The organism is Acinetobacter sp. RIT698 (assembly GCF_009668065.1).
In the GTDB taxonomy this organism is placed as follows: Bacteria; Pseudomonadota; Gammaproteobacteria; order Pseudomonadales; family Moraxellaceae; genus Acinetobacter; species Acinetobacter guillouiae.
On sequence record NZ_WJYH01000004.1, the window covers coordinates 115,343 to 166,910 of the forward strand.

General features: G+C 39.1%; 36 protein-coding genes (1 of these 36 only partly in view). 17 read left to right on the top strand and 19 right to left on the bottom strand.

The window, feature by feature from the left end; all coding sequences use genetic code 11:
* Both GJV03_RS03120 and GJV03_RS03125 read right to left on the bottom strand, forming a co-directional pair.
* On the bottom strand, positions 1–939 hold the 5' portion of the coding sequence (locus tag GJV03_RS03120) for an AAA family ATPase (RefSeq protein ID WP_154129440.1). 435 nt of this gene lie to the left of the window's left edge; 939 of the gene's 1,374 nt are visible here — the first part of the coding sequence; the start codon lies at positions 937–939; the stop codon falls past the left edge of the window.
* 93 nt (positions 940–1,032) lie between these two features.
* Positions 1,033–2,526, bottom strand: a complete 1,494-nt coding sequence (locus tag GJV03_RS03125; protein ID WP_004725463.1) for a UvrD-helicase domain-containing protein — start codon at positions 2,524–2,526, stop codon at positions 1,033–1,035.
* Positions 2,527–2,787: 261 nt separating this feature from the next.
* On the opposite strand from GJV03_RS03125, the gene GJV03_RS03130 reads away from it, so the two are divergent.
* A complete protein-coding gene (locus GJV03_RS03130) occupies positions 2,788–4,785 on the top strand; it encodes an alkaline phosphatase PhoX (protein ID WP_154129441.1) in 1,998 nt (665 codons plus the stop codon).
* Between the two features lie 59 nt (positions 4,786–4,844).
* On the opposite strand, the gene hisIE is transcribed toward GJV03_RS03130, so the two are convergent.
* The 8 genes from hisIE to GJV03_RS03170 form a co-directional block, all read right to left on the bottom strand.
* On the bottom strand, positions 4,845–5,630 hold the full coding sequence (hisIE, locus tag GJV03_RS03135; protein WP_154129442.1) for a bifunctional phosphoribosyl-AMP cyclohydrolase/phosphoribosyl-ATP diphosphatase HisIE: 786 nt from the start codon (positions 5,628–5,630) through the stop codon (positions 4,845–4,847).
* A 166-nt stretch (positions 5,631–5,796) separates the two neighbouring features.
* Entirely contained in the window at positions 5,797–7,086 is a 1,290-nt protein-coding gene (locus tag GJV03_RS03140; RefSeq protein WP_154129443.1) for an NAD(P)/FAD-dependent oxidoreductase, read from the bottom strand.
* A gap of 442 nt (positions 7,087–7,528) precedes the next feature.
* The gene (locus GJV03_RS03145; protein WP_154129444.1) at positions 7,529–8,611 is read right to left on the bottom strand and encodes a patatin-like phospholipase family protein; all 1,083 of its coding nucleotides are present in this window, start codon (positions 8,609–8,611) and stop codon (positions 7,529–7,531) included.
* Between the two features lie 244 nt (positions 8,612–8,855).
* A complete protein-coding gene (locus GJV03_RS03150) occupies positions 8,856–9,923 on the bottom strand; it encodes an ankyrin repeat domain-containing protein (protein WP_216070002.1) in 1,068 nt (355 codons plus the stop codon).
* A 549-nt stretch (positions 9,924–10,472) separates the two neighbouring features.
* Positions 10,473–12,092, bottom strand: coding sequence for an AarF/UbiB family protein (locus tag GJV03_RS03155; RefSeq protein ID WP_105713844.1), 1,620 nt, complete (start codon positions 12,090–12,092; stop codon positions 10,473–10,475).
* Between the two features lie 3 nt (positions 12,093–12,095).
* Positions 12,096–12,767 (bottom strand): hypothetical protein, encoded by a 672-nt coding sequence (locus tag GJV03_RS03160; protein WP_004725474.1) that lies wholly within the window; start codon positions 12,765–12,767, stop codon positions 12,096–12,098.
* A gap of 32 nt (positions 12,768–12,799) precedes the next feature.
* On the bottom strand, positions 12,800–13,744 hold the full coding sequence (gene ubiE / locus GJV03_RS03165; protein WP_004725476.1) for a bifunctional demethylmenaquinone methyltransferase/2-methoxy-6-polyprenyl-1,4-benzoquinol methylase UbiE: 945 nt from the start codon (positions 13,742–13,744) through the stop codon (positions 12,800–12,802).
* A 152-nt stretch (positions 13,745–13,896) separates the two neighbouring features.
* Positions 13,897–14,604, bottom strand: a complete 708-nt coding sequence (locus GJV03_RS03170; RefSeq protein WP_004725477.1) for a hypothetical protein — start codon at positions 14,602–14,604, stop codon at positions 13,897–13,899.
* A gap of 200 nt (positions 14,605–14,804) precedes the next feature.
* Between GJV03_RS03170 and GJV03_RS03175 the strand changes: the two genes are divergently transcribed.
* Positions 14,805–16,223, top strand: a complete 1,419-nt coding sequence (locus GJV03_RS03175; RefSeq protein WP_154129445.1) for a phosphate--AMP phosphotransferase — start codon at positions 14,805–14,807, stop codon at positions 16,221–16,223.
* A 116-nt stretch (positions 16,224–16,339) separates the two neighbouring features.
* Here GJV03_RS03175 and GJV03_RS03180 read toward each other — a convergent pair whose 3' ends face one another.
* Positions 16,340–16,774: a MarR family winged helix-turn-helix transcriptional regulator gene (locus GJV03_RS03180; RefSeq protein WP_004725483.1), complete on the bottom strand. Its 435-nt coding sequence runs from the start codon at positions 16,772–16,774 to the stop codon at positions 16,340–16,342.
* A 166-nt stretch (positions 16,775–16,940) separates the two neighbouring features.
* Complete coding sequence (locus tag GJV03_RS03185; RefSeq protein WP_154129446.1) at positions 16,941–17,978, bottom strand: 2,5-dihydroxypyridine 5,6-dioxygenase; 1,038 nt, start codon at positions 17,976–17,978, stop codon at positions 16,941–16,943.
* 229 nt (positions 17,979–18,207) lie between these two features.
* Between GJV03_RS03185 and GJV03_RS03190 the strand changes: the two genes are divergently transcribed.
* From GJV03_RS03190 to GJV03_RS03220, 7 genes are all read left to right on the top strand, one after another.
* Positions 18,208–19,350: an FAD-dependent monooxygenase gene (locus tag GJV03_RS03190; protein WP_154129447.1), complete on the top strand. Its 1,143-nt coding sequence runs from the start codon at positions 18,208–18,210 to the stop codon at positions 19,348–19,350.
* Positions 19,347–20,153 carry an alpha/beta hydrolase gene (locus GJV03_RS03195; protein ID WP_154129448.1) on the top strand — a complete coding sequence of 269 codons (807 nt, stop codon included), beginning with the start codon at positions 19,347–19,349 and terminating at the stop codon, positions 20,151–20,153. Before GJV03_RS03190 ends, GJV03_RS03195 begins: the two co-directional genes overlap by 4 nt.
* Positions 20,154–20,165: 12 nt before the next feature.
* Positions 20,166–20,921 carry a hypothetical protein gene (locus GJV03_RS03200; protein ID WP_004725492.1) on the top strand — a complete coding sequence of 252 codons (756 nt, stop codon included), beginning with the start codon at positions 20,166–20,168 and terminating at the stop codon, positions 20,919–20,921.
* A gap of 10 nt (positions 20,922–20,931) precedes the next feature.
* A complete protein-coding gene (locus tag GJV03_RS03205) occupies positions 20,932–21,570 on the top strand; it encodes an isochorismatase family protein (protein ID WP_105713846.1) in 639 nt (212 codons plus the stop codon).
* Positions 21,571–21,755: 185 nt separating this feature from the next.
* A complete protein-coding gene (locus tag GJV03_RS03210) occupies positions 21,756–23,072 on the top strand; it encodes an MFS transporter (RefSeq protein ID WP_004725495.1) in 1,317 nt (438 codons plus the stop codon).
* A gap of 56 nt (positions 23,073–23,128) precedes the next feature.
* Positions 23,129–24,319, top strand: a complete 1,191-nt coding sequence (locus GJV03_RS03215) for a hypothetical protein (protein WP_171287927.1) — start codon at positions 23,129–23,131, stop codon at positions 24,317–24,319.
* Between the two features lie 21 nt (positions 24,320–24,340).
* Positions 24,341–25,045 (top strand): nitroreductase, encoded by a 705-nt coding sequence (locus tag GJV03_RS03220; RefSeq protein ID WP_154129449.1) that lies wholly within the window; start codon positions 24,341–24,343, stop codon positions 25,043–25,045.
* Between the two features lie 70 nt (positions 25,046–25,115).
* On the opposite strand, the gene GJV03_RS03225 is transcribed toward GJV03_RS03220, so the two are convergent.
* Positions 25,116–25,622, bottom strand: a complete 507-nt coding sequence (locus tag GJV03_RS03225; RefSeq protein WP_004725502.1) for a hypothetical protein — start codon at positions 25,620–25,622, stop codon at positions 25,116–25,118.
* 184 nt (positions 25,623–25,806) lie between these two features.
* On the opposite strand from GJV03_RS03225, the gene GJV03_RS03230 reads away from it, so the two are divergent.
* From GJV03_RS03230 to recD, 3 genes are all read left to right on the top strand, one after another.
* Positions 25,807–29,586, top strand: a complete 3,780-nt coding sequence (locus GJV03_RS03230; protein WP_154129450.1) for an exodeoxyribonuclease V subunit gamma — start codon at positions 25,807–25,809, stop codon at positions 29,584–29,586.
* 2 nt (positions 29,587–29,588) lie between these two features.
* Positions 29,589–33,377, top strand: a complete 3,789-nt coding sequence (locus tag GJV03_RS03235) for a UvrD-helicase domain-containing protein (RefSeq protein ID WP_154129451.1) — start codon at positions 29,589–29,591, stop codon at positions 33,375–33,377.
* 96 nt (positions 33,378–33,473) lie between these two features.
* Positions 33,474–35,234 (top strand): exodeoxyribonuclease V subunit alpha, encoded by a 1,761-nt coding sequence (recD, locus tag GJV03_RS03240; RefSeq protein ID WP_354666826.1) that lies wholly within the window; start codon positions 33,474–33,476, stop codon positions 35,232–35,234.
* A 634-nt stretch (positions 35,235–35,868) separates the two neighbouring features.
* Here the strand turns inward: recD and GJV03_RS03245 are convergent.
* Positions 35,869–37,167 (bottom strand): serine hydrolase domain-containing protein, encoded by a 1,299-nt coding sequence (locus tag GJV03_RS03245; protein WP_056517376.1) that lies wholly within the window; start codon positions 37,165–37,167, stop codon positions 35,869–35,871.
* Between the two features lie 269 nt (positions 37,168–37,436).
* On the opposite strand from GJV03_RS03245, the gene rpsO reads away from it, so the two are divergent.
* From rpsO to GJV03_RS03260, 3 genes are all read left to right on the top strand, one after another.
* Positions 37,437–37,706 carry a 30S ribosomal protein S15 gene (rpsO, locus tag GJV03_RS03250; RefSeq protein WP_004725514.1) on the top strand — a complete coding sequence of 90 codons (270 nt, stop codon included), beginning with the start codon at positions 37,437–37,439 and terminating at the stop codon, positions 37,704–37,706.
* 255 nt (positions 37,707–37,961) lie between these two features.
* Entirely contained in the window at positions 37,962–40,049 is a 2,088-nt protein-coding gene (gene pnp, locus GJV03_RS03255; protein WP_171066865.1) for a polyribonucleotide nucleotidyltransferase, read from the top strand.
* Between the two features lie 148 nt (positions 40,050–40,197).
* The gene (locus GJV03_RS03260) at positions 40,198–41,421 is read left to right on the top strand and encodes a magnesium transporter CorA family protein (protein WP_004725517.1); all 1,224 of its coding nucleotides are present in this window, start codon (positions 40,198–40,200) and stop codon (positions 41,419–41,421) included.
* Between the two features lie 7 nt (positions 41,422–41,428).
* On the opposite strand, the gene GJV03_RS03265 is transcribed toward GJV03_RS03260, so the two are convergent.
* The 5 genes from GJV03_RS03265 to GJV03_RS03285 form a co-directional block, all read right to left on the bottom strand.
* Positions 41,429–41,698, bottom strand: a complete 270-nt coding sequence (locus tag GJV03_RS03265; RefSeq protein ID WP_004725519.1) for a DUF465 domain-containing protein — start codon at positions 41,696–41,698, stop codon at positions 41,429–41,431.
* Between the two features lie 122 nt (positions 41,699–41,820).
* Positions 41,821–42,159, bottom strand: a complete 339-nt coding sequence (locus tag GJV03_RS03270) for a chaperone modulator CbpM (protein ID WP_154129453.1) — start codon at positions 42,157–42,159, stop codon at positions 41,821–41,823.
* Between the two features lie 41 nt (positions 42,160–42,200).
* On the bottom strand, positions 42,201–43,169 hold the full coding sequence (locus tag GJV03_RS03275; RefSeq protein ID WP_154129454.1) for a DnaJ C-terminal domain-containing protein: 969 nt from the start codon (positions 43,167–43,169) through the stop codon (positions 42,201–42,203).
* Positions 43,170–43,516: 347 nt separating this feature from the next.
* Positions 43,517–44,392 (bottom strand): Hsp33 family molecular chaperone HslO, encoded by an 876-nt coding sequence (locus GJV03_RS03280; protein WP_004725526.1) that lies wholly within the window; start codon positions 44,390–44,392, stop codon positions 43,517–43,519.
* Positions 44,393–44,475: 83 nt separating this feature from the next.
* Complete coding sequence (locus GJV03_RS03285) at positions 44,476–46,371, bottom strand: monovalent cation:proton antiporter-2 (CPA2) family protein (protein ID WP_154129455.1); 1,896 nt, start codon at positions 46,369–46,371, stop codon at positions 44,476–44,478.
* A gap of 685 nt (positions 46,372–47,056) precedes the next feature.
* Between GJV03_RS03285 and GJV03_RS03290 the strand changes: the two genes are divergently transcribed.
* Positions 47,057–51,226 carry an RHS repeat-associated core domain-containing protein gene (locus GJV03_RS03290; RefSeq protein WP_154129456.1) on the top strand — a complete coding sequence of 1,390 codons (4,170 nt, stop codon included), beginning with the start codon at positions 47,057–47,059 and terminating at the stop codon, positions 51,224–51,226.
* Positions 51,213–51,568: hypothetical protein (locus GJV03_RS03295; RefSeq protein ID WP_154129457.1), on the top strand; the 356-nt coding region annotated here is incomplete at its 3' end. The genes GJV03_RS03290 and GJV03_RS03295, both read left to right, overlap by 14 nt.

Genomic DNA, 51,568 nt, shown 5'->3' on the forward strand with positions numbered 1-51,568 from the left:
ACTTAAAGGATTGAGTATGCACATGCGACGTACCAAATCACCGACTAAGGCCAGCCAATTTTTAACCGTATTCGACAGTTGTGAGTAAGTCAGACTTTGATTTTTATAAGTGACCATCAATTGTAATTTGGGTTGATATTCTAAATAGAGATCTGTGACTTCAGGAAGAACGATACTTAAGCTTTGCTTTAAGGCTTTTAAGCTGGGTGCATGTAACTGAGAACGGGCTTGAAATAAAATACTTTGAAAATCCTCATCACTTTGATTTGAAGATTCTTTTTGTGCTAAAACACTTTGAAAAAGTTGCGCGATTTGCGCATTTTCGATATCACTGATTTCTCGAAACCATTCGAAAAATCGTGCAAAGGTGGTATATGGAATCGGTACTAATTCATAGGCATTGTGCGCTTGTAAAATAATAGGATTATTTTTATTGAGAATATTCACTTCATTTACAAATCGTTCAGCAGGGTAGTAGGCAATTAAAGGTAAGCCTTGAACAGGATCTTTTTTGAGCACCAGATTATAACGTTCTACCAATTGTTCGAGTTGTACTAAGTCAACTTTACTCAGACCAACACCAGAACTATTTAAGGTTTTATATAATTGCCAATGACAACTTTGTGGATCTTGTTCTGCTGTTGCAGTGCTTTCTGCGAGTTGACCAAACTCTATTGGGAAACTGATTTTAACATCTATTTTGGATTGCACTCGATCTTGCATAATGTCTTGGTCGAGCATTACCACACCAGGTGTGCGCAAATCTTTTAGACGTGCAGGAAACCAAGTCAAAGCTTGGTAAATATTTTTAATAATTGCCGTTTTTCCACTGGCTTGTTCGCCAACAATTAAACTGATTGGTTTGTTTTTATAATTAAAATCTATTTTTAAATCAGCAAAATGGTATGTATGGCGAAAATGAATTGCTGCTAGTTTCATAGGATACCTGAAAATTGACTGACAGCATAAAAAGCTGTTGATATTTTCACCTTGCGATTTTTTTCGCTGTGACAGATGAATTGGTCAAAAACCTTATGCTGTTGCTTTATTTTTAAATGGCGCTTTTACTTTCAATTGTTGCACGAGATCATAGATGTGATGAATATTTAAGCTGACCTTTGCCCGTGTACAGGCGACATATAACAGCCTTAATTCTTCATCGCTGATTTTATGTTCTAAACCGTTTATTTTAAATTGGTAATCATCTTCGATATGTACACGATTCCATTCTAGCCCTTTGGCCTTATGTGCAGTTGAAATCACATAATCAGCTTGCTCTATTGGGGTTATTTTAGCAAGTGCTTTTTTGAGTGGTTCCGTACCGTGATCGTCAACCAATTTGACTAAGGGTTTGATATCACTGCCATCGTTGGTTTCACAGTATTCATGTACATCATGCCAAGAGTTAAACCAGGCCAGTTCAGGTACATCAACAACACGTTTACCTTGTTTAAGTAAACTTGCAGCATCAACAAAACGGTTGAGTTTTGCATGATCGGCTTGTAGTCCAACTTTATCGCCTTGCACGAGACCAGAAAGAAGCAACTCCATTGCACGTGCATTGGTGCGACATAAAATCGCATCACGCATTTTAGTATGTGGTTTATTGACCACACTCGATTTCATTTCAGGATTGCCCAATAAAGGCACAGTTTCATCCAATGCACCGAGCAAATGATTGGCCACATCTGCAATCGCATCACCAAAACGGAATGAAGTGGTTAAACGAGATTCAGGAAGTGGCATTTGTTGCATGGCATTGACCGCACCACGCCATGCATAAATTTGTTGATGTGCATCACCCACATAAATCACTTGGGTATTACGCTGACGCAATAAAATACCAAGCATTAATGGATCTGCATCTTGTGCTTCATCAAAGAGCACATAATCTGCTGGAATAAATGGATCTGATAATGCCCAGAGTTTTAAATAAATATCATGACCTATGCCTGCTTGATGATTGGTATCAATCGACTCTAACCAACGTCTTTCTACAGCAGGGTAAAGATGTTTTTGTAAAGACTCGATATCATCTGCATGCAGCCAACTTGGTGCTTGGATATGACGTGGTGCTGGATATTGTGAGCTGGTCGAGCAGAAATAGCTTACAGCATTGGCAACTAAACTCGCCAAACGACTGGGCATTAGCACATATTTTTCATAACGCCCGCCCATTAAACGTCTAAGCGTAATCGGTTCGAGACGATACTCTTTGGCAATAAAACTGGGACTTAAACGCGGCAGACGTAATTTATCGGTTACTCCACGCGACACACTACGAAAAGCCAAAGAGTGGAAGGTGCGGCAATCTACATTTTGATGAAATTTATTCTGTGCTTCTGTGGCAATTGCCTTATTAAAGGCCAAATACATCCCACGGCGCTCCGTCATCGCATCACTGATTAACTGCAAAGTCGTGGTTTTACCTGTGCCAGCATAGGCAATCACTTTAAATGATTGTCCTTTTTTCGCTTCTGCGATTGCAAAGCTTTGCTCAGATGTGGGTGTAAAAGAATAAGGCACAGTATTTATAAAATCTTATTAGCTTGAAAATTCAATATGGGACAGAGTATAGCAAAAATTGCTCAGCACTAGGGTGAAATCTAACAAGATGTTATTTAAACGACTGTGCTAAGAATCTGCGGGGCGTATCCTGATCATTTTTATCATAATATGAGGTATTGGGACTTTTGTCTTTAAAATGACTTAAAAGTGAAACTAGATTGTCATAACTGCTTTCTAAACTGAGCACGGGAAAATTCTAAAACATATTCGGATAAAGTTATGACAAATTCAGCCAGCCGACATACACGCCGTGAAGTGCTTACTTGGTTAGCCAGCATTCCATTTCTTCCACTTGGGGCAATGGCAACTTCAGCCACACTAGCAGGTTGTAACGATGATGATAAAAATACTGCAGTTAAACCGCCGATCAATCCAGCTAAATTAAAATCTGCAACATTTACGCCGATGGATGCACCAACATTGGCAAATGCAGCAGCAATGGCAACAACAACAGTTGCTTCTGGATTAGCTGTAACTTGGGATGACAATAGCAAGACTGACTACAAACTTGCCTATAAGACCTTCTTCCAAACAGGCGATATGATCAGTGATGGAAAAGGTGGGAAGATCTTGGCTGGTGGTTATTATGATATTAAAAACCAACCAATTATGGATAAATCTGTAGCTGGCAAAGAACGTCAATTCTTTTCAGATTGCCCAGATGGTACTTCATTATTGACAGTGAAAGATGCCAAGGTTGATGGTGTAAAAGGCAATCCAGTATTTGCGGTGGTGCAATTTGAATATACCACTCGTGATTTAGCTGGCAATGATATGTATGGTAAATTGCCATCACCAATTGGGGTAATTTCACTGGATCAAGATCCAAAAACAGGTCATTTAACTTTAGTTAAATATCATAATGTCGATATGTCTAAAGCACATGGTTTATGGATTACGTGTGGTGCAAGTTTATCGCCTTGGGGTACACACCTTTCAAGTGAAGAATACGAGCCAGATGCATTTGGTCAGGGCTTAGGCACTGATATGGCAACAATGAAAGCCTATAGTAAAAACGTCTATGGTGATGAAACCTCTGCGAAACCGTACAACTATGGACATTTGCCTGAAATTACAGTGAACAAAGATGGTACAGGTACTGCAAAAAAACATTATTGTTTAGGTCGTATCTCACATGAACTGATCCAAGTTATGCCAGATAATCGTACTGCGTTAATGGGTGATGACTATACCAATGGTGGTTTGTTTATGTTTGTTGCAGATAAAGAAAAAGACTTATCTGCGGGAACATTGTATGTTGCGAAGTATTTGAATGAGTTGAATGAAACCTCAACGGCACAAATTCAATGGATTAAATTGGGTCATGCAACTAGCCAAGAAATTGAAGATTTGGTGAATGTTAGAAATATTCAACCAACAGAGATCATGGAAAGCTTGGACAAAGATCCACAAGATGCAAGCTATACTAAAATCATTCTACAAAAGAAAACCATTTGGGTGAAAGTTAAGCCCGGGATGGAAAAAGCAGCGGCATTCTTAGAAACCCATCGTTATGCAGCTTTGATGGGCGGTAGTATGGCATTTACAAAAATGGAAGGCACAACAGTCAATGCCAAAGACAAAGTTGCTTATTCTGCTTTAGCCAATATTCAAGATTCAATGATCAAAGGCAATGCGGCTTGGGTCGATACGCATAACGTGTCATTCGCTAAGAAAATTTCAGCAGGTGGAATTGTTGCACATGATCTAGCAGGTTCTAAGAGTGATAAATCAGGTAGTCCAATCGTCAGTGAGTGGGTACCTTATCAATCGCATATGCTGTTAATCGGTAAGGATATTGATGCGGCTGCTGATCCACTAGGTATTGGTAACACTTCTGATCCAAACACGATTGCAAGTGCAGATAATTTAAAGTTCTCTGAAACATTCCGTACCTTATTTATTGGTGAAGACAGTGGTAACCATGTGAATAACTACTTATGGGCGTATAACGTAGACACCAAGAAATTAGATCGTATTCTTTCTTGCCCAGCAGGTGCTGAATCTACAGGTTTACATGCAGTCGATTCAATCAATGGTTGGACTTATATTATGAGTAACTTCCAGCATCCAGGGGATTGGGGTTCTTTACATAGTAAGGTTCAAGCAACTTTAGATCCTTTGATTCGTGCGAATTATAAAGACCGTTTTGCAGCAGCAGTGGGTTATTTAACAGCAGACCCGATTGCACCTTCGGTTGAGAAAAAATCTTCTTAATTTCGATTTTTGAATAAAAAAGGCAGCGAAATTTCGCTGCCTTTTTTATAAATGCCAAATTAATGATCTCGATTGGCTTTTTCAACTAAGCCAGAAAGCCCTTGACGGCGTGCAAGCTCGTTGAGTACCAATTGCACATCCAACTCAAAATAGCCAAGCATCACAATGGTATGGAACCATAGATCTGCAACTTCATAGATCAGATCATTTTTATGATCTTCACACGCTTCAGATTTAAAATCTTTTGCGGCAATGATGGTTTCAATACTTTCTTCACCAATTTTCTCTAAGATTTTATTTAAACCTTTGTGGTAAAGCTTTGCTACATAAGAAGAATCTGGGTCAGCTGCTTTACGTTCAGCCATCATTTTACCTAAATAACCCAAGACTTCTACTTGTTCAGCCTGCGCATTGGAACTATTTATGGCAATAGTATGCGGATTCGATGAAGGCTTTTCACCGTATATTGCATTTGGATCTTTTAATTGTGCATCGACAATTTCCCAACCTGTTGCAGTGAGCTTGCGATAGAAGCAAGACTCTCGACCTGTATGGCAAGCGATTCCACCATGCTGTTCGATTTGTAAGACGATGACATCTGCATCACAGTCTAAACGGATTTCGTAAACGGTTTGAAAATGGCCTGACTCCTCACCTTTAAACCATAATTTATTTCGTGAGCGAGAAAAATAAACGCCCTGCATTTTTTCAGCAGTCAGTTGTAATGCTTCACGGTTCATCCATGCCACCATCAAAATACGTCCAGTTTGATGATGTTGTGCAATAGCAGGAATAAGTCCTTGTTCGTTAAATTTTACTTCATCGAGCCATTGCAGATTGTTCATAGGATTTCACCAAGTTATAAAAAGAAAGAGCGCTACGTTGACATGGTAGCGGTTGTATAGTGTACGTTATTTCCAGCATTTTAGGAAAATATTGATTATGGATTGAGTCGAGATTAAAACGCTTGTTCACACTTTAAAATTACAGAATGGGTAACTTGAGTGCACATTATTTTTCCCTTGCCAAAGACGATCGAGCAATATCTTCATACTTCATTTGACTAAACATACCCGATTTTAATCCCGACACAGTGATTGCCATTTCTTTACGAAAATAAGGGATACGGTACATCCAAGAGAAGCTTAGATCTCGTAAACCACCTGCCCACCAAAGATCAGACTGGTATAGGGGGGTCAGTAAACGGCTTAAAAATTGATAAAATGCGGATGAGCTTTTGCGATGTTGGTGATAGCACTGCCATAGCTTTGCATAATCGATCGTTTGATTGTTTCGGGCAACTTGAACTGCTTGTCCCAAAGCCCATGCATCTAAAAGTGCCATATTTGCACCTTGTCCAAGCTGCGGGCTCATGGCATGTGCAGCGTCTCCAATGATACCGATGCGACCTTGACCAAATTTAGACAGCACTACATCGCGATAATGGGCAGAAAGCCATTGTTGCGTTTCTTCAGGATTGGCGATCACTTGCTCTAACCATTCAGCAGCGGGCTTCCAGCGTTTGGATAGCGCTTTTAACCAATCTGCACGAGCTTGTTGATGAGGTAAAAAATTTCCAAGCTGATCGGTTGGAAGACTCCAGAAGATACTGGAAAGTCGTTGCTTGGGCTGAGTGGGAATTGCACCTGTAGGTAAGATTCCCATCATGATCTTGGAGCGATCATAAAATTGGTGCAAAATTTGCGTATCGAGCTGCAAACATTCAGGCACAATGGTCCATTTGGCGCCCCAAGGGTAAGCTTGATCGATTTTAACCCATTCGATTGGTCTTAACTGGCTTCGTGCACCATTGGCAACAATAACGCTATCAAAGACTTCATCAAAAGATTCACCATTGATCCTACCCAAAACTCGGATTTCATCTGCTGATTCTTTAAGTTTTTCAATATCGGCATTCATGTGCCAAGTGATCAGTTCAGGAAATTCATGGCATTTGTTTTGCAAGACATGACATAAGCTTGCTCGATGGATACCTAAACCATAAAAATCGGGATGGGCTTGGGCATAATGACTATCTACCAGTTTAAAACCATTGGCGAGTTGTCCTTCTAAGCCTGTGACGATTGCACCGAGTTTAACCGCATCATCAAGCACACCTAAGTGCTCAAAAACTGCAAGTCCAGACGGTTGAAGCAATAAGCCTGCACCGACAGGTTCAAGCTCAGATACTTTCTCAAAAATAGTAACCTGAATATTTTGTTGTGCGAGTAAAATTGCAGTAGCAAGCCCTGCTGTTCCTGCACCGACGATGGCAAATTTTGGCGTTTTAGTTTGATTCATTATTAGAGTAAGTGCTTTGAATGATTTAAATTTAACAAAAAGCAGGGAATTAACAAGCAGAAATTTGAATCAAGCTCTTTATTTACTAGGGTTGTGGTTAAAATTATCTCAGCCTACGTTATGAAACTCGGAAATAGTCCCGCTATTCTCTTCGTTTCCTGCTTTACGACGTATACGTCTCATGCTCAATTTTAACCTACAACGCAAACCATTTATGAAATGTCAACAGACCCTAATGGATCTTAGCCAAGAATCAACACCTATAGACCAGGCCAGACACGGATTAAATTCAGTAAAAAAATAATATGTAAAGTTTGAGCCATGACTGGCTCATGTTGCAGGCTGATATCTCAAGTCATCGAGAATGCAGGTGTGATGTATTTAAGTTGTTGAAAATCATATTTATTCGCAGCTGGATGAGGTGATCAATGGGGGAGAATAATTATAAATCTAGCATCACTTTAGCAAAATTTTGTTTCTCCACCATTTCTAAAAATTCATCACCTAGTCGCTGACTTTCTGCCACAGACTGCTTCCACAATTGTTTTCGCTTCTGATCATCCAGACCTTTCATCACAAAATCTTTACGATCTGGTAAACGTCCTAAAGGTAAAGATTTTAAATAGTCTTGAGAAGGCGAGATCAGTAAAGTCCGTGCTTGGTTTGCAGGATTGGCTGTGCGAGATTTAAACATTTTGTCAAACCAGCCTGGGATGATGCTGTCGGCAAAATGTGGATATAAAACAATCCCTTTACTTTCAAAAGGCAAATCAATGTGATAGTCGATCAAACCGCCATCTCGATACGCGCCTTGTGGCGCATCGGCAATATTTTTTACCGCAGGTGTAACTGCAGGAATCGAACCTGAGGCCATCAACCAATCCGCAACATTGTGCTGATTAAAATTTAAATAATGAGTTTTAAAAGCGTCATCCTGAATTTTAAATTGTGGGAACTGTGCAGGCTGACAGATGACCCGTTGCATAAATTTATTCAGATGGTTTCTTGAAATTGCATTACTGCCGATAATGCCGAGTAAGGAACTATACAGTGCAAGCTTTTGATCACTTTGAAATAAATGTTCTGCTTTGGCTGCGATAATCGTAAGGTGATATTCGGGATGTTCGACCAATTTTTGGCTGTGTTGGTCTAAAATGCTGTACAGCATCTCGCGAGATATTTTCTCAATCTCTGCAATGGTCATCTTTTTATGAAAGGGCAAGTTGATATATAACTCAGCCAAACGTTCAGGACCGAGTTGTTCACCTTGCGCTAAAATTCCAGCAAAGCGCCATGCACCGACGGATGAACCGATTAAAAAGCGTCGTTGTTTGGCACGCTTTAGAAAATCACCGAAAATCGCCTGATCCAAGCCCATTAAACCAATGCCTTTAGGGCCACCAGCTGCGCCGGGAATCATATCGACTTGATGTGCAGATAAGCCTTCTTGTTGTATGTGTTGTTTGGCGAGTGAGCCTGCACGTAAGGTGATTGCTGCAGGGCGTTTTTGTAGAATTTGGGTCATGATTTCACTCACTCAAACGAATATTTTTTATTTTAGAGTGCGTGATAGATTGAACAATGGCGAGAGCTGTCACTCGGTGACTTAGCAGTCATAGACAAAAAAGCCTATTCATTGAATAGGCTGAATCGTGTTATTTGGCAATCCGCCAAACTGCTAAAACAGTGGTCAAGACGATTAAAAAACTACCATCTGACTTTTCCCTTAAGAGCTCCCAATGAATAACTCTTATTGTATATAGGCTATTTCAACTAAAATATTTTTCTAATTGTCTACTTGGACACTCTAAAAATTCTTCAAATGTACATAGATCTCTAAGATCATTATGCTCTATATCGTAATAGGCTATTTTTTTAGACTTAGGATTCCAAACAATATTTATATCCGTGAAATCACCTGTAGTCTTTGAAATGCGGAGTAGTTTTTGTTTTTTGACCTTAAATGGGACGGTTTCTATCAATGAAAAAAACTCAATAAACTTAAAATCAGATTGAGATAAATTAATATGTAATTTATCTCCTTGTAAAAAAGTTATGAGATTTTTAGGTAACTTATAGGGTTTTAATTCGTCTAATTTATTATTTAGGCTATGAAAATCTGCTGGTTCTATTGATTTAAAAAAATCAGCCATTTCTCGATCACCTTTTTCTACAGCTATGCTATATGGACGCATTCCGTCTTTTTCAGTTATGGTTACATCGGCACCGTGCTTTACCAGATATTTACACATGTCTAGATCTACATATCTTGCTGCAACGCATAATGGCGTTGGCTTAAAGGGATAAACCATATCGGGTTTGTTGTAATTGATGTCAACATGATGAGAAATAAAGAATTCCAATACATTATAGTTTTTATCACTCACAGCTTTACGGAATGCTTCTCCTCCATATTGTTTTACTGTGTGACCTAGTTCGTGGATAACAGGTAGGTTTTCGTAACGTTTCCCATAAAGAGCTTGCTGAAATGCTTCGGATTTCACATTGTTTACTTCATTGATTTTGGCACCATGAGCAACCATATAACGAGTGATATCTTCACTACAATATCGAACAGCAGATAAAAAACTTGGATTATGTTTTACATTAAGATTTACACCTTTTTTAATCAACCATTTTACGGAATCGAAATTCTCCATTATCAAGGCAAAGTCAAGTGGTGTCTGCTCTATATACTCACACAATGAAATACTTTCTTCTATATTCCAACCTTGTGCAAAGTATTCATCCAAAGAAGGAATATTTCCTGTTATAAGATCATTGACTATAGGTGGAATTGTTTCGTATGTTCCAATATCTTTTATGGTTATCATCATTTATTCAACTTGGGATTAGTATTTTTAGCTTGCGTACCATGATTCGTGGCTTTGTGTTTGGGTGAGAAACCTTAGTTTCGATATCATAACTAAAGTTAAATTGAAAAACTATTGTCCAATTTTACACATCTTGTTTCGATATTTTGGACCCAGTCTAGCTGATAGCAAACAACTTGTTATTTCAATTTTTGTTTTACCATCTGGTTTTATTTTCTTTTATATAATTTCTACAAACTCTTTAAATGGCATTTGACATTCTCTAAATATAAATATTATATTCATAATTTTCTTCCTATTTTTAGTCAATAATAAAGTAAAGGATAATCGTTCGAACAGTAATAAAAATATTAGTTTAGTGCGCGACATCAATCAAAACTACTTAGTAATCGTGTTGAAAATAGAAGCACAAATTTTTAAGTTTGTTTTCACGATATAGACCATTCTCAGCTCGTTAAATTACAACAACTGAAAATATAATGATTTATCGCTAGTTTTGATTGTCCAATTTTTTTTAAAATTAACCCTTTTTTATTTAGGTTTCGGCTTTACTCACTTGGCAATCCGCCAAACTGCTAAAACAGTGGTCAAGACAATCAAGACAATTGAAATATACCACGGTGCAATGATTGCAATAGAAAGCAAAATAGCCATGATACTGCCGAAAATCCAGCTACGTTTTTGTTGCTGTTCCACTTCTAAACGCATCATTTGCAACTCATGCAGTTGTTTAGCATGCCATGCAGATTGATTTTTTAAACCATTTAAGCTGTCAACCATCAAGGTTGGGAAATCCTGTGCGCCTAAAAGTAAATCAGGAATTTTCTGTCCTAACTCTTTTAAGTTTTTCTGAGGATTCATTTGTGCTTTTACCCATTCGGTGAGAATCGGTTTTGCCAGTTTCCAAATGTCGAGTTCAGGATATAAATCGGTACCTAAACCTTCCACATGTACCAACGTTTTGAGTAATAACATCAATTGTGGTGGAATTTCTAAATGGAAACGACGCGCAATGTCCATGACTTGAATCAAGATACCCGCAAAGTCCAATTCATGCATCGGTTTAGACACCATTGGTCCAACAGTGCGGCGCATTTCACGGGATAGCGCATCTTGATCGGTACCCGGTGGAATCCAGCCCGCCTGATGCACAATTTGAATCAGTTGTAAGAAGTCGCTGTTCATGACCGCAAGCAACATACGTGCAACGGTCATCTGATCTTGTTTAGATAGCTCACCCATAATTGCACAGTCAAGGGCAATATAACGAGGGTGGCTTGGATTTAATGTTTCAACAAATACGTTGCCGGGATGCATGTCGGCATGGAAGAAATTGTCACGAAATACTTGCGTAAAGAAAATCGTTAAACCCTTTTCAGCAAGATCTTTACGATCCATTCCGAGCTTTTCAAAGGTTTCAATATCCGAAATGGGAACGCCAGTGATCCGCTCAGCAACCATAACATCTTTGCTGTCCATATAGACTTCAGGCACATACATCATGCTTGAACCCGTGAAGTAATGACGCATACGACGGGTATTATCTGCTTCTAGTGTAAGATCCAGTTCATTTAAGATCACTTGACGATAATTCTGGATGATTTCAGACAAATGCACTGCACGAGCTGCTTCAAGCCGTTTTTCTAAGCTTGCTCCAAGCCATTGCAGAATCTCAAAATCCTGTAGAATCTGACTGCGAATATCTGGACGAGTGACTTTCACCACCACTTCACGACCATCATGGAGCGCAGCAGTATGGACTTGTGCAATAGATGCAGCAGCCAAAGGTTGCTCATCAAAACGGGCAAAAATTGTAGAAATATTGGCTTTCAGTGATTGCTCAATACGCGCTTTTGCAATATTGACCTCGAAGGGTTTAACCCGATCTTGTAATAAAACCAATTGTTGTAAAATTTCAGGTGGAATTAAATCACGACGCGTAGAAAGTAATTGCCCTAGCTTAATTGCTAAAGGCCCCATTTCTTCTAATGCTTCTTTAAGCTTGAGCGGGTTTTTACGTTCTTTGCTTGACCATGCCGCAGGGTGTAAGCGAATTAAAGCTAAAGCATGCCGAGCTTTTTCAGGTAATTCTTCCGCAGGGACCAGTGTGTCGAGTCTATAGTGCGCGGCGATGCGCCAAAGTTCGAATAAACGGGCAATATGCGGAATCATATATTAAATTACCTGATCTTGATTTTGAGTAAAGTGAGATTGAAGTTGCTGAATTTTTGCTTCAAGTCGGTCAATATTTTGGTTCAGTTGACGGGTATCTTGTTGCAGATCATCCATTTGCCAACGCGGAGCCAATACCCCCGTATCTTCTTTTAAAAAGTCTTCTACAAAAAATAAATGACTTTGCAGTGAGCGTTTGAGATGCTTTGGCGCCAGTTGGATTTTGCCAATTTCATGCGCGAGTGCAGGACCAATCCACGGGCTAAGCTGGGCTGCCAAATCAGGCTCAAGCTGTTGGATAATATTTTGAATATCCTGTAACAGGTGATAATCACCTTGTAGGGGAATATTGCCAATATCATCCGCAACAAATAATTTAGCCAATTCAACAACATTCTTTACATGTAATGTTGCTGTCGCTTCTGCAATCGCAACATTTTTGTCAAAAGGACGTTGTTCAAAAATTGAAGGTGTTTCGCTTTTACCAGTCACAGTCGGTTCAAGACGGATTTTATTTTGATCAAAGTAAACATCGACAGAAAGCTGAGGCGTATCCATCACGACACGTAACAGTTTGCCTTGTAACTGATTAAATTGGATGCGGGTAATTGCATCCAAATTAATAAACTGATTGATTAATCGTTCAACTGCACCGAGTGCCAGAATTGACCACATAATTCAACCTTGCTTGTTATATCTTGGGGAAATTACAGTTTAAAGCCACGGTGTACCGCCACAATACCACCGGTTAAATTGTGGTAATCACAGTTTTGGAAACCAGCATTTTCCATCATACCTTTTAAGGTACGTTGGTCTGGATGCATACGAATAGATTCGGCCAAATACTTATAACTTTCTGCATCATTGGCAACAACTTTGCCCATAAATGGTAAAGCCGTGAAAGAATAGAAGTCATATAGCTTTGAAAATGGTTCAAATACTGGTTTTGAGAACTCAAGTATCAATAAACGACCACCTGGCTTTAATACACGATACATCGCTTGGAGTGCAGCATCTTTATCGGTCACGTTACGTAGACCAAAGCTGATAGTGAGCAAGTCAAAACTATTGTCTGCAAAGGGCTCTAAGGTTTCAGCATTGGCCAATACAAAATCAACATTGGTACAGCCAGCATCAATCAAACGATCACGACCAACATTCAACATGGACTCGTTAATATCGGATAAAACCACATGACCTGTTGGACCAACTTCACGGCTGAAAACTTTGGCTAAGTCACCTGTACCGCCTGCAATATCAAGCACGTGCTGACCACGACGTACACCTGACATATTAATCGCAAAGCGTTTCCAGAGGCGGTGAATACCAAATGACATTAAATCATTCATAATGTCGTATTTGCTTGCGACAGAATGGAAGACTTCAGCGACTTTTTGCGCTTTTTCTTCACTATTAACAGTTTTGTAGCCGAAATGCGTGGTTGCACCGACATTACCAGTATTGGCACCACGGGGTAGGTTGTATTTTGGCACAGTCCCAGAAACTGGCGTATCTACCAGTTGTTGCTGCAAGGACTGTTGTTGACCTTGTGGAGTACCTTGCGGTAATGGTTCTGTTAGAAATGGACTCACTTTGTCTGTATTCGTTGCCGTTTCAGCAGGGGCTGTAGGCTTTTGGTTTTCATTCGACATTTGAGTCACTCCTGAACACAAAAATGGGAAATTTTATATTGCTCTGCATAATGACAGATTCTGCATAATTTTGCAGTCCTCATCATGAAATTGTTATGAATAATATACAAAAACCGATCTTAGAGATCGGTTTGATACAGCCAAAAATTAAATTAATCCTGAAATGGATTGGGATCTCCAGCATGCACTTTTTCGACAATATCACGTTCTTTTAGGGTAAATGCATGGATAAAATCAGCTGCAGATTTCATCGGTTTCATCGCAATAAAACCTTCGCCAATAAAGTCATACATCAATTCAAATTTATATTTGATTGCAGTGCCTTTACACATTTTAAATGCAGTATGCATAATGAATGAACGCATGTATTTGTCTAGTGCACCACCCAAATCATCCAATAAACCCAGCTGTTGTTGACGGGCTTCTGCTTGATCTAATTTCAGCAAGGTCAGTCGCATCATTTCATCATCAATCACTTGATCAACAGGGTAATCCTTGAGTAATTGTGCCGCGACTTGTTCATCGAGTTGCATAGCAAGTACCGCCAATCCAACAGATTTTAAACCGGTCTTAATGGCATTTTCAGGGAGAATTTTTTCTGCTTTATGTGCATATTTTAATAAACGTTCAATCTGTATCGCCAAATCATCAAATTCAGGTCCACCATATAAGCGGTTGATAAAATATTTTGCCATCAATTGATTTTCTTTTTGATTGAATAGCGCATGATGAGTCTTTTCAATACGCATTTTTAACCAGTCTTGTGCTTCATGCAGGCGTTTTTCTAGAATTGGGTCAGTGTGATAACTCAATTGTTGATATTGTTCTAAAAGCTGATCAAGTGCAGCAAGTTTTGACATACAAAAACTCTAGATTTCGTTTAGTAACAGCATAAAGGCAGTTGGCACGTATCACTATGACAAAAGTTAAAAAACAATAGAGAAATATGGTCAGTGGCTTTTTAAATAGCCAATATCAAAGATTTTATACAGAAAAATAATATAACTCTATTTTAGGGAATGGGTATACTCAGTTGAAGTTTCAGACCATAGAGAAGCAGATGATTGAAGAACAATTAGCGTTTGCATTACGTGATGAAGAAGAGTTATCCGTTGATCTGATTGAGGCACAATATGCCTTAAAGAATTCTAAAGATAAAAATAATGCCAAAAGCTTGGTTATTTTAGTCAGTGGTATCGAGCTTGCGGGGAAAGGGGAAGCGGTTAAACAATTACGTGAATGGGTTGATCCTCGCTACTTACGGGTTAAAGCAGATCCAGCCAGTTTATTTAGTAGTAAACAAAGTTTTTGGCAGCCTTATGCACGGCACATTCCATCAGAAGGGCAAATTCAGTTGTTTTTTGGCAATTGGTACAGTGACTTATTGTCAACAGCGATGCATGTTTCTAAACCCTTAGATGAAACCTTGTTCGATACCTATATTGAAAATATGCGTGCTTATGAACAAGACCTAAAAAATAATCATGTCGATGTGATTAAAATCTGGTTTGATCTACCATGGAAAAGCTTACAAAAGCGTTTAGATTCAATGGATGCGTCTGAACAGCGTTGGCATAAGTTAATGGGTTTGGATTGGCGGAATAAAAAACAATACGACATTGTGCAAAAATTACGTCAACGTTTTACTGATGATTGGTATGTGATTGATTGCGAAGATTGTGTTGCACGAGATCAACAATTTGCTCAGTATATTTTGCAAGCGTTAAAGCAGTTGCCTCGACATAAAACAGCGGTGAGAACCAAGTGGAAACAGGCAACTGTACCTGAGTCGTTATTGCAACCCGCGACAGAAGAACTGGATAAAGACCAATACAAAGCTGAATTAAAGAAATTAACCAAAAAAGTGTCGGAAGCGCTACGCAATGATTCACGCAATGTCATTATTACCTTTGAAGGCATGGATGCAGCTGGTAAAGGTGGGGCAATCAAGCGGATTGTGAAAAATCTTGATCCACGTGAATACGAGATTTATACCATTGCTGCACCAGAACAGTATGAATTGCGTCGACCCTATTTATGGCGGTTTTGGACCAAGATTCAACCCGAGGAAAAGATCAGTATTTTTGATCGTACTTGGTATGGTCGAGTATTGGTTGAACGTATTGAAGGCTTTGCCAAGCCCGCGGAATGGCAACGTGCCTATGATGAAATTAATCGCTTTGAAAAAGATTTAACCGATAATCAAACCGTGTTGGTTAAATTTTGGTTGGCAATCAGCAAAGATGAACAAGAAGCACGTTTTAAAGCACGTGAACAAACACCGCATAAACGCTTTAAAATTACCCCTGATGACTGGCGAAATCGTGGACACTGGGACGATTATTTAAATGCTGCTGCGGATATGTTTGAACGAACTGATACCGAGTATGCGCCGTGGCATTTGGTTGCGACCAATGATAAGTACACAGCACGTATTCAAATCCTTAAAACGATTTTAAAGCAGTTAAAAGCGGATTGATTGTTTGCTAGTAACAGCTAAGTTGAGGTTATAAACAGTATCGCACTAAAGAATAGATGCTCTTATTCTACGCTTTAGTGTGATACCTATCATAATGATCAATGGGGCAAAAGATCCTAATCTAATGGATGCCCCAGAATTTTTTTAAGTAAAAATTTTAAAGCAATTTTTTCGGCGGGATTTAATGCGGCTAGGGTTAAATCACTAATACTTGCCGCAATTGGAATCGCTTGCGAAAGCTCTTGGATGCCCGATGGTGTAATATGAATCAGCACCTTGCGTTTGTCATGTTGATCAGGATCTTGTGAAATAAAAAGCTTGTCTTTTAATCGCTGGATAATGCCACGAATGGTTGCTTGGTCGATACCGGTTTCCTCAACCAGTTCTTTTTGTGAACATTCTTTTAATTTATTAATGGCATAAAGTACAGCGAACTGAACCGAAGTAAGGCGAGTTTCATCCAAACTTTGTTGAAAAATCGTTAAATGATGAAAGTAAGTCCGTCTAAGTAAATATCCCACTTGTTCTTCAATTACATATTCATCATTCATGTTTGACTTCTTTATCATGTGAGGAAAATTAGACCCGAAGATTTAAAATATTGAAGATTTTTAAAAACTTTAATAGGGCTAGTATAAAGGGATTGCATAAAAATAACGACCATAATGCTACTTGGTCGTTATGCTTTGGTTGAGTTTTAGTGGCTCGTTTTTAGCGTTAACTAAGCGCTATAGGAACGCCTTGATCAACAACCACTAAATCATCGAGTTTCACTGTGCAGTTACGAAGTGGAATATCCATATGACATGGTGTCTTGCGGCTACCACCTACTTCTGTGTTGGGTCCCGTTGAAAATAAAAAGTTACCATTAAAAGCACGTGCATCCATACACATTCCATCATTTTTATCATGCAAACCCATCGCTGTCCATTGTGCTCGAGGTTGTAAGCCCCAACCAATGTGTGAAATTCCATACACCTCTGGATCATTAAAATATTTCATATAATCACGAAGATATTCTGCTTCAAATCCACCATGAATTTGAGTAATTACCCCCTTTTCGATTTCTAAAGTGACTCTTTCACGGGCATAGGTTTTAAAGGGTAATAAAATATCACCAATATCTAAAACCAAGATGCCTTCTGCCATATTTTCATTGGGCCAAGTGAATAAGAAACCACTCGGCCAGTGATCCCAGCGCCCAACTTCGTCAGCAAAGCCATATTCAGTTACAGCAGGGTATTGCCCAAGCGGAGCATAAAAATCTGTGCCTGCCTTTGAGGTTACATGCATACTTTTCGCTTTCTTTAAGTATTTTTCAGCAGTTTGAACCCGATGTTTGTCTTCTTGTGTGGGCAGCATACGAGCGAGAATTTCTGGGGGTTCCACGGCCAGTAAAATTCGTGTTCCTGTTTTTAAAATCTGTTCTTGTTCTGGTGAGTGCAGCAACATCATGGTGTCGATGATGAGGTCGACAGATTCAAGTGCTTGTTGTGCAGCAAAATTACCCGTTAATGCAGTATCACCACAATAAGCGGTCATATCGTTCCCCATGGCTTGGGGGTGATTAAATGAAGGTAATTCTAAAATAAACACTTTAGCTTTTAACCGACATGCTGCATCAAGTGCGGCTTGAACGGTTTGTTGATGTGAATAATGACTTTTTAAAATCGCCACACTTTGTGTTTCATTGACCTTGGATAAGGTTAAAACATGCTCAAACATTTGGGTCAGTTCAGTGTTATTTACAGGCATGATGGTGCTCCTTTTTCATCGCTGTTTTTTGTATTTTTAAAGAGTATACACTTTGATAATATAAAATGTACATTTATTACATCATTGTAATTAAATTAATTATTAAGAATAAACAAATATTTAATTGATTTTATGGGTTGAGATTTGTTTGAGAATTTAAAGTGTATAGACTTTAATATTATCGTGAGGTATATCTATTAAAAGAAAAATTTGTTTGATGGAGTAAACAATGAATAAAGCAAAAAAAATTGCAGTGATTGGTGCAGGTCTTGGTGGCGCTTCAATGGGGCTACTGCTACAGAGAGCGGGTTTTGATGTTGATGTCTATGAACAAGCAACAGAATTTTCTCGTTTAGGTGCTGGTATTCATATTGGCCCAAACATTATGAAAATCTTTCGAGAAATGGGCTTGGAGCAAAACTTGGAAGACATGGGATGTCATCCAACGCATTGGGTCAGCCGCGATGGAAATACCGCAGACTATATGTCCAATGTCAGTTTGACCGGGTACGGGGCGACCTATATCACGATTCATCGTGGTGATATGCATGCTCGACAAATCGAAGCTTTACAGCAAGACAAATTACATTTTGCCAAGCGCTTAAGTGCTGTTGTTCAAAAGTTAGATGGGATAACGCTAAGCTTTGAAGATGGCACCGTGAGTGATGTTGATATTGTGATTGGTGCTGATGGGATTAACTCAAAAATCCGAGAAATCATTCTTGGACCAGAAGCACCTTTATACAGTGGCTGGGTTGCGCACCGTGCCATGATTAAAGGAGAACAATTAGAGAAATTAAAACAGCAATTTGATTTAGATGACTGTGTCAAATGGTGGTATGAGGATCGTCATATGATGGCCTATTACACCACTAAAGAACGTGATGAGTACTACTTTGTTACAGGTGTGCCTCATCCAGCATGGGATTTCCAAGGGCAAAGTTTTGTACCATGTTCAAAACAAGAACTATTTGAAACATTTAAAGATTTTCATCCAACCATCCAAGCCATGATTGAAGCCAGTGAAGATATTACCAAGTGGCCATTAAACAATCGTAATCCATTACCGATATGGAGCAATGGCCGTATGGTGTTGCTCGGTGATGCTTGTCACCCCATGAAACCGCATATGGCACAAGGCGCAGGTATGGCGATTGAAGATGCCGCAATGCTCACGCGTTGTTTGCTGCAAACAGGTTTAGACAACTATCAAGAGGCGTTCAAATTATATGAACAAAATCGTAAACAACGTGCCAGTCGAGTGCAAGAAGTTTCCAATGCCAATACCTTCTTAAAAAGCCAAGAAGATCCAACTTGGGTGTATGGATATGATGTATATGCACAAGCGTTAAATGAGGAGGAGACCGTATGAGTCAATTCCTGTATGGGTCAAATGTAGCGGCCAATCAAGTCCGTTTACATTATCTTCGTTATGGTGGGAAAGGGCATGCTTTGGTGTTGATCCCCGGGATTACCAGTCCTGCCATTACCTGGGGATTTGTAGCGGAGAAATTAGCTCAATTTTTTGATGTCTATGTTTTGGATATTCGAGGCAGAGGCTTGTCTTCTTCGGGGGAGCATCTGCAATATGACACTGATACCTGCGCACAAGATATTCTGGATTTTGTTAAAAAATTAGACTTGGAATCTTATTATTTGGTTGGGCACTCGATGGGTGCGCGTTTTGCGATTCGCTGTGCTGCATTTGAGCCCAAAGGTTTGAAAAAAATAGTCTTAATTGATCCTCCTGTCTCAGGTCCAGGACGGCGTGCTTACCCGAGCCAGCTATCCTGGTATGTCGACTCTATTCAGCAATCTATTCAGGGTATGAATGCGGAAGACATGAAGCAATATTGCCCATCTTGGACTTTAGCGCAAAGACAATTGCGCGCAGAGTGGCTACATAGTTGTTATTTACCAGCCGTTATCAAGTCTTTTCATGATTTTCATCATATTGATATTCATCAATATATCCCAAAAGTCAAAGTGCCAACTTTATTGATGGTGGCTGGCAAAGGTGATGTGATCTTGGCAGGCGATATTGCAGAAATCCAATTGCTTAATTCACGAATTTTGGTGAATTGTGTGAAAAATGCAGGGCATATGATTCCTTGGGATGATTTAAATGGGTTCTTAACAGGCTTTTCAGATTTTTTAGAACAGAGGCTTATTTAAGGAGGAATGATCATGCAAAGAATTTATAGAATTGGTCAAATCGTACCCAGTTCCAATACCACGATGGAAACTGAAATTCCAGCGATGTTGAAAGCACGTCAACTGATTCGTCCTGAAACATTTACCTTTCATTCTAGCCGTATGCGGATGAAACATGTCAAGAAAGAAGAGCTTGTGGCAATGGATGCGCAGTCTGATCGTTGTGCTTTAGAACTTTCAGATGCCAAGGTGGATGTCTTGGGATATGCCTGTCTGGTTGCGATTATGTCCATGGGCATCGGTTATCACCGTGAGTCAGAAAAACGTCTACATCAAGTCACGGTTGATAATGATGCTGCAGCGCCTGTAGTCACCAGTGCGGGGGCTTTGGTTGACTGTTTGAAACTGATGAAGGCGAAAAAAATCGTTGTTGTTACGCCGTATATGAAACCCTTAACTGAATTGGTGGTGAATTACATTGGTGAAGAGGGTTTTGAAATCTTAGATTATGTGGCCTTAGAAATCGCTGACAACATTGCTGTTGCACAACATGATCCTGCTCAATTACCCAACATTGTGCAAAAGCTGAATTACCAAGATGCAGATGTGATTGTGCTTTCAGCATGTGTACAAATGCAGTCACTTTCTGCAGTCGCTAAAGTTGAGGCACTCACGGGTAAGCCCGTGATTTCAGCGGCAATCGCAACAACCTATCAGATGCTTAAAGCAATGGATTTAGAGCCGATTGTACCGGGTGCTGGTGCATTGCTCTCTGGCGCATATGCATAAGGAGTGTGGAATGAAGCAACAATCCCTGAATGATAATTATCAAGGTGTGTGGGGAAATCGAATTGGCTTTGGCAAGAAACCTGTGCTGTTGTTGGTCGATTTTATCCAGTCTTATATTACAGCATCTGAGCCTTTATATGCGCCAGATGTGATTACCGCAGTTCAAGAAACTGAAGCGGTTTTAGCACTGGCACGTGAACAGAATATTTTAGTGATTCACACCAATATTCTTTATCACGCTAAAAATCAAATTGACGGAGGAATGTGGGTAAAAAAATCACCTGTAATGGCAGCGATGACGGTGGATAATTCAGCCACTCAATTTTGTCCACAAGTTCAACCACTCGACACTGAATTGGTGATCACTAAAAATTATGCAAGTGCTTTTTTTGCAACAAGTTTGTCATCGGTTTTAAACGCTGAGGCGATAGATACCGTGATTATAGTGGGCTGTTCGACCAGTGGGTGTGTTCGCGCAACAGCAGTGGATGCTGTGCAACATGGATTTAGAACCATTGTGATCCGTGACTGTGTTGGGGATCGTCATCGTGAACCGCATGAAGCCAATCTGTTTGATATCGATAGTAAGTATGGAGATGTTGTATCAAAACAAGAAGTCTTGAATTATTTCACTCAAAACAAAAATTGATGACTGATACAACTAAAAATTATGGATGTTAGGGTAATAAAAAACCAAGGATAGAATGGTTTTTGGTGATGCATTAAAACAAAAGAGAATGTGCAGATCATCAGTGACATAAAAGCTTTGTTCATTTTGTTCTAAGTATTACAAGAAAAACAACTCACTTGGTTTGTGATCTAAAGGAGTTAGATATGTCTACCAGTGTTGTAAAACCACAAGAAATTTACCCTGAACAAGAGGTTCAGGTTTATAAAAAAGTGATTTGGAAACTGATTCCATTCCTGTGTTTCTGTTATATCGCAGCCTATTTAGACCGAATTAATGTCGGGATTGCCAAATTACACATGTTAAATGATGTGAACTTGAGTGAGGCTGCGTTTGGGTTAGGTGCAGGACTTTTTTTTGTTGGCTATATTATTTTTGAAGTACCCAGTAACTTGGTTCTGGAAAAGGTCGGCGCAAAAATTTGGATTGCGCGCATTATGATTACATGGGGGATTCTGTCTGGTTTAACCATGTTTGTGACGACACCGATGCAGTTTTATGCGCTGAGGTTTCTGCTCGGTGCTGCGGAAGCAGGCTTTTTACCCGGGGTTTTGTATTATTTAACCACGTGGTTCCCAACATATTATCGCGCTAAGATCATTGCCTTATTTATGATTGGTTTACCTTTGGCGGTGATTATTGGTAGTCCGCTTTCAGGTTGGATCATGACCACCTTTGATCAAGTTTATGGCTGGGCAGGTTGGCAGTGGCTGTTCTTTTTAGAGGCACTTCCAAGTGTGATCTTGGGTATTTTGACATTTAAAATGTTACCGAATCACTTTTCTAAGGCCAAATGGCTCAATGATGCTGAAAAATCAATCCTTGAAAAAAATCTCAATAAAGATTTAGAAGGCAATGACTCTGCTAAACAAAAGCATAGTTTTAAAGATGGATTTTTCAATACCAATATCCTGAAACTCGGTGCAATTAATTTTTCGATGTTGCTGTGTACCTATTCTATGGGCTTTTGGTTGCCGACATTTATTAAAACCACTGGGGTCGCCAACTTATTAAATATCGGTTTACTGGTTGCCATTCCAAGTATTGTTGGTTTGATTGCAATGTTAGTCATTGGGCGGAGTTCAGATAAATATAGAGAGCGTCGTTGGCATATGGTCGTACCATTTATTTTTGGTGCAGTCGCACTGTTTTTAACCACAATGTTTAGTACCAATATTGTCATGACCTTGATTTTGTTCTCGATTGCTGCGATTGCGACCACAGGCACCATCCCCGTGTTCTTTAGTCTTCCTGCAACTTTTTTATCAGGAACTGCGGCGGCGACAGGGTTTGCACTGGCGTGTTCTATTGCCAACATTGCCGGCTTAGTCAGTAACACTTTGGTGGGGTATGCCATTCAGATTACCGGTAAACCAGAAGGCGCACTCATCGTGTTCTCAGCATGTTTATTGTTGAGTTGCTTCATTGTGCTGTCTTTGCCTAAAACTTTAGTAAACAAATAAATTAAAAAAATTGAATGGCAATGCGTTCGGGAGAACAAATTGCTGAGGAGGTTCTCATGTTAAAAATTAAATATTTAGGATTAATCATATCGAGTTTGATCTCATTTCAAGCCTATGCCAATGCACAACCTTCACCGTTCCAATGGGAAACTGAAGATGGTTTAAAACAATTGAAATTAGGCGGTTTTGTCCGAACCAATTATCGTGATGAGCGATGGGAAAGCCCCAATAATGGCAAGTTTTTGTTTGATAATGCTCGTTTAAATATTAAGGGTAAATATGACCAATTTTATTTGGATGTAAGTTATGCCTTCCAAAGTGATCATAAACGTTCTGTTGAACATGGTTTTGTCGGCTATAAGCCTGATGACAATAATGATTTTCAGGCCGGAATTATTTATAAGCCTTTTGGAATTTATCCATTCCCAGAGCATGCCTGGACTTTCCCTATTCCATTTTTCTTAGGATTTGCCGACAGTGTAGCACCGGGATTGAGTTGGAAAAACACCTCGCCAACCCATGATTTTAGCGTGGCGTATATGCCAATCATGAGTCCAGGCAATATTCGTTACTCGCCTGAGTCTGGTTCGGCGGATAAATTGGATAATGTGCTGCCTCACCAACAACAATATCTTAACGAAAAAAGAAATCAGCTCAATCTACGTTATGCCCATAAAATGGATTTGGAATTTGGTAAACAGGAGTTTGGTGTGAGTGGGGCATATTCACAATTGCGTAATAAAGCGACGGATAAAAATGGCGATTATTATGCATTTGGAGTGCATGGCTTAAACAATTACGAAAAATGGAATGTGCAAACTTCAGCGATTCGCTATAAATATGATGCAAAAAACCCAGAGGGTTTAAATAATGATCAAATTTTAATGCAAGCGAATGGTATAACACCTGCTTATTTTGTCGCAGCTGAAGGGACGATTGGTTCATTTAATATCGGTTATACCCAACCTGTGCAAACCAAGTATTTTCCGAATTTAAAAACTGTAAAATTCTATAATGATTATAGTGTGTTATGGAAAGACAAAGCCGGCTGGGATCGCTCGCAAATGGACACCTTTGGAGTGCAGTTTAATGCAATGCCTTTCTTAATTTGGGTGGACGGAAGTGTCGGGAAGAATGTCAATGTGTTGGGTGGGGCTAAAAACTCAACTGGCTATACCTCGACGAATTCGGACTATAGCAATGACTGGAAATTTAGGTGGAATATCAACGTCGGATATAACTTTTAGTCTTGACCTATGAGGGAATAAATGGAATTGACAGCCAATAATCTGGTCGAAGCAGTGATTTTAAATCGACATTCTGTGCGTGCATTTACAGATCAGGCTGTAGATATTGAGATCATTCAAGATCTACTGCGAAAAGCCAGTCATGCACCTTCTGGAACCAATACGCAACCTTGGAAAGTCTATGTGGTTCAGGGCAATAGCAAATTGAGGATTAGCCAACAAGTGATTGCAGCGGCGGATTCCATTTATTCTGGTCAAAGTTCAAGAAGCGAATTTAGCGCCCCTTATCTTTATTATCCTGAGCAATGGTTTGAGCCGTATATCAGTCGTAGACGGGAGAATGGTTGGGGGATGTATGCTGTACTGGGCATTAGCAAACAACAACGACAGGAAATGCATCAACAACACCTTCGAAATTTTAAGTTTTTTGATGCGCCTGTCGGTTTATTTTTTACCACGCATCGTCAATTAGAAGCGGGCGCAAAAATGGCGATCGCCATGTTGATGCAAAATATTATGTTACTTGCAAAAGCGCAGGGCTTAGACACCTGTCCCCAAGCATCATGGAATGATTATCATAAGATTATTATGCCAATTTTAGGTGCTACAGATGACGAGCAGTTGGTCTGTGGCATGTCTCTAGGCTATGCCGATGTGAATGAAAAAATTAATTCTTTTCATCCCTCACGACTCAGTCTTGAAGAGTTTGCTGTATTTTTACAATGAATAAAAATAAAGAGATATCATCTGATATCTCTTTATTTTACTAAGTATAGATCTTAAAGTATGGCAGCGCTTAGCTGACTAACTTTTGGGTTTGTTTATTTTGAATATTTTTGGCTAATTTATAACATTCATCTACATGCGCTTCAGCAACTTTTTTCATCACAATATAGCCTAAACTTGCTGCAATGATTGAGCCACCCAATGGGATAAACTTGGTCACTTGTTTGGTAATGATTTTAGCTGCCATATTATTTAATGATGCCTTTACCGCAGTACGCGCAACCACTAAACCAGAAAACTCAAAACCACGTTTGCGTAATTCATTCCAATGAATTTTCTTGGTTGCAGGATCATAAACACTGATTTGATCTGGTGCTAAACCAAAGCGGGCATTGATTTCAGGAATTAGAAGCGACAGCATCCCGACATCAATCACCACATCTAAAAACGGAACAGGAATCACTGCGACACCAGCAGAGACATAAGAGCGCTTTTTCACTTGCTCCAAGCATTCATCACGAATTTGTTCTAAGTTTAAGCTTGGATCGATTGCGTCTGGAAGTTTATCAATTTTCATAAAACAATTACCTTTGTTTCAAGCTTTTTCTCATATTTTTGAAAATGCATGTTTAAGCTTGAAATTGTGAAGTTATTTCCAAATAATGTTTTAAAAATGCCATAGTATGGTGTTGTTGTATAGTGGCGAATGTTTATGTTTTGTGCATAAACGTAGACAATAGAAGATTGAAAGTTGAGGGATTATGGCCATTCATGTGATTCAAAGCCAACGCATTGATGTCTTGGTGCAAGGGCTTTTGCAAAATACCATTCGGCCATCCAAAAATCCTTTTGCAGTCTTGCAAACACAACATTTTATTGTCCCAAGTCCTGCGGTACAAGAATGGTTGAGCCAACGTATTGCTGAACAACAAGGCATTAGTGCCAACAGTCAATTTCATCAACGTATTCGTGGTTTTCAGTGGTTTGCTTATCAACAAGTTTTAGATGACAAAGACAAAGTCCGTAAAGCCAATATTCCGCGTTTGATTATGAAGTGGCGAATTTACCAAACGTTGAAAAGTTTTATTGAGCAGGATGAAAATAGCTTAGCCCAAGATCATCCTTTGCATGGCATTATCCAACGTATTTATGATGCAGCCTCGCAACTGGAACAGGGTTTAGAGAAGCAACTCAAAAAACAAAGTATGTTGTATTGGGTCTCTGAACAAGTGTCAAAATTGTTCAGTCACTACATGCTGTATCGTGGGGACTGTCAACGCGGTTGCCAACAGAACAATGGACAAGCATGTAGTTGCCCAAGCAATTGGTTAGGGCAGTGGGGACGTGGTCAAGCACTTAACCTCGAACAGCAATTCTTTAAAACCAATCAACAAATTTCAGCATTTACTTTAAATCAGGCACAAGAGCTGGAAACTTGGCAACGTTGGTTATGGCAACATACATTTCATGACGATTTTATTGAAATGCAAAGTATTGATCATGATTTTTGGCAAATCATGGATGATGATGTACAACGCCCTCAAGCGTTAAAGAAATTACCTAGCCAGCTGATTATCTTTACTTTATTGGATTTACCACCGAGTCAATTACAGTTTTTAAGACGACTGGGACAATATTTGGATGTGGTGATTTTACATTACAACCCATCACAAGAATATTGGGCTGACAGTGTCGATCCAAACTGGAAAAAACAATATGACTTACGGGTAAAGGCGCGTTTTGTCAGTAAGTATCCCAAAGCGACCGATGCAGATATTCAAAAGTTTTTTGATGAATTTACTTTGAATTTTAATGCAGAAATTCGTGAATCACGACATCCATTATTAACCCGTTTTGGTAAACAAGCCCGTGATCACTTTTCGATCTTGTCTAATCTGTCTTCAGGTGAAGAAGGACAATGGGTAGATGCCTTTGTCGATGAAGAACCGATTCATTTATTAAGTAAATTACAATCAGATATTCTGTATTTGGTTGAGCCTGAACCGCATGCTTATCCAATTGCCAAAATGGATGACTCGATTCAAATCCATGTGTGTCATTCGTCTTTACGACAGCTTGAAGTGTTAAAAGACCAGTTGGTTGCTTGGCTGATGAAAAGCACTGTTGAACAGCCACATCGGCCAAGTGATGTTTTGGTGTTAGTGCCAGATTTAAAACAAATTGAACCACTTATTCGCAGTGTATTTCCGCATACACCAAACCAAGACAGTATTTATTTGCCAGTGAAGATTGCTGGAGTAACGCAACTGGATGCCAATAACGCTTGGCGAGCCGTTTTAGGCCGTATTCAATTGGTTGAAGGTCGTTTTAGCGTTGAGGATTTTGCAGATTGGTTAAGTTTAAATGCCACGCAATTACGTTACGCTCTGGATATTTCAAATACAGAAAGAATGATTGAGCTATTGATCAATGCTGGGTTTAAACGTGGTCTAGATGCACAACATTTACGACGATCTTTAAGTCAGGATGATGAAGATTTTCGTTTTAGTTTTAAATTTGCTCTTGATCGTTTGGCTTTAGGTATTGCGATTCCAGAGCATACGATTTTTGAAAATACCCTAAGTTATGCCCAAATTTTGCAAAGTGATTTTGAGTTAGTGGCTAAACTGATTCAGATTTATCAAGATTTTGATGTGCGCCGTGACTGGATGATTGCGCATGAGTTGGGGAAAAATACCACGTTAAAATGCAATGTTGAGGCGTGGTTAAAACTACTGATGCAAGACATTGTTGAGTTTGAACAAGCCGGTGTTGAGTCGTTAAAAGTCGTACGTGAAATTGTCAAAAAACAAGAGCGTATGCTGACTTTAGCCAGTTTTTATGATGAACATGCGCAACCCATCCTTAAAAATATTTATTTACCTTTACCCTATCTATTGAATGAGATTCAAAATTTATTAGAAGGTCAAATCGATCAGGCTTTACCGACAGGTCAGATTACCTTTAGCCAAATTGGCCAGATTCGTCCTTTGCCTTATAAGTTGATCGTCCTGTTAAATTTGGATGGGGGTAAATTTCCAGATCGAAATGTACATTTACACTTTGATTTGATGCAAATTCTCAAGCCGCAGTTGGGGGATCGCTCCCGCCTAGATGATGATCAAGGCGCTTTCCTCGATGCTTTGTTATTGGCGCAGGAAAATCTATGGTTATTCTATAATGGCTTTGATGTGAGTGATGGTGAAGTTCGTGAGCCATCCAGCGTGTTACAGGAATTGATCAACCATATTGCCCTGATTGCCCAATCTGAAACGGCATTATCTACGGACAATAAAGATATCAGTCCTGTTGATCAGATGATTGAGCTTAAGGGGGTTCAAGTCCCTGAACATTTGCAGTGCTTATATCATATTCATACTTTACAACCTTTTGATCCAAATGGTTTTGAGTCAACAACACTGCTTCGTTTTCAAGATCAATGGTTCAATGTTGCACAACACATCCGTCAAGCGGAAATGCTTGCTAAACGTGAGGCTTGGGCAAATACACAATATCCTGTTGTTCAAGAAGAGCTCACTGTTTTGGATGCGCGACAGTGGATTCAAGATGTCACTTTCCCAGCACAGTTATATTTAAAAACTTTAGGCGTAGAGAATCTGCGCGCAGAAGATATTCCCGAAATGAACGAACCCTTAATTCTGGATGGTTTGGCACGTTATCAGATTCGAGATTTCTTACAGAAACAATCGGCTCATTCTGCCGAAGATAATTGGTCTCAAGAGATTGGATTACTGCAGAATCAATTACCCATTGGCAAGGTTCAGCACAGCGCATGGCAAACCAGTTTGGCGGAGCAAGACAGTTTAAAAGAGCGTTTACAGCGTTATGCTGCTGATGTGACGTTGACAACGCAACGCCAGTGGCGAATTGACGCTGGTTTGGTTATGAATATCACAGTACCTCAGCAAGCAGGGCAGCATTGGGTGAGTTTGGATGCGTCAAGTGGTCGTGCTAAACGTCGTGCCAAAGTTTGGTTAGAATATTTACTTTGGTTAAGCTATTTAAATGTCGATGCTGAAAAGTCTAAAACGCTACAACGTATTGCGGTATTTAGTGATGTCACGATTATCAGTACCGGGTTAAGTTCAGAACAGGCGAAAGCATATTTATTGCCGTGGTTTAAAGCATTTGCCTATGCCCAATCGGAACCTCTGGTTCTGCCTGCGGCTTTGTTATTAAAGCCCGCTGAAAATAATAAGCAGTTGCAATGGTCACTCGGGACTGTTGAAGGTGGCTTAGCTGAACATCGTTTAAATGAACATGGTTTAAATGCGGATACACAACATCATGTGGAAAGGATGTTGATCGATAACTTTGCAGATCTTTTAAATGAATGGAATAAAAGCGATGCGTTTCTACCTTATGATTTGACTGAAATGGAATGGAGTAAAAAGCATCGGGATTGGCAATTTATTTTGCAAGAGCAAGATGCGACCGCATTGTTAAAACATGCTTGTGATCATTTTGGCTATGCGTTGTATCAGCCGATTTATCAGCATCAATTTGTTGCGGAGGAATAAACATGACTTCCGTAAATTCACAGTTGCCGACAGCACAAAACGGCACAGCCAAAAAAGTTTCGATTCAGCCGATTGAAGATATGCAATTTTCTGGATTGCACTGGATCGAAGCTTCAGCAGGCACAGGTAAAACCTATACGCTCTCAAGCTTGATGGTGCGGATTTTTTTAGAAAAATACTTACCGAGCCAAGTCATTGCAACCACATTTACCCGTAAAGCTGCGGCAGAATTGAAAACACGTATCCGCTTACGATTACAGGAAACATACCGTTATTTTGATTCATGTCGAGAATTAACCGAAACGCAAGTCTTGACTAAAGCAGCCCAAGAGTCAGATCCATTATTTTCTAAAGTGTTAAAGATGTTTGCCTCACGGATTGCGTATGCCTGTGAACGCTTGAAATTGGTGATTGATCAACTGGATGAACTTTTTGTCGGGACTTTAGACAGTTTTAGTCAGAAATTACTGCGTGAGTTTGCTTTTGAAAGTGGCAAAATCGAGCGGGCTGAAATTACTGATGATGCGAAAAGTTATAGCCAGCAATTGATTCATGATGTACTTCGCGCATGGATTCAAAAACAGCCTCAAGATATTGTAGACAGCTTGATGTTTGCGGGCGAGTTACATGGTGTCGATTATTATGTTGCAACGGTGGAACAAAGCTTAAATTTTGCCTCGGCAAATTTTATTGAGCCTAAATTTTCCAATGCAGATGTTCAGCTATTTCAACAGGCGATTGAACAGCTTGCCAAGATTCAACTGGATCAATTGCTGACTTTGCAAAGTTATTATTTATTGGATGGTGAGTTTTATAAATTTGCGAATGGGACAAAATTTAGAAATGATCGATTGAATCGTATTTTTGCCAAGAGCTTGCCGCGAATTATTCAAACCCTACAACAGCATGACTATAAGCATTATTTAAGTTCAAAGCTGAGTGCTGAAAAGTCCGACTTTGCAACCCTGATTAAAGTGATTCGGGAGCAGCAAATTTTTAAAAAAGCCGCACCTGAAAATGTGCAATCCGATTTTTATCAACACACGCTTATTCAACAATTACTCAGTATTTATGCGCAGATTGAGATATATGAAAATCAACTGCTTGGAACCAATACATTCTTAAAATACTATTTGGCAAAAGAAGTTAAAACACGTTTACCTCAAGTGTTACAGCAAAAGGGTGAAACCACCTTTGCACAACAAATTCGTACCCTTGCAGAGGCTTTGCAAGGTGAACAAGGTCAGCGTTTTGCGACCTTTGTTCATGCGCGTTATCCACTGATTCTGGTCGATGAATTTCAGGACACCAACCAAGATCAAGATGATATGTTGGCACAAATTTGGCGGCATCCCAATCGTGTCAAACAGGGTTGTATGATCATGGTCGGAGACCGTAAACAGGCGATTTATGGTTTCCGTGGTGGGGACATGTTGACCTTTTTAAAAGCGCATCAGGATGTGTTTGGTAAAGCAGGGCATGAATATAATCTGATTTTTAATCATCGCTCAGTCAAGCCTTTGGTTGAAGTGGTTGATGCCTTATTTCAACGCCAAATGGATTTTGGTGAACAGGTCTGGTATACCCCAGTACAAGCAGGTCCTCGTCCGCATCCCGATTTACTGGATCAAGGCCATGTCAATCCACAGCCTTTAAGGTGGATCAAGCTTGAAGATAAAAATCAAGAAGCTGAACAAGTGGCATGGAAAATTCGCGAGCTACTCAATCAGGGTATTCAAGGTAGTTTATATTTTATTGAAAAATCAGTGCATCGTGCAGTAGATGAAAATGATATCGCCATCCTCTCTAAAAACCATGATGGCTTAGATAAAGCACAATCCGCGCTGGAATTTTTAGGGATTCGAACCAGTCGCCCCTTGAAAAAAAGTGTCTTTGAAAGTCAGATAGCAGGTGATGTTGGGGCTGTGCTTGCTGCAATTTTGCATCCTTATCATGAAGCCAAAGTAAAACGGGCTTTGTTAAGCCGCCTGATCGGCTTTGATTTAAAAGCATTGATTGCCTTGGAACAGCATGCTGATGGTTTGAGTGTTTATATTGAACTGTTCGATCAGATTCGTGAGCTGTGGCTCAATCAAGGGTTTTTAACAGCTTGGCAATATCTGCTTAACCAATTTTCTGTCTGGACAAAATTGGTGGAAAAACACAGTCGTGACAATGAACGTGTGGTGGTGAATTTACGTCATTTAACAGAGTTATTGAGTCAGCACAGTGAAGATTATCAAGGTGCACAAAATCTTTATCATTGGTATTTAAAACAACTGACTTCACCGATGGAGAGAGAGTGGGAGATGGAACGGAAACTGTCCAATGAGGCAGGGGTTCAGTTAATGACCATTCACCAATCCAAAGGGCTTGAGTTTAAGTTTGTGTTTTTATTGGGAGCCGATAAAGACTTTAAAGAGATCAATAAAACGCTGAATTTCTCGACCGTTGAACAGCTGAATGTACGAACAGGACAGAATGAACAACAGCGTGTGGTGGCAATCAATGATGCCAATCTACTCGATAAAAAAGACATTGAGCAGCACAATGAGCGCGCTTTAGCAGAACATCACCGGTTGTGGTATGTGGCATTGACCCGCGCCAGTTATCGGGTGTACGCGATGCTGAGTGATGTAAAGGAAAAATCTACAACAGGGCTGGCATTTTGGCGTGGTCAGGGCGCAAATACGTTTCAGCATACTGGAACTGCCATGCAAGCTTTATTGACCGAGCGCCCACCGCGTTTAGAAAAACCCAAGAGCGAAGTCCAATTGCCTTTACTTGCACAAGCCTTTCCTACCCAACGTTTTTATCCTCGAGGTAAAACCAGTTTTAGTGCTTTGGCTCAGCATTTAACTCGCCAACAAATTCAGGATGCTTTGGCCGTTTCTGAACAAAAACAGGATCGAGCAGAAGACGAAATTCAACAACCCATTGTTGAAATCATTACAGATGTAGTTCCCACTCAACCGCTTGCATGGATCAAAGCCAATTTCCCAATGGGTACAATTGCAGGAAATTTCCTGCATGAAATTTTTGAGCATATTGATTTTAAAGATACGCATTATTGGCGTTTGGAAATACGTCGTCGCTTTAAAAATGATTATTCAAGTTTATGGACGGAGTTACTGGAAAAATATCAGCAAGCATTTCTCAGCGACAATTCGAGTGAGGGTGTTTCTCAAGCAGAACATGCTGTGGAAGAGACGCTGATTGACTGGATGGCTGAGTGGCTACAGGATGTTTTATCTACTCCGATTCTCAGTCATTTTAAAATGGGGCAACTTGAACCACATGAGCATTTAGCTGAGTTTCCATTTTATCTGGCCCTTTCAGATCGAGTTTTGGCAATTAAACGTATACATCAATTGTTTGATGAGCATGCCATTGCAATGCCTGAGTTTAAAGATGCCAATTCAGCACGTTATTTAAATGGGTCAATTGATTTGGTGTTTTTTGATGGTCAGCAATATCATATCGCCGATTATAAAAGTAATTTTTTGGGTGTAGATCAGCAAAGTTATTCCTTTGACGCTGTTCAGGACAGCATGTCACATGCCAGTTATTGGCTACAGGCTTCTTTGTATTTGGTGGCATTGCATCGTTATTTGAAAACCCAGCTCGAAGATTATCAAATTGATCGTGATCTGGGAGGCGCAACCTATTTGTATTTACGTGGTATGAATGGTCAAAGTGGACAAGGTTACTACTTTTGGCGACCCACGACGGAATTTATTTTAAGACTTGATGCCATATTGGGCTATTTTACTGAGGATAAATCCAGTTGAATCGTGTGAATAGTTGCTTGAACATCTTTGCAAACAATAAGTTATTCTGTGGATAACTCTGTTGAAAACCTTGTAGATAACTCTGAGGATAACCGTGTGGAAAATAAACAGGATTTAGAAAGCCAAGTCCCGCAATGGATTGAGACATGGAGTAAATACATTTTAGCGCAGTATTCCACAGCTTCAGGATTAGATGAACAGACACTTGAATTAGTACAAGAAATTTTATTGGCAACCACACAAGGGGATAGCTGTATCTCCGCTGAGGCGCAAAACACTGCTTTATTAAAGCCATTGATTGTAGAGCCTACTATTGTAGAACATGGTTTAGCTGAAACAGTGGTTGCACCATTTGTGCAACAGCATGGATTGATTTATCTATATCGTTATTGGCAACTTGAGCGCCGTTTGGCGATACAAGTGACACGGTTAAAACAGCAGAATATTCAACATGTTGATGTTGTTGCATTTGATCAGCTTCTCACCGATCCACATCAAAAAGCTGCCTTAACTATGGTGGCAGGCAATGCTTTTAATATTATTACTGGCGGACCAGGTACAGGTAAAACCTATACTTTGGCCAGAATCATTGCAGTATTGCAGCAAACCCTTCCTGATATTCGTATTGCAATGGCTGCGCCCACAGGCAAAGCCGCACAAAGAATGGGGGAAGCACTACAAAAATCATTGAGTGATCCAAAACTACACAGTTTTGGACTGAACCAACATCAATTTAACCCCATGACCTTACATCGGTTATTGGGCTTGGGAAATCAGCATATTCCTCGTTTTAATCTGCGACAGCCATTGCCTTATGATGTGGTCGTGGTTGATGAAGCATCGATGCTAGATTTAAATTTAGCCACGATGTTATTTGAAGCCATTCCTGAACATTGCCGTTTAATTCTTTTGGGTGATGCCAATCAGTTGGCTTCAGTGGATGTCGGTTCGGTGTTGGCAGATTTACAGAATGTACAATCATTACAGCACAATCGGGTCAATCTACAGAACAGTCAACGCTTTAAAGATGGTGCCTTAATTGGAAAAATGGCACAGTTTATTCAATCACAGAAAAATCAAAGTATAGACCGTACAGAATTATTGGCGAATTTTGAGCAAGAAATTGTTGAGGCGAGTGCGCTTAAACCAGTTGAACTCAAAGCAAATATGCAAGATGTGATTCAGCTTGAATATCTGCCTGAAAAGATTTTGCCAGCAGATCTAACGCAGTATTACCAAAAACTCAGTTTAGGTTTTCAAGCCTATTTTCAAAGTTTAAACAGCTATCTGACGGCCGAAGAGTCTTATCATCAGATTGAAGCAGTGACACAAGCATTTGACCTCTATCGTATTTTAACGGCAGTTCGGCATGGCGCATTGGGATTGAATAGCTTAAACCATGAAATGGAAAAAGCATTATTTGAATATCTTCCAACATTGGCTCGTTATGGTGATTGGTATGTTGGGCGTCCTGTGATGATGAGCTATAACGATTATCAACTTGGTCTTTCCAATGGAGATATCGGAATTTGTCTAAAACATCGCCAGCATGCTGATCAATTTGAAGTCTATTTCCCCAGTTTAGACAAATGGATTGCTGCAACGCGTTTGCCTAAATCGATGCAAACCGCTTTTGTTTTAACCATTCATAAATCTCAGGGCTCAGAATTTACCCATACCGCCGTGGTTTTGGATGTTGCAGCAACACGCTTGTTGAGCCAAGAGTTGATTTATACCGCCATCACACGGGCCAAATCAGTGGTGAGTTTACTGGTTGATCGACAAGCATTTATCCACGCTTTAGACACTACCACAACCAGAATGAGTGGATTGGTTAGCATGATTAACACGGTATAGTTATTTTGTAGTTTTTATTGATAATTTATCTCTATGTACGAAATTGCTTACATGAATTCGAGAGATTTGCGCATAGAGCTTCTTGTTACTTTTTGAGATGATGAAGCCATAAAGAACTCAGCAAGGATCGTTGAGTAAAATCGCAAAATAATAACAATTTAAAGTCGTGAGACTGCGAACTTACATGAAAGTAAGTGATAAGAGGAAACTTACAGCCGCTAAGCCTTGTAGTTTTGGGAGAGACTACAGGGCTTTTTTATTGAAATTAAATTCTGAATTTTTTACTTCAAAGAGAATCAAATTATTTAAATTTAGTAGGTTTTTTAAAACGCTACAGCCATTGCCTCTATGTACGTTATTTCTCACATAATCTTGCGGTAAATGCGACTTCTGTTCAATGTCTGTCACAGGCATAGTAAGTCACATAAGGACATAATTAGTCACATGGTTGTGAAATAAGTGTCATGTACAAAAACAAAAACTGCTTAGGGTACAAGCAAATACTATAAATAAGATAAGCACAATAACTAAACAAGAAACTACAGCGCAAAGGAAAAGCCCTAAGAGTAATCTTAGGGCTTTTTCATATTTTATCTGTTGCGTTTAAACCAAAATCGCTGTTTAAACTGACAATTTAAACCAATTCGGTTTCTGTTCGATCTGTGCCAAATAATGCTCGACGTTGGGTTTTAGGGATTTTAGGGCACTGGCTAGAAATTTGATAAAGCGTTTGCGCCAGAGCAGGAATATGTGTTCCAACTACAGCTTTGCCTGTATTTAAAATACTGACGCTAATATCACGCTCTGGATCAGCCCAGCAGAGAATGTTGGAAAAGCCTAAATGCCCAAAAGCTTGGCCCGTCATTGGCCCAAATATACCCACTGGGTTACTGCCGAGCATAGGCCCTAAGGCATAGCGCATTGGTGCAAGCAAGGTTCGGTCGATGTTGGTGGTTGAGGTAGGCAAAGTTGCACGAAATACCGTTTCAGGACTCATGATTTGCTTGCCATTATATTGACCGCCATTCAATAACATCTCAAAGAAGCGATTGGCTTGTTCAGCACTGGTGTAAATATTGCCCGCAGGGCATACCGTATCCATAAAACGTGGATCATTGGTCACATCGACAGCAAGTTGTAAGCCACCACCGAGCACATGATTTAAATATAAGTCTGTACCGAGTTTAGGGTGTACACCAGTCGGGTAATTTAAAGCAACTTGATCTCTATATTCTGGTTTTAAGCCATAGTTAAAAAACTGCATATCCATCGGTTTTTCAATATGTTCATGTAAAAACTGACGAATATCTTGTCCTGTTACCCGCTCAATCAATTCACCTAAAATATAGCCTGCAGTAACAGCGTGATAAGCCAAATGCGTACCAGCAGGTGAAATGGGTTGTGCAGCGTAAAGGTGTTGTAAAATTTGATCTTTGTCAAAAAGCAGTTCTGGGGTAACTTCCATTTCTATCCGTGGAATTCCACCACGGTGGGACAATAAATGGAAAATTGTGGCACGGCGCTTGCCATTTTGTGCATATTCAGGAATGTAATAACTGATCGGATCTAATAGATTGATTGCACCTGTTTCATCTAACATGTGAATCAACATTGCTGTAATTATTTTTGATGCTGAAAATAGGCAAATCGGGGTGTCTGGATTGGCAAGCACTGCATCTGAAGCCAGACCATCGGCAGAATTACCTGACGCATAACCCAGACTACGATTGAGAATAATCTCGCCTTTGCGTCTTAAGCACATGGTGATCAGGGGATGGTTGCCTGTTTGATACAGGTTTTCAATACTTTGCCAAATCTTTTCAATTTGTTGTTGGGTCATCCCTCCCAGTTCTGGAGAAACTTCATTTGTGCGCTGCGTGATACTGCTTAAGTCCTTGGGTACATAGCAGGTATTGGTTGAAAACAATTTCACAATCTTTTTCCATGATTATTTTTATTCCACGGCAGTGTGAACTGAGTTGAGCATGATGTCAGTGTCCCAATTGCCATGCGATTTGTAAAAAAAATGCAATAGTTTTGTAATTAAGCCTTATGGCGTATGGTTGTACGATATTTTTGCAATCTCACCCCACTTCCTTTAAAATAGGCGACTGCTGTAGTGATGCACGGCAGTTAAATTGATTTTGAAGAATCAATTTGATTTGTATCAAATATTTAAATTAAGCATCTCGGAGAAATCGAATGGCTTTAACAAACGCAGATCGCGCAGAGATCGTTGCAAAATTCGCTCGTGCTGAAAATGACACTGGTTCACCTGAAGTACAAGTTGCTTTATTGACTGCTCAAATCAATGATTTGCAAGGTCACTTTAAAGAACACAAACACGACCATCATAGCCGTCGTGGTTTGATCCGTATGGTTAACCAACGTCGTAAGCTTCTTGACTATCTTAAAGGTAAAGATGCTACTCGTTACAGCGATTTGATTGCTGCTTTAGGTTTACGTCGTTAATTCGATTTAAACTTTTATTTTCGGATTATTGCATGCTGAATGCTGTACTGATGAAAACTAAAGTCTATCCAGTATTTACTGGATAAAAGGGAAGGGGCGAATATTCGCTCCTTCTTCGTGTTTAAAATTAGTCTAACTAAAGATTTATTGTCTAGTGAGGTCGGCTTCTAAGCTTTGTCATTTATGCGGTTGATGTGAATGCCAAACCTTAGGGGTCTCCACTAGAATAAAATTAGGAAACAAAAATACATGTCAATGTTTAATGTTATTCGTAAAGAATTTCAATATGGTCAACATCAAGTTGTACTAGAAACAGGTCGTGTTGCTCGTCAAGCAAACACGGTTCTAATTACAATGGGTGGCGTAACAGTACTGGTTGCTGTTGTTGCACAACCTACTGCTAAAGCGGGTCAAGACTTCTTCCCACTTACAGTTAACTATCAAGAAAAACAATATGCTGCGGGTCGTATCCCAGGTGGTTATGGTAAGCGTGAAGGCCGTGCTTCAGAAGCAGAAACTTTAATTTCTCGTTTAATTGACCGTCCAATTCGTCCGTTGTTCCCAGAAGGCTATTACAACGAGATCCAAGTTACTGCAACAGTTGTGTCTTCAGACAAAACTATGGACGCTGATATTGCTGCAATGTTAGGTACATCTGCTGCACTTGCAATCGCTGGTACACCTTTCCGTGGTCCAATCGGTGGTGCACGTGTTGGTTTGATCAATGGCGAATATGTACTTAACCCAAATTTAGAACAACTTGCTCAATCTGACCTTGACCTTGTAGTTGCAGGTACAGAATCTGCAGTATTGATGGTTGAGTCTGAAGCAAAAGAACTTTCAGAAGACCAAATGTTAGGCGCTGTGCTTTTCGGTCATGACGAAATGCAAATTGCGATCCAAGCGATTAAAGAGTTTGCTGCTGCCGCTGGTGCAACAGAATCAACTTGGACTGCTCCAGTTAAAAACGAAGATCTTCGTGCAAAATTAAAAGATGCATTTGAAGCTAAAATCTCTGAAGCGTATACCATTGCTGTTAAGCATGACCGTTATGCTGCTTTAGATGCACTTCAAGCTGAAGCAACTGCTCAATTCGTTCCTGAAAATGACGAAGCTGGTATTGCAGATGACTTAAACGAATTATTTGAAGATCTTAAATACCGTACTGTACGTGATAACATCCTTTCAGGAAAACCACGTATCGATGGTCGTGATACTAAAACTGTTCGTGGATTAGACGTACAAGTGGGTGTGTTAGATCGTGCTCATGGTTCATCATTATTTACACGTGGTGAGACTCAGGCGTTGGTTACAACGACTTTGGGTAATACTCGTGATGCGTTGATGGTTGATACCTTGTCTGGTACAAAAACTGACAACTTCATGTTGCATTACAACTTCCCTGCATATTCTGTAGGTGAAACAGGTCGTGAATCTGGTCCTAAGCGTCGTGAAATTGGTCATGGTCGTTTAGCACGTCGTGGTGTACAGGCTGTTCTTCCACCAGCTGATCGCTTCCCGTATGTGATTCGTATTGTATCTGACATTACTGAATCAAATGGTTCATCTTCAATGGCTTCTGTATGTGGTGCTTCATTATCACTTATGGATGCAGGTGTTCCTCTTAAAGCGCCAGTTGCGGGTATCGCAATGGGTCTAGTAAAAGAAGGCGAGCGTTTTGCTGTTCTTTCTGACATCTTAGGTGATGAAGATCACTTAGGTGATATGGACTTTAAAGTTGCTGGTTCTGCAAACGGTATTACTGCGCTTCAAATGGATATCAAAATCGAAGGTATCACAGAAGAAATTATGGAAGTTGCGTTGAATCAAGCGTATGCAGGTCGTATGCATATTCTTAATGCAATGAACCAAGTGATTTCACGTGCACGTCCTGAAATTTCTATGCATGCGCCAACATTCCAAGTGATCAATATCAATCCTGATAAGATCCGTGATGTGATTGGTAAAGGTGGTGCGACAATCCGTCAAATCACAGAAGAAACAAAAGCAGCGATTGATATCGAAGATAACGGTACTGTACGTGTATTTGGTGAAACGAAAGCGGCTGCTCAAGCTGCGATTGCAAAAATCCAAGCGCTTACTGCTGAAGTTGAACCAGGTAAAATCTATGCTGGTCGCGTGATTCGTATTGTTGAATTTGGTGCGTTTGTAAATATCATGCCAGGTACAGATGGTTTACTTCACATCTCGCAAATTTCAAACGAACGCGTTGCAAACGTGACTGATATCTTGGCTGAAGGTCAAGACGTTAAAGTTCAAGTTGCTGACGTAGACAACCGTGGTCGTATTAAATTAACCATGAAAGATGTAGACCAAGCATAATATTTGCAAGGTTTAAATCCTTTAGGGTTTGATTAAAATTTAATACAGAAAAGACTGCCTTGTGCTTCGCCAAAGTTACAACTTTGGCTTGCTCAGGGCTTTTTTTATGGCATGATGCATAACAATAAAGACCAAAAATATCGTGAATATGCAAAGCTTTTATTTTTTTCAACACACAGATGAACCTTATACCTGTATACAAAAAGAACCTGTTTTTAATGCAGAGCAACAATTTGTCTGGGTGGATTGTACCCGTGAAGATGTGGTCAATCGTGCTGAGCTATGGCAAAAAGAAATCTATAATGCGACCGAAATTCATCTCAATGAATACCATATTCGAGATATTTTAAATATCGAACATCCATGCGCATTTGATGCAATGGAAGATTATGATTTATTGATTTTTCGTAAATTAATTACCCCAGATGATCAAATCGATAGTGGCGAAGATGCCCTTGAACAGCATGATCGTGTTTTTGGTTTGGCGTCCTCACCAGTCAGTTTTATTATTACCTCACAAGCTTTAATCACCATTCATGAAAAGGGCAACCATGCCTTTGAAAGTTATCTTGCCCGTATTTTCAATATCATGAATAAGAGTTTAGAAGAACAAAATAAACCACGTAAATTACCGACTACGCCTTTAGATTTAGCACTGCGCTTGCTGAATAGTATGATTGATGGCTATTTGGATTTACGTAATCCTCTGTCTCGTCGGGTTGAATTTTGGCAACAAGAACTATTGCAAGGCAATCGCCGTTTTACCAAGTGGCATCAACTGTTTCAAGAGAATCTGGTTTTTCAACAAATTGAAAATTTGTGCGAAGAACAAATAGATTCCCTACAGGAACTTCGAGATGAAATTGTTGAAAACTATGCACATTTAAAAGGTAAAAAGCGCACTGAAAAGCAAGATATTATGTTGGTTCGCGTGGATGATCTGGTTAGCCATGTTGAGCGTATTCAAAAATATACGGTACGCTTAAGTACCGCAATTCAAACTGCAATAGATTTACACTTTTCTGCCATCGCCAATCAAACCAATGAGAATATGCGAATTCTTGCGATTATTACTGCGGTGTTTGCGCCATTAACCTTATTAACAGGGGTATATGGAATGAATTTTGAATTCATTCCAGGTCTACGTAGTCCGATAGGTTTCTGGGTGATGCTGGGTGTGATGTTGGGCTGTACGATTGGGCTGTTAATCTATTTTTACCGCCGTCATTTGGTTGGACGTGGTGAAAGAAGTGTGATTGATATGTTGGCACAACAACATAAAAATCAGCACGTCAATTTACTCTGGTTTTTAGATTATGAACCGATCAAACAAACCATGAAAGAAGTCGAAAAAATCACAAAACTGAAATAATTAAGCATTATTCTAGTTGAGGATTTATCTGAGCTGTCTTTTGTAAAATTAAGTAGAGTTGATCTTTTAATCTTAATTTTTTCCGCTTGAGCTGCTCAATATTTTCATGAATATGATTGAGTGGATCAAGCTCAAGGTGACTGATTTCACGATCAAGTTCATCGTGGTCAATCAAAAGTTTAGCAAAATGCGGATCTTCTTGTTTTAAACTACACATGAGATCGCGGTGTTCTGGGAACATGTGTTTCAACTTTTTATTCATTACTTTCGAATTCATCAGAGCTCATTAACCTCTTTGTCAGAAAATTCTAAACGAAAAAACAAAAACGGAGAGACAAGTTCTCCATCATGACAGGTTAAATATTAACCTGTCACTAGGCATTAACATTTTGAAATGAATTAATGAGTATGAAGGTGAAGATGTTTGACTTGTTTACGCAATTGTTGAACTTCATCAAGTAAATCCATCATCATTGCAACGGCAGATAAACTGGCTTCAAAGTCACGTTGTAAACGATAAGCACGACGTGCGCGTGAGATGTCTTCTCCAAAAAATTGATGAATACGGTCTTCAGGACGTGCAGGTAAAATTTCATATTCAAGCAATTGCAAAATCCAATCCGGACTTTGACCGCATGCCTCAGCAAAGTGCTTGAGATCTAGATTTAGGTTTTCATCCACGATTTCTGCATCATGGAAACCGTCATAGAGAATTTCACGATATTGAATAGTTGTCATGATTGCTCTCCTTTAGCAAGGCTATGTTGGTATCTATAAAATTATGAACGGGGATTAAAGTCAGTAAAAGCATCAGCAAATTGTTGATAGGCTTTTTGCTGTGTTTCGGTGGTTGCTTTGGGATAAACAATATTGATCACCAAATAAAGATGACCTGGAGTTTTATGCGGTATCCCTTTGTCTTTTAAACGGAGTTGCTGATTGGGTTTGGCATTTTGTGGCACAGTAACTTTTACTTTACCAGCTGGGGTATCAATTTCAATACTTTGACCAAGTGCTGCTTCCCAAGGTGTAACATCAACTGTGTAATAGACATCAGCACCTTCAACACGGATACGGTCAGTGTCTTGGTATTGGATCTCAATATAAAGATCGCCATTTTCACCACCGTTAATTCCAGCTTGCCCTTGTTTTGCAAGACGGATTTGCTGGCCTTCTTTCATGCCTTTCGGGATTTTAACTTGGAGGGTTTTCCGTTGTACCTCGGGTTCACCATAGGCATTATAGGTTGGGATCTGTAAGGTGATACTCTGAGTCGCGCCTTCATAACCAATGCTTACAGGAATTTCAATACTGGCATGTTGATCTTCACCCTTATAGCTGCGCTGTTGCTGAGAGCCGCGTTGCCCAAAATCTTGTTGATGTCCACCGCCAAAACCGCCACCGAAACGTCCAAATAGATCTTCAAAACCACTAAAATCTTGTCCACCACTGTTACTGTACGAACGATGGAATTGGCTACCATCAAAACCACTTTGACCTGTAGATTGCCCTCCAAACCCACCTGTATTGGCATAAGGATTGTCGAGTTCAAAATCGTATTGCTTTTTCTTTTCTTCATTACTTAAGGTGTCGTAGGCGACATTGATAGTCTGCATTTTTGCTTCAGCATCGGTTTCTTTACTCACGTCGGGATGATATTTACGTGCGAGTTTTCGATAAGCTTTCTTAATTTCGTCTGGTGTTGCATTTCTAGAAACACCCAAATCTTCATAATAATTTTTTGCCATACTTAAGGTCATTATTTTGTTTAACTTTATTCTAGTTTTATGCCTTTTTGGCTACAGATGGAAGAGCAACTTAGTGTGGTTATTGTTTCAAAACTTATCTAGCACAAAAGCCCGCTTATTGCTGATAAAGGTGGTGTTTCATGTTCTATGGGCTTTGTGTGTTCAGGTTGGTGCTTTGGATAAGTAAATGACGATTCCAAATAGCTATTTAACCTTTTAATTTATAACACTTGCTGATTATGCTTTGAATTTTAATTGAAAAAAAAGAGCAAACTGAATTTGCTCTTTTCTTGGTAAAAATCGATAGTTAAATTTCTGCAAATTTAAACCATTCAGATCTTAATAGATTAACTCAAATGCTCACCAAACAGATTCAAAGCTTCTTTTGCAGTGAACTGATATTTTTTATTGCAAAATTGGCAATCCATTTCAATTGGATTTTGAATTTCTAGGGTTTCTTTGACCGCATCTAGACCAATCTGGATCAATGCATTTTTGCATTTATCGCGTGAACAGGTGCAATTGAATTGAAGCTGTTCAACGTCTGGCAGACGAACTTCTTCTTCATTGTATAAACGGTAAAGAATTTCTTGTGCAGTTAAATCCGTCAATTCTTCAGGCTTTAAGGTCTGCGTCAACATAATCAAACGTGGCCATAAATCTTCATCTACACGTTGTTGTTCTTCTTCATTATTACGAGGTAATAACTGAATCAGTAAACCGCCTGCATTGTGATGGGTGCTTGCCAAGACAATACGTGTTGGAATTTGTGCAGAAAGGTCATAATACTGCATTAAACAAGCCGCAAGCGTTGGTTGATCAAGTGGCACAATTCCTTGATAACGCTCACCAAATTCAGGTTCAATATTGATAAATAACACAGGTTGTTGCAACGTGCTGAGCACAGTACTGCTGTCTTCACTCAACATAAAATGCGGATCTTCTTCATAGTCTGCAAGTGCACGTACATCACCTAAATGGTTGCATTCAGCCATCGCCCATTTAAATGTACCTTGTGCTTGAATTTGTAAGCTAATACGTCCTTTAATTTTTAATGTGCTTGCAAGTAATGCTGTAGCACTCAACATTTCACCCAATAAAATGCGCACAGCAGGTGCATAATTACGCTGCGATAGAATCGTTTGTAGTGCTGTATCTAAATGTACAATTTCACCACGTACAGGGCTATCTTCAATATAAAAACGTTGACGTAAATCAGACATAAAATTCTCCAAATCCCTGTTTAGATGGTGGCGATATTATAAATCACAAGTTTATTTCACCTGAAAAACGGTGCATCTTAAAGTTAATTTTCGTCATCACGCATAATATTAATACGATCATGCTTGGCATGTGTGGTTTGAGCTTTTGCTGTGGGCCTTTCTAAGCCTGATTCATCCAAATCTGGAACATCTTTATATTGCTCAGGATTGTGGTTTTCAACTTGCGCATCGCTTTCAAACAGGTGCTCAAGCTCCGAAATAAAGTCCCGATAACTTTCAAAAAGCTTTTGCTCATCAGTATAAATACGCTGTTGACGTGTTAACAGTTCTTCATCGTAGTTTCTAAATAGCTCAACACTATCATAAGCCTCTTGTTTACTCATGCCCAGTTCACACAATGCTCGATAACCCATACCCAAGGACGTTAAATAGGTTTCACGCCAAATATGTTTAACTCCGACATCACGCAGGAGGTGCATGTGATAACGATCTCGTGCTCGAACCAATAAGGTAAGGTTTGGATAATTGAGCAAAATATGTCGCGCAACATTCATTGAATCTTCAACATTATCAATTGCCAATACAAAAACCTTGGCCTGCTCAATTCCGGCTGCACGGAGTAAATCGGGTTGAGTCACATCGCCATAATACAAAGTACCACCATAGCGTCGAACAAAATCAATTTTTTGTAAATTATTATCAATGGCGGTAAAGGTAAAATGACGGATACGCGCCAAACGAGCAACAATTTGCCCTACACGACCAAAACCAGCAACAATAAGAGCAGGGTGTTCGTTGGGAATTTCATCGTATTTCGGTGCACTGTCTTTATTGATTAATGGCAATACTTGTGTACTTACCAACCAGAAGAAGATTGGGGTCAGTACCATGGATAAGGTCACAATTAAGGTGATGGGCTCCATGATTGCTTCAGCCAGTACTTTTTCGCTTTTTGCCACGTTTAATACCACAAAGGCAAATTCACCCCCTTGGGCTAAACAGGTTGCGACCATTAAACTGTTGGTCCAACTCATTTTTTTATAACGTGCAATGGCTGCCATCACGATCATTTTGATTAGAATTAAACTGACTGCGCCACCAATAATCAGTAATGGCATATCTGCAATTAACGAGATTTGCGTGGTCATTCCCACCGTCATAAAGAATAAACCGAGCAATAAACCTTTAAAGGGCGCAATACTGGCTTCAAGCTCATGACGGAATTCAGAGTCAGCTAGAAGCACGCCTGTTAAAAAAGCGCCTAAGGTTGTGCTGATCCCAAGTGTATCCATCAACAACACCACACCCAGCACAATAAATAGGCCAACAGCTGTGATCAGTTCTGTTGCACCACTTTTTGCCACAAAGCGGAAAAATGGTCGCATCACATAACGGCTAAACAGAAATAAACCCGTGAACGTGGCGATAATTGCAGCAAAGTAAGCAACGCCATGATGACTCGATTCACTGCCTGCTAAGAGTGGGATGATGGCAAGTAATGGAATCGCAGCAATATCCTGAAACAGTAAAATCGAAAAGGATTGCTGACCATGGGTGGTATTGAGTTGTTGTTTTTCTTCCAAAAGCTGTAAAACAAAGGCGGTTGAAGAAAGTGCTAAGGCAAAACCAATCACAAAACTTGCAGGGGGTGATTGTTGAAAGATTAAATAGATGGTTCCCATCAATACCAACCCAGTAACCCCCACCTGTAAACTTCCCATCACAAAAATGGATTGGCGCATTTCCCATAAACGCTGTGGTCGAAGTTCTAAACCAATCAGGAACATCAGTAAAATCACCCCAAATTCTGCAAGGTGCATGATTTCCTCTGGATCATTGGCGATGTTAAATGCGCTTGGACCCAGAAGTATTCCTGTAAATAAGTAACCCAGTACGGTGGCGATACCAAGTTTTTTCCCTAGAGGAACCAGGATTAATGCTGCACCAAGGAAGATGGTGATTTGGAGTAACAGTGACATTCACTTGCCTTAAGTTTTTTTCTTTCTTTAGAAATTGTAGCGTGATTTTGTGATTGACTTGGAGATATTTATTGAGAAATTGTCTTTTTACCCAATAAAAATTTAAAAGTGATTAGCGAGGTAAAAACGAGAACTGATGTGTAAATAAAGACGTGATAATAAATTGTATTGAAAATCCATTGCTTTATATGGCAGTGGATTTTTGCATTTTTCTAAATGATCTCTTTTATGCTGATGATCATGGGCTTAAATGGAATACTATATTTTTCAATTTATTTAGAAAATCTTAATAGATAATAAATTTTATTTAAAAAATCAATTGAGAATGATTATCATTTGTAGAATGCATGTGTTACTTTATCTTATAGTTCTATATTTGCTGAGAATAGTAGAACTACAATTTTTTCCAATCAAAACATTTGCTTCCTCTTTGGATAAATGCCAAACGGAATATGTAGCATGTAAGAGTGTTGGCGGATCTGATTGTAATGGATGGGCACGAATAAAGTCACAGTGGGAAAATAGTTTTGGAAGAAGTTTATTTCCAGATTCTAGTGGAAATGGTAGCTCTGGTTTTGGTGATGTACCTAATTCAACACAAAGTTAAGAGCGAAAAGGATAAAAATATAAATCAATTCAAAACTACTTTGAATTTTTTAAATAGACCTAATATAGAGGCTGAATAATGAGTAAAATATTTAGAATTATATTTTTCATTCTAGCATCATTTTTATATACAGAATCTAAAGCTGATCATTCATCATTAAATCAATTGCCAACTATTGTTGTAAATGCTAATTCTAATAAATTTAATTATAGACCTATATGTGAAACTTGTTTAAATCCATTTAGGGAATATGATGCTGGATATGATAGAACCGGCACTACTATACCATGGGTATTACCACAAGATATGCTTCCTGTAATTGGGAATATACCAGTGACTGGAAATAATATTAATTCTTGTAATAAAACAGCTAATCCTATTACTATAAGCAATGGTCAAAAAACACAAAGAGAAGTTGATTTTAATGTAAAAGGGGAGCAATCATTTGAATTTATTCGTTATTATAATTCTAATAATTCTGGAAATTCGGATTTTTCAAGTAATGGTAAATGGCGGCATAGTTTTGATTATAGATTGGTTAGTGATAATAAAGGAAATATCTATAGGTATACACCAGAGGGAGAAATGGAGCTATTAAAAGATCAAAATAATAATCTATCTAAAAATATAGAATCTTTTGAAACGGATTGGGAGTTTGAGGAATTTTATGGGGTGCAACTAGTTGTTATATTCCATAGAATCAAAATGGTTGATGGTGGTTTAGAAAAATACGGATTGAATGGACAGATTATAGAAAAAATAGACCAAAATGGTTTAGGATGGAAAATAAAATTCATATCTTCTACATCTTTGGAGGACAAAATCAATGAGCTTATGAATATTGTTTTTACAAATGGAAGGAAAATAGAGTTTAATTTTTGGAATGATAGAATTATAAATCTTAAAGATCCTAATGGTGAAAGATATAATTATGAATATGATGGAAATAATAATTTAATAAAAGTTACTTATCCGATTCGAAGCGATAGTGTAAGTTACCATTACGGAGAAAATGGAGCTGACGCTCATACGTTGAGTGGGATATCAATAGATGGCAAGCGCTATAATAGCTATTATTTTAATGGCGATAAGGCGATTCAAAGTGGGCGTAGTGATGGTACACAAGTTGATAGGTTAACTTTTGGTGATAATTATACAATTGTTACCAATCCTTTAGGTGCAGTTTTTAAATATTTTTACACCGACAAGCAAAAAAATAAAGTCTCTGACATAGAAAGAAGTGGGGTGAGTAATTGCCCATATAGTTATGTAAGTATGACTTATGATAACAATGGAGATGTGATTTCCAAGAAAGATTGGATGAATGGTGCTGCTGAGACACAATATCAGCGGGACAGTTTTGGTAGGGTCACTCAAGAAACTGTAGGTGTCCAATGGGGTAACCTTTCTAATGCGTATATCAAAAAATATAGTTACCTTGGACAAACCAATTTAATCACTCAAATTCAAATACTTGATGGATCTAATCGTTTAATTCGAGAGGAAACCTATAGTTATTATGCTACTAATGAATCCGCTAAAAACCGCCTTAAAAGCCAAACGATCTGTAGCAAAACAGGAACAACCACCTGTAGCATAATTGCTTATGGTTATAGTTTGTATGCGAATGGAATGCTGAGTGCTGTAGTGATAAATAGCAATGGTAAAAATACAGTTTATCAATATGATTCTGAAGGGAATTTGACTCAAAATACCAATGCATTAGGGCATGTTACCACTTATTCACAATACGATAGACTTGGATTAGTGGGGAAAGTGGTTTACCCAAATGGTTCTTATGAACATTATAGTTATGATGCACGTGGTCGAATTAAAACGATTTCAAAAAAAGTACTTGATAGTAGAACGAATTCTCGTTTTAAAAGGTTTGAATATGATTCATTGGGACTAACTCAGATTCAGAGAAGTGGAGCAAATGGGCCAAGCTCTACTTACAAGCAGATCATAGAGTCTATTGATTACAATGATAATGGCACAATTGCTCAAATTACTCACTCTAGATTTGGTCAAGTTTTAAGTAGCCAAGAATATCAATATTCAAATCTTGGACAACTCCTCAGTGTTCGCTTTAAAGAAAACGGCTCGGTTCGTTATTCTAAAAGTAATCAACATAATCAATTGGGATGGATAACGGCAGATCTAGGGAACAATGGACAAAACCAGCGTTATGAATACGATACCAATGGAAATGTTATTAAAGAAACAGACTCTTTGGGTAAAATCACCACATATGCTTATGATATACATGGCAATCTGAACAAGGAAAGTCGTAGTGATGGTTCGACTATTCTATATAACTATAACGCTATTGGACAATTGATCAGTGTTAAAGATGCTAAAGGCAATACAACGATATATAGCTATGATGGGTTCGGTCAACTGTTATCAACCCATAGTCCAGATACAGGGTTAACCCAATATCAATATGATCCAGATGGTAATCTAATTCGTTTAACACGTGCAAATAATATCAGCACAACATATAGCTATGATGCGTTAAATCGCCGAACTAGAGCGCAGACAGGCGATCAGGTTCAAACATGGATTTATGACAATTGTAGCAATGGCGTTGGGCAGTTGTGTGCAACAGCCGATGGAGTCACTTCTACAGGTTATGGATATATTGGAGATGGTCAACTTGCTGTACAAATTAAAAATATAGCTGGGGTTACTTACTCAACCTATTGGCGTTATGACGGTTTGGGTAATTTACTTGAAGAAAGTTATGGAAATGAAAACAACAAAGTCATTTATGAATATGACGGATTAAATCGAGTCAAAGCGATTAAATTTAAAACAGCAACCTCAACACAGACGGTTGTCAGTAATGTCACTTATGAACCCTATGGCGGAATTAAAAATTGGACCTATGGCAATGGTCTATCACGACAAACCAGCTATGATCAGGATTATCGTCTAATTGGTATTACTGCTGCGGGAGTGCAAAACCTTAGTCATCAATATAATGCCAATAATTGGATCACTCAGATCAATAATGGCTTAGATAATAAAAAAACAACCAGTTATAACTATGATCTACTCGGGCAATTAAACCTCGCTTCTTCAGCTCAATATACCGAACGCTGGCAACAAGATAGCAATTACAATCGGACTAATCGCGAAGGCAATACGAGTGCCGTAACCAACTATGTACTTGGTCAGGGAAATCGTTTAACCAGTACAACAGGCGCTGAAGCGAAAAACTTTAGTTATGATGTGTTGGGTAACCTAACCCAAAAGACAGGCTATGCTGGAACGGTTAATTACACTTATGATGGCTTTAATCGTCTAAAAAGCGTAAATACAGGCGCTACCGTAAGTTATGATTATGATGTCTTTAATCTTCGGAGTCGTAAATCTGGCAGTGGCGGAACCGTTAATTATATCTATGCACCGGATGGTCAATTACTTGCGGAGAGCCCTTTATCTAGCTCACAAAACGGCAGTTTAGCAAAGAGCTATATTTGGTTAGGTGGTCAACCGATTGCTGTGCTAAGCAACAATCAATTTTACTATATTCATAATGATCACTTAGGTCGTCCAGAAATCATTACTGACTCAAATCAAGCTGTGGTGTGGAAAGCTCAACTGAGCAGTTATGACAGTGCAGTGGTACAAAGTAGTATTGGGGACTTTAACCTTGGTTTTCCTGGGCAATACTATGATGCAGAGAGTACGCTTTGGTATAATTGGAACCGTTATTACGATGCCAGTATAGGGCGTTATACCCAGAGTGATCCGATTGGCTTGGCGGGTGGTTTAAATACCTATGCTTATGTAGAAAACAATCCAATTAGTTCCATAGATTTTGATGGAATGAGAAAAATAATTTTATTAAAGGAGGGTGATCCTAGTTATAAAGCGGCTTTAAACGCACCTGATATAGAAGGAACATGTTATGTTATTTCTCACGGTTCCCCAACATCTGTAAATAAGTTAGATGCAAGTCAACTGAACAAAAGATTGACTGAAGAAGGGTGCTTAAAGGATGAACCTGTTCGACTTGATGCATGTAGAACTGGATTTGGTAAAAACTCTATAGCCCAACAGCTTTCTAAAATTAGAGGTACTCAAGTAATCGCTCCAACACAATATAGTTGGACCACACCTTGGAATAGTAGTCTAAAAAATTCTTACGGTAAATTAGGAAATAAAAAGCCATTCGACAGTATTCCCAATTTTGCTAAGCCAGGTGAATGGAGAGAGTTTAATAATGGTAAAGAATAAATGGCTTAAATCATCATTAGGCTTATTTGTGATTCTAAGCTCTTCAGCTTGTAATAGGGCTCAGAATCTAGAGAATACATTTACATTGGGAACAGGAGTAGAAATTGTTGCCGAAGAAAATAAATGTGATGGAGCATATGAGAAAATTAAACCAACCATTTTAAAATTAAATAATGAAAAGGCTTATTTAGTTTCATTGACGGATTTCTTTTCATGTGCTGAGCGTGAAGATGCTTATTTGACATTAAATTCCTTCAAAAAATCCTCTTTAGTTATTTATGGTGAAAATAAAAATAGGTGCGAATGTGTTAAATCTTTAAAAGTAAAAATTGATGCTAAAAG

Bases quoted from the DNA above. Each gene is read 5' to 3' on its own strand.
- GJV03_RS03285 (WP_154129455.1), bottom strand. From the start codon at position 46,371: ATGTCACTGTTACTCCAAATCACCATCTTCCTTGGTGCAGCATTAATC.
- GJV03_RS03280 (WP_004725526.1), bottom strand. From the start codon at position 44,392: ATGTCTGATTTACGTCAACGTTTTTATATTGAAGATAGCCCTGTACGT.
- GJV03_RS03260 (WP_004725517.1), top strand. From the start codon at position 40,198: ATGCAAAGCTTTTATTTTTTTCAACACACAGATGAACCTTATACCTGT.
- ubiE (WP_004725476.1), bottom strand. From the start codon at position 13,744: ATGTCGAATGAAAACCAAAAGCCTACAGCCCCTGCTGAAACGGCAACG.
- GJV03_RS03185 (WP_154129446.1), bottom strand. From the start codon at position 17,978: ATGCCTGTAAATAACACTGAACTGACCCAAATGTTTGAGCATGTTTTA.
- pnp (WP_171066865.1), top strand. From the start codon at position 37,962: ATGTTTAATGTTATTCGTAAAGAATTTCAATATGGTCAACATCAAGTT.
- rpsO (WP_004725514.1), top strand. From the start codon at position 37,437: ATGGCTTTAACAAACGCAGATCGCGCAGAGATCGTTGCAAAATTCGCT.
- GJV03_RS03230 (WP_154129450.1), top strand. From the start codon at position 25,807: ATGGCCATTCATGTGATTCAAAGCCAACGCATTGATGTCTTGGTGCAA.
- hisIE (WP_154129442.1), bottom strand. From the start codon at position 5,630: ATGAACAATCTGCAATGGCTCGATGAAGTAAAATTTAACGAACAAGGA.
- GJV03_RS03190 (WP_154129447.1), top strand. From the start codon at position 18,208: ATGAATAAAGCAAAAAAAATTGCAGTGATTGGTGCAGGTCTTGGTGGC.
- GJV03_RS03170 (WP_004725477.1), bottom strand. From the start codon at position 14,604: ATGTCAAAACTTGCTGCACTTGATCAGCTTTTAGAACAATATCAACAA.
- GJV03_RS03160 (WP_004725474.1), bottom strand. From the start codon at position 12,767: ATGTGGTCAATTCTGGCACTCGGTGCAGTTGAACGATTAATCAATCAG.
- GJV03_RS03150 (WP_216070002.1), bottom strand. From the start codon at position 9,923: ATGATGATAACCATAAAAGATATTGGAACATACGAAACAATTCCACCT.
- GJV03_RS03275 (WP_154129454.1), bottom strand. From the start codon at position 43,169: ATGGCAAAAAATTATTATGAAGATTTGGGTGTTTCTAGAAATGCAACA.
- GJV03_RS03195 (WP_154129448.1), top strand. From the start codon at position 19,347: ATGAGTCAATTCCTGTATGGGTCAAATGTAGCGGCCAATCAAGTCCGT.
- GJV03_RS03265 (WP_004725519.1), bottom strand. From the start codon at position 41,698: ATGAATTCGAAAGTAATGAATAAAAAGTTGAAACACATGTTCCCAGAA.
- GJV03_RS03180 (WP_004725483.1), bottom strand. From the start codon at position 16,774: ATGAATGATGAATATGTAATTGAAGAACAAGTGGGATATTTACTTAGA.
- GJV03_RS03130 (WP_154129441.1), top strand. From the start codon at position 2,788: ATGACAAATTCAGCCAGCCGACATACACGCCGTGAAGTGCTTACTTGG.
- GJV03_RS03290 (WP_154129456.1), top strand. From the start codon at position 47,057: ATGAGTAAAATATTTAGAATTATATTTTTCATTCTAGCATCATTTTTA.
- GJV03_RS03145 (WP_154129444.1), bottom strand. From the start codon at position 8,611: ATGACCCAAATTCTACAAAAACGCCCTGCAGCAATCACCTTACGTGCA.
- GJV03_RS03210 (WP_004725495.1), top strand. From the start codon at position 21,756: ATGTCTACCAGTGTTGTAAAACCACAAGAAATTTACCCTGAACAAGAG.
- GJV03_RS03155 (WP_105713844.1), bottom strand. From the start codon at position 12,092: ATGATTCCGCATATTGCCCGTTTATTCGAACTTTGGCGCATCGCCGCG.
- GJV03_RS03140 (WP_154129443.1), bottom strand. From the start codon at position 7,086: ATGAATCAAACTAAAACGCCAAAATTTGCCATCGTCGGTGCAGGAACA.
- GJV03_RS03215 (WP_171287927.1), top strand. From the start codon at position 23,129: ATGTTAAAAATTAAATATTTAGGATTAATCATATCGAGTTTGATCTCA.
- GJV03_RS03220 (WP_154129449.1), top strand. From the start codon at position 24,341: ATGGAATTGACAGCCAATAATCTGGTCGAAGCAGTGATTTTAAATCGA.
- GJV03_RS03235 (WP_154129451.1), top strand. From the start codon at position 29,589: ATGACTTCCGTAAATTCACAGTTGCCGACAGCACAAAACGGCACAGCC.
- GJV03_RS03270 (WP_154129453.1), bottom strand. From the start codon at position 42,159: ATGACAACTATTCAATATCGTGAAATTCTCTATGACGGTTTCCATGAT.
- GJV03_RS03175 (WP_154129445.1), top strand. From the start codon at position 14,805: ATGATTGAAGAACAATTAGCGTTTGCATTACGTGATGAAGAAGAGTTA.
- GJV03_RS03200 (WP_004725492.1), top strand. From the start codon at position 20,166: ATGCAAAGAATTTATAGAATTGGTCAAATCGTACCCAGTTCCAATACC.
- GJV03_RS03205 (WP_105713846.1), top strand. From the start codon at position 20,932: ATGAAGCAACAATCCCTGAATGATAATTATCAAGGTGTGTGGGGAAAT.
- GJV03_RS03225 (WP_004725502.1), bottom strand. From the start codon at position 25,622: ATGAAAATTGATAAACTTCCAGACGCAATCGATCCAAGCTTAAACTTA.